Below are 56,190 nucleotides of genomic sequence, written 5' to 3' on the forward strand. Positions count from 1 at the left end.
CTGCGCCGGGTGTCTGGCACCCCGGTGCAGATCGCAGCGCGGCTGCGCGCTCAGGTCCGCGACCGCGCCGGCCTGCCGATCACCGTCGGCATCGCTCGCACCAAGTTCCTGGCCAAGGTGGCCAGCCAGGAGGGCAAGCCCGACGGGTTGCTGCTCGTCCCGCCCGATCGCGAGCTGGCGTTCCTGCATCCGCTTCCGGTGCGACGGTTGTGGGGCGTCGGCGTCAAGACCGCCGACAAGCTGCACACTCACGGCATCGAGACCGTCGCCGACGTCGCCGAGCTGAGTGAGCCCACGCTCGCGGCGATGGTCGGCGGAGCGATGGGACGCCAACTGTTCGCGTTGTCCCGCAACATCGACAAGCGTCGGGTCGTGACAGGCGTGCGCCGCCGCTCGGTCGGCGCGCAACGCGCCCTCGGCAGGCGCGGCAACACCATGTCGGCTTCCGAGGTCGACGCCGTCGTGATCAACCTGATCGACCGGATCACCCGGCGAATGCGCAGCGCCGGGCGCACCGGCCGAACCGTGGTGCTGCGGTTGCGCTTCGACGACTTCGGTCGCGCCACCCGCTCGCACACCATGCCGAGGGCGACGGCGTCCACTGATGTCATCCTCGCGGCCGCGCGCGACCTAGTCGCCGCTGCCGCCCCGCTGATCGCGGATAGAGGTTTGACGCTGGTCGGTTTCGCGGTGTCCAACATCGACCGCCAGGGCGCTGCGCAGTTGGAGCTGCCCTACCCCGAACATGCGGATACCCTCGCGCTCGACGGCGCCGTCGACGAGGTTCGTAAACGCTACGGCAACTCCGCCGTCACCCGGGGCGTGCTCGTCGGGCGCGACCCCGGCCTGGAGATGCCGCACCTGCCCGACTGACCGGCCCAGCGCGTGGGGGTGGATTGAGTATCCTTTTCCTGCGCTCTGGACATGTGGCAGCGGCTGTGTTTGGCGATGACGGTGCTGTTCCTCGTGACGAGCTCGTTCACCCTCGCCAAGGTGATCCGGGATCAGGAGGAAGCGGCGACCATCCGCGTCCGGCTTGACGAGGCGAGGATGGAAAAGCTTAATCGCCGAACACAATCCGTTTACCACCACGCCATGACACGCGCCCCTACTAGGAAGCCGTCCAGCTGAGCAGGTCGTCGGCAGACCACGTGTTGACGATCCGCTCGACGGGCACTTCGGCACCCAGCGCCCGCTGTGCGCCGTAGCCGAGGAACTCCAGCTGGCCCGGCGCATGCGAGTCGGTGTCGATCGAGAACAGGCAGCCGATCTCCAGCGCAAGCTTCAGCAGCCGGGTCGGCGGGTCGCGGCGCTCCGGGCGCGAGTTGATCTCCACAGCCGTGCCGCTGTCCCGGCACGCCGTGAAGACCTTCTCCGCATCGAACTTCGACTCCGGCCGCATCCCGCGGCCACCCGTGACCAGCCGGCCCGTGCAGTGCCCGAGAACGTCGGCGTGCGAATTCTGCACCGCCTTGAGCATCCGCCGAGTCATCGCGGGTTCGTCCATCGCCAGCTTCGAATGGACGCTGGCCACCACGACGTCGAGACGCTCGAGCAGTTCGGGCTCCTGATCGAGCGAACCGTCCTCGAGGATGTCGACCTCGATTCCGGTCAGGATGCGCAGCGGCGCGACCGTGTCCCGCACTTCGTCGATGACGTCGAGCTGTTTGCGCAGCCGTTCGGGTGACAGTCCGTTGGCGATCCGCAGCCGTGGCGAGTGGTCGGTCAGCGCGCAGTACTCGTGACCCAAATCCCTTGCCGCAAGCATCATCTCCTCGATCGGGGCGGACCCGTCCGACCAGTTGGAGTGCACGTGCAGGTCGCCGCGCAGCGCCGCCCTGATCTCGCCACCGCCGAGATCGGCGGCGCCCGAACGCAGTTCGACCAGGACGTCGGGTTCGCGGCCTGCCCACGCCTGCGCGATCACCTTCGCCGTCTTCGGCCCTATCCCGGTCAGCGACTGCCAGCTGTTGGCGGCGCCGTGCCGTTCCCGCTCGGCTTCGCTGAGCGCCTCAACGATGTCGGCTGCGTTGCGATAGGCCATCACCCGCCGGGAGTCCTCGCGCGCCCGGTCCTTGTAGTAGGCAATCTGCCGCAGCGCGACGACCGGATCCATGGCTCCAGTGTGCCCGCTTACCCGGCACGCCAAGCGGGGTCACGCCCGCTCAGCGCCACGACCCTGGCCAGATCGTCGGCGTCGTCGGCGGTCGGCACCGCGGGACCGAACATGCCTTCGGTGCCGGCAGGGTCGAACTGGGCGAGGTGGTCCAGGCAGGCCTGCAACGTCGCCGGGTCGCAGTCATACGGCGCGCCGATCGCTCGCGCGACATCCCAGCCGTGGAGCACGACCTCGGCGAGGGCGACGTTGCCCATCACTTCGGCGGGCAGCTCGACGCCGCCTGCGCGGGTCATCCCCTCCCAGGCCGACGAGTCCTTCCACGCGGCGGCCAGCGCGTCGAGCCGCTGCGGGTAGGTGGTGCGCCAGTTGGCGTCGAGCTCTGCGTCGTCGGTGGGTGGGGTGTCGGTCAGCGGGCCGAAATCCTTGCCGGCGGCCGCTGCGAAGGCGAGTGAGAGGCCGCCGATGTGCGCGATCAACGCGTCGAGGGGCATCTTCTCGCACGGGGTGGCGAGGCCGAGCTGGTCGTCGGTGACGCCGGCGAGGACGTCGGCTGTGCGCCGGCAGGCTGAGGTCAGATCATTCATAGATGTAGTGACCGGCGCGGCGCCGGAAAGTCAGCGCGCACGCGTGGAGCACAGAAATCAACGCGCGCGCAGCGGCCTGGTCGCGCCGTGTACAAGCGCCCGAACCTGGTCCTCGACGGCACCGCCCGCGAGGAAGAGCATCTCGTCGTCGGCCTGCAGCACGTCGTCGGGTTTCGGCAGGACCACCCCGCTCTCGCGGATCACGATGGCCAGCACGGTGTTCTCCGGCAGCGTGATCTCGCCGACCCGCTTTCCGACCATCGGGTCGTCGGCGGGCAACTTCAGCTTCGCCAGGCTGACCTGCCCCTGTTTGAGCTCCATCAGCCGCACCAGGTGGCCGATGTCGATGGCCCCCTCGATCGCTGCGACCAGCGCGCGGGGCGCGGAAACCGCGACATCGACGCCCCAGGCTTCGTTGAAGAGCCATTCGTTGCGGGCGTCGTTGACGCGGGCCACCACCCGGTCGACGCCGAACTCGGTCTTGGCCAGCAGCGACGTCGTGAGGTTGACCTTGTCGTCGCCGGTCGCGGCGATGACGACATCACACAACTGCATTCCGGCGTCCTCGAGCGAGGAGAGTTCGCAGGAATCGGCCAGCAGCCAGTCCGCGTCGGGCACGGTCTGCGGTTCGTAGTGGCGGACGTTGTTCTCGATCAGCAGGATCTTGTGGCCGTAGGCGAGCAGTTCCATCGCCACCGACCGCCCGATCGCGCCCGCGCCCGCGATGCCGATGCGCATCGTCTGGCGGTCGTCAGCGCGGTTCGTCGGCTGACCGGACCGCCGTCTGATTCGGAACACAACGTCATACTGACCCATGCGTGGCCCTACTGGTTAACTGCGGGATGAAATGACTTTGCAGCAGCTGTATCTGGTACTGCTGGCGGGCGGGCTCGTGCTGCTGGCCAGCATCATCGCCACGCGCGCCGCCACCACCGTCGGGCTGCCTGCGCTGTTGCTCTTCCTCGGCGTCGGCGTGATCGTCGGCGAGGACGGGCTGGGGCTGCACTTCGAGAACTATCTGCTCGCCGACCATCTCGGCACGGTTGCGCTGGCGATCATCTTGATCGAGGGCGGTCTGACGACCCGGTTCTCCGACATCCGGCGGGTGCTGGCGCCTGCGGGGATGCTGGCCACGGTCGGTGTGGGGGTCAGCATGGCGATCACGGCAGCGGGCGCGCACCTGCTGCTCGGAATGAACTGGCAGCTGGCGCTGCTGCTCGGCGCCATCGTGTCGGTCACCGACGCCGCCGCTGTGTTCTCGGTGCTGCGGGTCGTGCCGTTGCCGAGGCGGCTCGCGGGCCTGCTCGAGGCGGAATCGGGTTTCAATGACGCGCCCGCCGTCATCCTCGTGCTGATGTTTTCGGTCACGCCGCTGGAACTGTCGCCGGTGCACGCCCTCGGCGAACTGGCCTACGAGCTCGGAGTCGGTGCCGCGATCGGGCTCGGCTGCGGGCTGCTCGGCTCAATTGCTCTGCGCCGCATCGCGCTTCCAGCGTCCGGACTGTATCCGCTGGCTAACTTCGGGATCGGGATGGTGGCGTTCGCCGCGGCTGGCAGCGCGCACGCCAGCGGATTCCTCGCCTGCTATCTGGCCGCGGTGATACTCGCCAACTCCGGGTTGCCGCACCGCTCGGCCACCCGATCCTTCGCGGAGGGGCTCGGCTGGCTGGCGCAGATCGGATTGTTCGTGCTGCTCGGTCTGCTCGTGGATCCGAGTGATCTCGGTGCCGAGATCGTTCCCGCAATCGTCATCGGCCTCGTGCTGCTGCTGATCGCGCGACCCGTGTCCGTCCTCGTGGCACTCGCGGGTTTCCGTGTGCCGTGGCGGGAACAGGTCTTCCTGTCGTGGGCGGGGCTGCGCGGTGCCGTGCCGATCGTGCTGGCGACGTTCCCGATCGTCGAGGGCGTGCCCGACGCGATCCGCGTGCTCAACATCGTCTTCATCCTGGTGGTGGTCTTCACTCTGGTGCAGGGCCCCAGCCTGTCCACGCTGGCGCACCGGCTGGGGCTGATCCCGAAGGAGGCCACCCGGGAAATTCAGGTGGAAGCCGCGCCGCTGGACGTCCTCGAGGCGGAACTGCTGACGATGACGGTGCATTCGCCGTCTCGGCTGCACGGCGTCACGGTGCTCGAACTGCGGCTGCCGGACCCCAGCGTGATCACCCTGATCATCCGCGACGGCCACACGTTCGTTCCGCAGCCGCAGACGCGGATCGCCGCAGGCGACGAGTTGCTGATCGTCACCACCCCGAAGACGCGGACGGCCGCCGAACGCAGGCTGCGCGCGGTGAGCAGGCGCGGCAAGCTCGCTTACTGGTTTGACGAATTCGGCGAAGCCGAATAAAGGGCCGGAGTCGGCGAAGCCGAATAAAGGGCCGGAGTCGGCGAGCCCGACTGACAGGACGCACACAGCCGAGCGGGGCTAACGTCGATGGCGTGCGATTCGCTTTCAAGACATCCCCGCAGAACACCAACTGGCACGACATGCTCGCTGTCTGGCAGGCCGCCGACGACATCGACGTCTTCGAGTCCGGCTGGACCTTCGACCACTTCTACCCGATCTTCTCCGACTCGAGCGGCCCGTGTCTGGAGGGTTGGACGACGCTGACAGCGTTGGCGCAGGCGACGAAGCGACTGCGCGTCGGCGTGCTCGTCACCGGCATCCACTACCGCCATCCCGCTGTGTTGGCCAATATGGCTGCGGCACTGGACATCGTGTCCAACGGCAGGCTGGAGCTCGGTATCGGTGCGGGCTGGAACGAAGAGGAATCCGGCGCCTACGGAATCGAACTCGGCTCGATCAAGGAGCGCTTCGACCGCTTCGAGGAGGCGTGCGAGGTGCTGACGAGCCTGCTGACCAACGAGACAACGACTTTCGGCGGCAAGTACTACCAGCTCAAGGATGCCCGCAACGAGCCGAAGGGCCCGCAGCAACCGCATCCCCCGATCTGCATCGGCGGCAGCGGCGAGAAGCGCACGCTGCCGCTGACCGCGCGCTACGCCGACCACTGGAACTTCGTCGGCGGACCGCCCGAGGAGTTCGCCCGCAAGCGTGATGTCCTGCACGCCCGCTGCGCGGACATCGGTCGCGATCCGAAGGAGATCATGCTGTCGTCGCACATCCGGCTGGACCCCGACCTCGACTACGCCAAGGCGGTCGACGAGGCGGCCGCGCTCGGCAAGGAGGGGCTGGATCTCGCGATCGTCTACCTTCCGCCGCCGCACGACCCGAACGTACTCGAGCCCTTGGCCGAGGCGATCAGGGATTCGGGACTCGGCAGCAAAGTCGACTGACGGTAACGAAGAGATAACGGTTCGGCAAAGGAACGATCACGCGCCGACGCCATGCCTGACTCGGCGGGGGTTTCGGTTGCTAAAAACCGAACCGGAGGAGCTCGTCGCGGGTGACCAGACGTTCGGCCTGCGCGGGATATTGGCGGCACTTGACGGGGTGACGGAACAATGACCAGGCGATTCGACTCATCCGCGAACGCGACAGTGGGTTGAGATACACGTCGATGACTCCTGCGGTATAGCAATTGCTGAACCGAGAAGCTACGTTACCGCAGCGTCCTCATCGAGTCATTAGATACCCCCGGCCGGGCAAACAGAAGAAGGCGCGCCGATTAATCATCAGATGTTTTTATTGAGACAGGAGTGACAGATGTTGTTCACCCGCGGTACACATCCTTCAGGGTCACAGTCCTCAATCGGCGCTCGCGGATCAGCTCGACAAGCCGCCCGTAGATGTGGGTGACGGGCTCGTGGTTGAGGTGGCCGATCACGATCGCTGACGGCGCGAAGTACTTCTCGGCCATCCTCATGATCTCGTCCCCGGGGATCACGACATGGTCCTCCAGCGACCCCGACCACAGGGTGTTCGCGGTGTAGCCGAGTTCCGAGGAGATCTTGTCGACGTGAGCGTTGTGCGCGCCGTACGGCGGCCGGAAGTAGGGCCGCGCGTCGACACCGTAGCTTTTCCAGAGGAAGTCGTGTGTATGCCGAAGTTCCTCTGCCACAACGGTCAAGGGCAGCTTCGTCAGATCCGGATGCGACCACGTGTGGTTGCCGAGCTGAATTTGGCCCTCATCGACGAGTGGTCGAAGCAGCGCCTGGTTCTCGGTCCACGACCGGTACGCGCCGTTGACGAAGTACGTCAACCGCACCCCGGTGTCCCTGGCGAATTCGGTGTAGAGCCGCACCACCTCGCTGCTCACGCCGTCGTCGACGGTCAGCGCCAGCAGGTCGCCGTCGCCCGGCAGGCTGCTGAGCACGCCGCCGCCTGGCAGCGCCACCCGAGCTTCCGGAGGCGGTGGCGGCAGCAACGCGGGTAATTGTTCGACGGCGACAGCAGTGGCCTCGGCGGCCCCCGGTTGCCCGCCCACGGCGTATCGAGTCAGGCCCATCGCCCCGACCGTCACCGCGGAAAGCGCCACAAGGAAGTGGCGCCTGTCCACCTGCATGCCTCAACTGTCGCGCGCGGGAACCCTCACATCCGCGATTGCGCGGGCGTGTCGGCCTCAGCGCTGCGGAACGGCGGTCGGCTTGATCGGCGCGGGCAGGGCAGTGTTGCCCATCAAATATCGGTCCACGCCCGCGGCGGCGGCGCGGCCCTCAGCGATCGCCCAGACGATCAACGACTGGCCGCGGCCCATGTCGCCAGCGACGAAGACGCCGGGCACCGAGGTGGCGAAGTTCGCGTCGCGCGCGACGTTGCCGCGTTCGGTGATCTCGACGTGCAGTGCGTCGAGCAGGCCTTCTCTTTCCGGGCCGACGAAGCCCATGGCGAGCAGCACCAAATCGGCTTCCAGCTCGAAGTCGGTGCCGTCCACCTTCTCGAACTTTCCGCCGGCCATTTCGACCTCGTGCCCGCGCAGCGCGGTCACCTTGCCGTCGCGACCGATGAATTCCTCGGTGTTCACCGAGTACACCCGCTCACCGCCCTCCTCGTGCGCGGAGGAGACCCGCAACATCAGCGGGTAGACCGGCCACGGCGTCGAGTCCGCACGCGTCTCGGGCGGCTGCGGCATGATCTCGAACTGGTGCACGCTCTCGCAGCCCTGTCGATGCACGGTGCCAAGGCAGTCGGCGCCGGTGTCACCACCGCCGATGATGATCACCTTCTTGCCCTTGGCGTGCAGCGGCGGCAGTCCGTTCTCATCGGTCACCGGATCACCGAGTTGCACCCGGTTGGCCCATGGCAGGAACTCCATCGCCTGATGGATCCCGTCGAGTTCGCGGCCGGGAATGGGCAGATCGCGCCAGGCCGTCGCACCGCCCGCGAGCACCACGGCGTCGTAGTTCAGCCGCAGCTGGGCCACCGTGATGTCGACGCCGACGTTGACGCCGGCGCGGAACTGGGTGCCCTCGGCCTCCATCTGCGCCAGCCGCCGATCGATGTGGCGCTTCTCCATCTTGAACTCGGGGATACCGTAGCGCAGCAGGCCACCGATGCGGTCGTCCCGCTCGAACACGATCACCGTGTGGCCTGCGCGGGTGAGCTGCTGCGCGGCGGCCAGCCCGGCCGGGCCGGAGCCGACGACCGCGACCTTCTTACCGGTGAGCTTGTCCGGCGGCAGCGGGACGACCCAGCCCTCATCGAAGGCGTTGTCGATGATCTCGACCTCGACCTGCTTGATGGTCACCGGATCCTGGTTGATGCCGAGCACGCACGAGCCTTCGCACGGCGCCGGGCAGAGCCGACCGGTGAATTCGGGGAAGTTGTTGGTGGCGTGCAGCCGCTCGATCGCATCGCGCCAGCGGTCGTTGCGCACCAGGTCATTCCATTCCGGGATCAGGTTGCCCAGTGGACAGCCGTTGTGGCAGAACGGAATACCGCAGTCCATGCACCGGGTGGCCTGTTCACGCAGCGCCTCGTGGGAGAAGTCCTCGTAGACCTCGTTCCAGTCGCGCAGCCGCAGCGGGACCGGCCGCCGCTGCGGGGTCTCGCGCTTCGTGTACTTGAGGAATCCTCTCGGATCAGGCATTCGCGGCCGCCATGATCGCAGCGTCGACGTCTTCGCCGCTCTTCTCGGCCTCGGCGATCGCCTGCAGCACCCGCTTGTAATCGCGCGGCATCACCTTGATGAACTTCTTCAATTCGTTGTCCCAGTCGTTCAGAATGCGCTGACCGACAGCGGAATCCGTGGCGTCGACGTGTGCGGTCACCATCGAACGTAAGTAGTCGATGTCCTCGTCGTCCAACTTGTCGAGGTCGACCATCTCGGCGTTGAGGTTCTCTTCGAAGGCACCGTCGACGTTGAAGACGTAGGCCACCCCACCGGACATGCCCGCCGCGAAGTTGCGGCCGGTGGCACCGAGGATGACGACCTTGCCGCCGGTCATGTATTCGCAACCGTGGTCGCCGACACCCTCCACCACGGCGTGCGCGCCGGAGTTCCGCACCGCGAACCGCTCGCCGACGACCCCGCGGAGGAAGGCCTGCCCGCTGGTCGCGCCGAACAGGATCACGTTGCCCGCGATGATGTTGTCCTCGGCGACGTAGTCGTCGGGCGCGTCGTCGGATGGACGCACCACCAGCCTGCCGCCCGACAGTCCCTTGCCGACGTAGTCGTTGGCGTCGCCGTACACGCGCAGCGTGATGCCCTTGGGTACGAACGCACCGAAGCTGTTGCCCGCCGACCCGTCGAACGTGATGTCGATGGTCCCGTCGGGAAGGCCTTGCCCGCCATAGGCTTTGGTGAGCTCGTGGCCGAGCATGGTGCCCACGGTCCGGTTGGTGTTGGCGATGGTCGTGGAGAAACGCACCGGCTTACCCGAGTCGAGCGCCTCCCGGCACATGACGATCAGCTGCTGGTCCAGCGCCTTGTCGAGGCCGTGGTCCTGGCGCGAGCTGCAGTACAGGTCCTGGTTCATGAAGGCCGATTCCGGTTCGTACAGAACCGGCGTGAGGTTCAGTTTGTAGGCCTTCCAGTGTTCTGCGGCCTTGGTGGTGTCCAGCGCGCCGACCTGGCCGACCATCTCGTTGACTGTGCGGAAGCCCAACTGGGCCATCGTTTCCCGCACTTCCTCGGCGATGAACATGAAGAAGTTCTCGACGAACTCCGGCTTGCCGGCGAACCGCTGCCGCAGCAGTGGATTCTGCGTCGCGACGCCGACCGGGCAGGTGTCGAGGTGGCAGACGCGCATCATGATGCAGCCCGACACCACGAGCGGCGCGGTCGCGAAGCCGAACTCCTCGGCACCGAGCAGCGCGGCGATGACCACGTCGCGACCGGTCTTGAGCTGACCGTCGACCTGGACGACGATGCGGTCGCGAAGACCATTGAGCAGCAACGTCTGCTGCGTCTCGGCGAGACCGAGTTCCCACGGGGCACCCGCATGCTTCATCGACGTCAGCGGGGTCGCGCCGGTGCCGCCGTCATGACCGGAGATGAGCACCACGTCGGCGTGCGCCTTCGACACGCCCGCGGCGACGGTGCCGACGCCGTTCTCGCTCACCAACTTCACGTGCACGCGCGCCTGCGGGTTGGAGTTCTTCAGGTCGTGGATCAGTTGTGCGAGATCCTCGATCGAATAGATGTCGTGGTGCGGCGGCGGCGAGATCAGGCCGACTCCCGGCGTAGAGTGCCGCACCTCTGCCACCCACGGATAGACCTTGTTACCCGGAAGTTGACCGCCCTCACCGGGTTTCGCACCCTGCGCCATCTTGATCTGGATGTCGGTGCAGTTGGACAGGTAGTGGCTGGTGACGCCGAAGCGGCCCGACGCGACCTGCTTGATGGCACTGCGCCGCCAGTCGCCGTTCTCGTCGCGGTCGAACCGGCTGACGGCTTCGCCGCCCTCGCCGCAGTTCGAGCGGCCGCCGAGCCGGTTCATCGCGATGGCAAGGGTCTCGTGTGCCTCGGCGGAGATAGAGCCGTAGCTCATCGCGCCGGTGGAGAACCGCTTGACGATCTCGCTGGCGGGTTCGACCTCCTCGAGCGGAACCGGCGGCCGGACGCCGTCGCGGAACTTCAACAGGCCGCGCAGCGACGCCATCCGCTCGCTCTGGTCGTCGACCAGCGCGGTGTACTCCTTGAAGATCGAGTACTGACCGGTGCGGGTCGAGTGCTGCAGCTTGAACACCGTGTCCGGGTTGAAGAGGTGGTATTCGCCCTCGCGGCGCCACTGATACTCGCCGCCGACCTCGAGTTCGCGGTGCGCCCACTCGTCGGGACGGTCCAGAAACGCCAGCGCGTGCCGCCGGGAGACGTCGTCGGCGATGTCCTCGAGGTCGATGCCGCCGACCGGGCACGTCAGGCCGGCGAAGTACTCGTCGAGAACCGGCTGGCTGATGCCGATGGCCTGAAACAGCTGTGCACCGGTGTAGGACGCCAGTGTCGAGATGCCCATCTTGGACATGACCTTCAGCACACCCTTGCCTGCGGCCTTGACGTAATTCGCCTTGGCTTTGTCGCTGCTGATGCCGGTGATGACCCCGCGGTCGACCATGTCCTCGATGGACTCGAACGCCATGTAGGGGTTGATGGCGGCGGCGCCGAAGCCGACGAGGCACGCCATGTGGTGCACCTCGCGGGCGTCACCCGCCTCGACGACGAGGCCGACCTGGGTGCGGGTGCGGTCGCGCACCAGATGGTGGTGCACGGCCGACACCGACAGCAGCGAGGGGATGGGCGCCATCGACTCGTCCGACTCGCGGTCGGACAGCACGATGATGCGTGCGCCGTCACGGATGGCCGCCGAGACCTTCGCGCGGACGTTGTCCAGAGCTTCCTTGAGCCCCTGTCCGCCGCGGTTCACCGGGTACAGGCAGCGGATCACCGCGGCGCGCATGCCGTGCTTGTGGCCGCGAATCTCGTGGTCGGGGTCCACGCACATCAACTTCGACAGTTCGGCATTGCGCAGGATCGGCTGCGACAAGACGATCTGTCGGCAGGAGTCGGCGTTCGGGTTGAGCAGATCGCCCTCGGGGCCGACGGTGCCCTGCAGGCTGGTCACCACCTCTTCGCGGATGGCGTCCAGCGGCGGGTTGGTCACCTGGGCGAACAACTGCTGGAAGTAGTCGTAGAGCATCCGCGGCCGCTGCGACAGCACGGCGACGGGGGTATCGGTGCCCATCGAGCCGATCGGCTCGGCGCCGGTGCGCGCCATCGGTTCCACCAACAGATTCAGTTCTTCGTAGGTGTAGCCGAAAATCTGTTGGCGCAACACAACCCGGTGGTGTGGCATCCGGACGTAGTCGCCGGGCGGCAGGTCGTCGAGCTTGAAGAGGCCCGCGTCGAGCCACTCCTGATACGGCAGTTCGGCGGCGAGTTCGGCCTTGATCTCCTCGTCGGCGACGATGCGGCCCTTCGAGGTGTCGACCAGGAACATCCGGCCGGGCTGCAGCCGCATCTTCTTGACGACCGTGGACGGGTCGAGGTTCAGCACACCCGCCTCCGACGCCATCACCACCAGACCGTCGTCGGTGACCCAGATGCGCGACGGGCGAAGGCCGTTGCGGTCGAGCACCGCACCGATGACCGTGCCGTCGGTGAACGTCATCGATGCCGGTCCGTCCCACGGCTCCATCAGCGACGCGTGGTATTCGTAAAACGCCCGGCGCGCGGGATCCATCGACTCATTGCGTTCCCACGCCTCGGGGATCATCATCAGCACCGCGTGCGGCAGGCTGCGGCCCCCGAGGTGAAGCAGTTCGAGGACCTCGTCGAAGCGCGCGGTGTCGGACGCGCCGGGCGTGCAGACGGGCACGATCTTGTCGAAATCATCGACGGATCCGAAGATGTCTGTCTTGATCAGCGCTTCGCGCGCGCGCATCCAGTTCTCGTTGCCGGTGACGGTGTTGATCTCGCCGTTGTGTGCGATCCGCCGGAACGGATGAGCCAGCGGCCATGACGGGAATGTGTTGGTGGAGAACCGGGAGTGCACGATGCCAAGGGCACTGGTCAGCCGGTCGTCCTGCAGGTCGAGGTAGAACGCCTTGAGCTGCGGTGTCGTCAGCATGCCCTTGTAAACGAACGTCTGCCCGGAAAGGCTTGGGAAGTAGACGGTTTCGCGGCCGGGGCCGTCCTGGCCGGGACCCTTGGTGCCGAGTTCGTGCTCGGCGCGCTTGCGCACCACGTAGGCGCGGCGTTCGAGCTCCATCCCCGAGGCGCCGGTAAGGAATACCTGCCGGAAGGTCGGCATGGCATCGCGGGCGAGTGCACCGAGCGACGACTCGTCGGTGGGCACATCGCGCCAGCCGAGCACTTCGAGACCCTCGGCCTCGGCGATCTTCTCCACGGATTCGCAGGCCGCCGCGGCGTCCTTCGACGACTGCGGCAGGAAGGCGATGCCGGTGGCATAGCTGCCGGGCTCCGGCAGATCGAATTCCACCACCGCACGGAGAAACGCGTCGGGCACCTGCAGGAGGATGCCCGCGCCGTCGCCCGTGTGCGGTTCGGCGCCCTGAGCACCGCGGTGCTCCAGGTTGACCAGGGCCGTGATGGCCTTGTCGACGATGTCGCGGGTGCGGCGACCGTGCATGTCCGCGACCATGGCAACGCCACACGCGTCATGCTCGAACGCGGGGTTGTAGAGCCCCCGCGCACGTGAGGAGCGAAAAAGCCCCCGCGCACGTGAGGAGCGAAAGAGCCCCTGAGTTTCGGGCGCCATTCCCACCTAGCCCTTCAAGACCTAATGAATTCCCGGCAGCCGTCGACGGCGACGGCATCAGCCGATTATGCGGTGGCGGTGCCTCCGTACAGCACTGAACGACGACGCCTTCCCCACTTGCGCACAAGTGAGGAAAACGATATGACAGACCCCGCCTGACATGCCAACTTAGATACCTAACCAGACGACTCGGCCCCCGCGGCAGCGCTGCCCCGTCCGCCGCCCATGATACGAGCGAACACCCTGCCCGCCTTGGGTTTTCGTTGACCTGAGGAGGCCCGACCGACGGACGGCCCCGGACGCGGGTGCGACGAATATCACTCACCGATATTGCTGAGGTTCAGCTGCAGGCTGAATCAGCTGGGGAAAGTCGGTTTAGGCTGTTTGCTGCAAAGCCTGGTCAGATTCTTAGAGTCCCGGGCCGCGCGACCTGCCCGCTCCCCTCGTCCGGACAGGCTCGCGGGCGGATCAGCGGTGCACCGGGAAACCGCCGCGCTCGGCCAGTGACCGCAGTTGCTTCAGGGCGAAGGTGCGGCCTCGGCCGCCTTCGGGGATGTGGATGCCTGCCCACAGACCCTGTGCCCCGGGCATTTCGCAGGCCTCCTTCGCGCACAGCCACCTGCGAGGGCAGGACCGGCAGACCGCCTTGGTCTGATCGTCGGTCGCGGTCATCCACCGGTCGGGGTCCTGGGCGCAGGCCCCGATCTGGCTGTCGGTCAGGACGGGCATCTCGATCATGACGGTCACGACGTGTTCCTCTCGCTCGGTAGCGTTGCGACAAACCGTAGCGCTGTTTCCGTAGCATTGCAACACTTGTTACCCGTTTCGCTGCTACGGCATGGTCAGCCGTATCGCGTCGGGTCTGCTGGCTACACTGGGCGGGTGGAACCCGACGCAGGCGATCCGGGCATAGCCCGCGCCGGCGCCGCTGTCGCCGCCAGACGCCGCGAATTGGACATCAAGCAGCGCAATCTCGCGAAGTACAAGATCATCAACGCGGGCGCGCTCATCGCGTTCGAGAAGGGCCGCAGCTGGCCGAGGGAGCGGACGAGGGCCAAGCTGGAAGAGGTCCTGCAGTGGCCCGCCGGAACCATAGCGTCGATACGGTATGGCGGTTCAGTGCCCGGCGCGGCGCCGGAGCCGCCCGCCGACGAAGGTGCCGCTTCGCTGATCATCGGGGCGGTCGAGGTGGCGATGAAGACGTTCGGTGCCGCCATCGAGTCGCTCCCACCCGACGACGATCCCGAGTTCGGCGACCGGGTCACGGTCATCCTTGCCGACCTCCGCAAGCTCGAGACGCTGGTCGCCCGCGCCGCCCAACGCAGCCGCGGCACCGCAGACGTGGTGCTGGCGCTGCGAACTGTGCGCCGCTGTTACGACGACCTGATGTTCCGCGCGGCCGCGTCGCCGGGCGCGACGCTGGGCCAACGGTTGTACGCCGCGCGCAGACGCGCGAACCTGTCCGCCGCGGAGACCGCGAATGCGGCAGGGCTGCCCGCGGGGCTCGTTGACGCCGTCGAGGCGGGCGAATCGGCCGGCGATGCGGACACCGCCACACTTAACGCACTCATCGCCTCCCTCGATGGCTGATACTGAGTTCCGTGCCGCTGTCCGATCTGGTCCGCAATGTGGGTGATGTGCTGTCGCGCGCCGACACGCTGTTCGGCTCGGCCGACCACAACGCAGCGGCGACGGCAGCCGACAGCCTGGTCGACGCCACCGACGCCATCCGGTGGGGGCAGGAGCAAGCCGCGGAACTGGCGGGCGGCACGGTGACGGGCTACGCGGAGTTCGCGCAGGGCACCCGCGACGCGCTCGACCATCTGTCCGGCGTCGAGTCCGACCTCGGCAACCGGCTGCGGGAGGCCGCCGAGGCGGTCAACGCGGCGAGCGCCGCGTCACAGTCGGCCCTCGACGTGGTGTCTTCGGCGTCGGACGCGCTCGAGCACCTGGGCGATACGCCGTCAGCCGAGATGGCCGTGCTGCACGCGCTGCGTGCGCAGGTAGGCCGGGAGCTCGCGCTCATCCGCACCCACCAGGCGGTCGCCGAGCAGCTCGGCGCCCAACTGCGCGGCCTCGGCTACTGACCCCCCGGCCTCAGGTCCAGCCGTCGTAGCAGCTGGGCATTGAGCGCGACCACCACCGTCGACGCGGACATCAGCAGCGCACCGACCGACATCGGCATCACGAACCCGACGGGCGCGAGCACACCCGCAGCCAAGGGCACCGAGACGAGGTTGTACCCGCCTGCCCACCAGAGGTTTTGCCCCATCTTGCGGTACGTCGCCTTCGAAAGGGTGATCACCGACAGCACCGAGCGCGGGTCGCTGCTCGCGAGGATCACCCCGGCCGATGCGATCGCCACATCGGTGCCCGCACCGATGGCGATGCCGACGTCGGCCCGGGCCAGCGCAGGGGCGTCGTTCACACCGTCACCGACCATCGCGACCGTCAGACCTTCGCGCTGCAGCTCGGCGACCTTGGCGGTCTTGTCCTCGGGCCGCACCCCGGCGAACACCCGGTCGATGCCGAGCTGGGCTGCGACCGCACGCGCCACAGGCTCGGCATCACCGGTGATCATGACGACCTCGATGCCCTGCCGGTGCAGCGCGTCGACCGTCTCGCGCGACTCCTGGCGCACCTCGTCGGCCAGCCTGAGCGCACCCACCACCGTTCCGTCGACCATCACGTGCAACACGATCGCACCGTCGTGGTGCCACGCCGCCGCCTCAACGAGCTCGGTCTGCCCGGCCTCCTGCACCAGTCGTGGGCCGCCGACGCGCACCTCGCGACCGCCGACCGTCGCGGTCACCCCCACTGCGGGTGACGACGAGAAGTTCGTCGCCACAGGCACCGTGACGTCTCTCGCTCTCGCCGCGGCCACGATGGCGCGGGCCAGCGGGTGCTCCGAGTCGGTCTCGGCGGCGGCTGCCAGCGCCAGCACTTCCGCTTCGGCGCGTTCGCCGGTGACTGCGACGTCGGTGACCGTCGGTTCTCCCTTCGTCAGGGTCCCGGTCTTGTCGAACAGCACAGCGCCCACCGTCCGCATCCGCTCCAGCGCGAGACGGTCCTTGATGAGCACGCCGGCACGGGCCGCCCGCTCGGTGGCGATCGACACGACGAGCGGTATCGCCAGCCCGAGCGCATGCGGGCACGCAATCACCAACACGGTGATCGTCGCGATCACCGCCTCCTCCGGCCTGCCGAGCACGCCCCACACCAGCGCGGTGACGACGGCGGCGCCGAGCGCGAACCAGAACAGCCACCCCGCCGCGATGTCGGCCAGGCGCTGCGCCCGCGACGACGAGTTCTTGGCCTCCGTGACCAGTCGCGCGATGCCCGCGAGCGTTGTGTCATCGCCGACCGCGGTGACTCTGACGCGCACTCCCGAATCCGTGGCAACGGTGCCCGCGACGACGTGATCGCCGACCTCACGGCGTACCGGCACCGACTCGCCGGTCACCATCGACTCGTTGACATGAGCTGCGCCATCGACGATTTCGCCGTCGGCGGGCACGGTGGCCCCTGGACGCACGATCACCACATCGCCTACAAGGAGGTCCGCGGGGGCGACGGAAACGGTGGTGTCTCCTGAGACCCGTTCCGCCTCGTCGGGCAGCAGCGCAGCCAGCGAGTCGAGCGCCGAACTCGTCTGCGCCAGCGACCGCATCTCGATCCAATGGCCAAGCAGCATGATGACGATCAGCAGCGCGAGCTCCCACCAGAAATCGAGCTGGTGGTGGAGTATGCCCAGGCTGGCGCCCCACGATGAGACGAATGCGACCGTGATGGCCAGCCCGATCAGCAGCATCATCCCCGGCGCGCGAGAGCGGACCTCACCGATCGCGCCGGTGAGGAACGGTCTGCCGCCCCAGAAGTACATGACGGTGCCGAGCACCGGAGAGATCCAGCGAACCCCAGGAACCGCAGGCTGGGGGTAGCCGAGGATCATCGCGAACATCGGTGAGCACGCGACCGTCGGGATCGCGAGCGCGAGCATGAGCCAGAACAGCCTGCGGAACTGCGCGACGTGATCGTGGTGGCCGCCGTGACCCTCGCCGGCAGCGTGACCGCTGTGCGCGGTATGCGTCATCGTCATACTCGGCACTATACCCCCTGGGGGTATATGTGCAAGGGAGTCATCCCTCGCCTACCGCGGCCTGTGATCTGCCAAACTGTGACGGTGGCAGACCCGGATCAGCCCGACGACTCGATGCGGGGTTCCGTCCAGATCTGCCTGACCGCGGTCGTTGCCGGCGTGCTCATCGGCTTCGTCGGCGGCGCATTTCGCTGGTGTCTGCAGAAAGCCGACGAATTCCGCGTCGATTTCGTCGACTGGGCCCACCAGCTGCCGGGCCCCGGCTGGCTCGTGCCGATGGCCGCCGCCGCGGCGGGAGCCACGCTGGCCGCGCTGGTCGTGCGGTGGGAGCCACTGGCCGCGGGCAGCGGCATCCAACACGTCGAGGCGGCCTTTCTCGGAGAGACCCGGCCTCCGCTGATTCGGGTGGTTCCGGCGAAGTTCGTCGGCGGCGTGTTGAGCATGGGATCGGGACTCGTGCTGGGCCGTGAGGGACCGACGGTCCACATGGGCGCGGCGATCGGAGCCGAAGCGGCGCGGCGTGCCCGGCTACCCGATTCCGAAGTCAGGATGATGCAGACGGCGTTGGGCGGCGCCGGGCTCGCCGTCGCGTTCAACGCGCCGATCGGCGGCGTGCTCTTCACGCTCGAGGAGGTGACGAAGTCCTTCCGGCTGAAAACGGTTCTCGCGACACTGTTTTCGGCGGCGGCGGGGGTTGCGTGCTCCCGGCTCATCCTCGGCAATCATGCCGACTTCCATGTCGAGCCCCTTGGCGCCCCTGCGCTGTCGTGGCTACCGCTGTTTGTCGTATTCGGATTGCTGACCGGATGTGTGGGCGCAGGCTACAACAGGTTGGTGCTGTGGTTCCTCGACCACGTCGCAGCGATCCGGCGGGTTCCCAGCCTCGCAAAGGCGGCCGTCATCGGCGCCGTCATCGGCCTCGCGATGTTCATCTACCCCCTGTCGGTCGGCGGCGGCGAGGACCTCACACAGCGCATCCTCGGCGGACAGCACATCGTCCTCACCGTCGTGATCGGCATTCTCGCGGTGCGGTTCGTCGCGGGCCCCCTCTCGTATTCGGCCGCGGTGCCCGGCGGGCTTTTCGCACCGCTGCTGGCCGTCGGCGCGCTGTGGGGACTGCTGTTCGCCGGATGCTTCGACGCCGGGTGGCCCGGCGACGCAACACAGTTGGCGATTCCCATGGCACTTGTCGGGATGGCTGCCTTCTTCGCGGCCACCGTACGCGCGCCGGTTACCGGAATGGTCGTCGTCACCGAGATGACGGCCACCACGGCCACACTCGTGCCGATGATGGCCGCCACCGCGGCTGCTGTGCTCGCCGCGTACATGATGGGCTCGCCGCCGATCTACGACAGTTTGCGCGAGCGAATGGGAGACGAAGAATCCATCGAGCGCCGCGGCCGATAGCCGGTCGGCGGGTGACGCTCCGAAGAATGCCGGTACTACTTGACCGGCGCCTTCTTCTTGGCCCGGCTGGCGGCGGCCTTCTCGGTCTTGGCACCGTCATTGGCGAGTTGGCCGCCCGCATTCTCGAGATGGGCGCGCACGAACCACTGGAACTTCTCCAACTCGGCGGAATGGGAGATCAGCATGTCCTCGGTGATCGGGTCGAGGTCTCCGACCCGCTCGATGGACTTGCGTGTGTCCTCGATGACGCCGGTGTAGACGAGATCGAGTGCGGCCAAATGGGCCTGCGCCGTGTCCCGTTCGACCGAATAGTCATCCCAGGTGCGGTCGTTGATGATGGCACCTGGCGTGCCGAGCGGTGACTTGCCGAGCGTCGCGATCCGCTCGGCTACCTCGTCGGCGTATCCGCGGACGAGCTCGACCTGCGGATCGATCATCTCGTGCACGCCGATGAAGTTCGGGCCGACCACGTTCCAGTGCACGTGTTTGAGGGTGAGGTGCAGATCGTTGTACCGGCTGAGTGCCTTCTGCAGCAGGTCGGCCACCTCGCTGCTCTGCTTCTCCGACAAACCGGGAACGGTGAACTGAGTCATCGCAAGCTCCTTCGCACATGATGAACCATCGAGGCTCGACTACCCGAGCCTGCTACGCGGTAATCACGCCGCGTGGCACGTCACAAATCGGCCAGATTCGGAATGGCCATCCTTGCGCCGAACCGCGGGTTGCGCGCCAGCCCGCTGACCTCGAGCAGCCGCACCGCGCGGTGGCGGTGAGGCCGCAGCGGAGCGAGGAGCTCGACCATCGCGTCGTCGTCGATGCGGTGACCGAGCAGGCTGCACCCGACAACGTTCGACAGGTGATAGTCGCCGATCGACAGCGCATCGGCGTCGCCGAACGCCCGCTGCGCCGTCTCGGCCGCCGTCCAGATCCCGACGCCGGGCAGCGACGTCAGTGCGGTCCTCGCCTGCTCGGCGGGGTGGGAAACCAGCCGCTCCAGCGAGTCGGCCCGCTGCGCGCATCCGACGACCGTTCTGGCCCGGCCCGGATCGACGTTGGCGAGATGAAACTCCCAGGAGGGGATCCGGCGCCACACGTCGGCGGTCGGCGGGACGCGCATCCGCGCGGGCGCGGGCCCCGGCGCAGGCGATCCGAACTTGGTGACCAGCCGCTGCCAGGCCCGGAAGGCGTCCTTGCCTGCGACGCGTTGCTCGATGACGGCGGGGATCAGTGCTTCAAGCACCCTGCCGGTTCGACCGAGCCGGAGGTGTGGCACTCGCCGATGCGCCTTCGCGATCGTCGGCTCCTGCGGCGCGAACCCGCTGGAGTCGTCGTCGGCTCCTATCAGTGCCGCGAAGCCGTCGGCGAATTCCGCTGCGCCGTCGCCCCACATCTCACATCCGATGACACGGGGGCCTGCGCGGCTGATGCGTGCGGTCACCGGACCCGTGCGCATCAGGCTGGTGCGCCAGACGGCGCCATCGTCCGCGGTCAGGTAACACGGATCTCCGCCGCCGCGGCGCAGCGGCGACAGCGTGAACGCGGGACTGACCGGTCCCGCAAACTCCACGCTGGCTTCGATGGATTGCTCAATCATTGATGACGTAATAGTGACATCCAGTCCGGTTCGGTTCTCTCGGCTGGGGGTATGACGAGAACGCAAATAGGCTGGCGACACGCCGCCGGTGGGTCTGGAAAGGGGATTTGGTTTGCGCGTCGACGGACGACTGTTCGCCCCTGCGCTTCACCCCGCGCCGACGAGGACCTCGCAGGACGAGGAGTTTCTTGCTCCTCGCGTGCGCGGCGGTCAGTTCGAGATCTGGCGGAGCAACGTCCGCGAGGCGGTGCTCGACTCCGTCGATGAGTTCGTCGCCGATCGGTGCGCGGTCGACCTGCGCGGAGCAGGCGTCGACGTGGCGGCCGATGTGCTGGTCGGATTCGTCGGCGGCGGCAAGTGCCTGCGCTCGACGTTCATGTTCCTCGGCTGGCTGTGCGGCGCAGAAGCATCGCACGCCGCCCTGCACGCCGCAGCGAGCCTCGAGCTCCTGCACGCCTTCGCGCTGCTGCAGGACGACGTCATGGACGGCTCGCCGCTGCGCCGCGGCAGGGAATCGGCCCACGTCCAGTTCGCCGCCTGGCACCGCGGCCGGGGGTTGTCCGGCTCGGCGGAGCGGTTCGGCGAGTCCGCGGCCGTGCTGCTCGGCGACTTGTGCCTGGTCTGGGCCGAACAGATGCTTCGCAACAGCGGTCTCGACCACAGCGCGCTGAGCAGGGCATGGCCGCGTTACGACGCGATGCGCAGCGAATTGGCCGTCGGACAATTCGCCGACCTGGTCAATGACGTCGGTGGCCTCCCTACTCTGGATCAGGTGCTAGAGGTGGCACGACGGAAGTCGGGCAATTACACGGTGCGCCGCCCGTTGGAGATCGGCGCGGCGATGGCGGGTTGCGGCGATTTCGCGCTGACCCGGCTCGGCCGCTACGGCGATGCCGTCGGCGAGGCCTTCCAGCTGCGCGATGACCTGCTCGGCATCTTCGGCTCCCCCGAGGTCACCGGCAAGCCCGTCGGTGCCGACCTGGCCGAACACAAGGCCACCAGCGTCGTCGTCGCCGCGCACCACATGGCCGACCCGTGCCTGCGCAGTGAACTCGACGAGCTGATGAGCACCCCCGCCCTCGACGAGGTGGACGTCGACCGCGGGCGCTCGCTGATCGCCGCCACCGGCGCGGTCGAGCGGATCGAGAAGATGATCGCCGACCGGCTGCTTTGCGCATCCCAGGCGATCGACCACAGCCGACTCGACGATGCGGTGCGGTCCGCGCTGCTGCACATGGCGTCGGCGTGCACCCAGCGGGCGGCGTGATGCGAACCATCAGCGGACGAACCGACCACGTCGTGGTCGTCGGTGCGGGCCTCGCCGGCCTGGCGGCGGCACTGCATCTGGCCGGCCGCGGTCGCGCCGTCACCGTCGTGGAGCGCGGTGATGTCCCCGGCGGACGCGTCGGGCGGCTCGACATCGACGGCTACCGGCTCGACACCGGTCCGACGGTGCTCACCATGACGGACCTGATCGACGAAACCTTCGCAGCGGTAGGCGAATCCACCGCCGACCGCGTTGAGCTGGAGAGCATCGACCCCGCCTACCGCGCGCTGTTCTCCGACGGCAGCTCGCTGGACGTGCACGCCGATCGCGACGCGATGGCCGCCGAGGTCGAGCGGCTCGCCGGGCCGCAGCAGGCGCAGGGCTATCTACGGCTGCGGGATTGGCTGACGCGGTTGTACGAGGTCGAGTTCGACGGCTTCATCGCCTCGAACTTCGATTCCCCGCTGTCGTTGCTGACCCCTTCGCTGGCCCGGCTGACCGCACTCGGCGGATTTCGCCGGTGGGACCGGGTGGTGAAACGGTTCATCACCGATCCGCGACTGCACCGCATCTTCACCTTCCAGGCGCTCTACGCGGGCGTCCCACCCCAGCGTGCGCTCGCCGTCTACGCCGTCATCGCCTACATGGACACGATCGCAGGCGTGTACTTCCCGCGCGGCGGTATGCGTGCGTTGCCCGACGGGCTGGCGGCCGCCGCCGCGGATGCCGGTGTCGAATTCCGTTACGGCGCAACGGTCACGGCGCTGGGGCGCAGCGAAGGCCGAGTCCGCGCGGTGCACACCGACACCGAGGAACGCATCGCCGCCGACGCCGTGGTGCTGACCACGGAACTGCCCGACACCTACCGGCTACTGGGCCGCACGCCCCGCAGACTCGTGCCGCTGCGGCCGTCGCCGTCGGCGGTCGTCGCGCATATCGCATGCCGCTCGGCGGACAAGGCGCTGCCACACCACCACATCCTTTTCGGTGACACGTGGGAGCAGACCTTCCGCGAGATCATCGACGACGGTGTCGTGATGAGCGATCCGTCCCTGCTCGTGACCAGGCCGACGGCGGGCGATCCGGGCCTTGCGCCGCCCGGGCGCGAGCTGCTCTACGTGCTTGCGCCTGCGCCGAACCTGGCCAGCGGGACCGTCGACTGGGATGCCGTCGGGCCCTCATATGCCGAGGGCATGATGGCCGCCGTCGCCGACCGGCTGCCGCAGTTCGGTGTCGACGCCGAGCTGCTGCACGTGGTGAACCCGGCCGACTGGGCCAGGCAGGGCATGGTGGCCGGCACGCCGTTCGCCCTCGCCCACACCTTCGGCCAGACGGGTCCGTTCCGTCCGGCCAACATCGTCCGCGGCATCGACAACGTCGTACTGGCCGGCTCGTCGACCGTGCCGGGCGTCGGAGTTCCGACCGCACTGCTGTCGGGGCGGCTCGCAGCCGACCGGGTCACCGGAGCCGTCACCCGGCGGATCGTTACACGCATCGGGGGGCACACATGATTCGCTCCGAGTTGGACGCCGCAGGCGTGACGGACCCGAACCTGCGCGAGGCGTACGAGCACTGCCGGATGCTCAACGCCGAGCACGGCAAGACGTTCTTCCTCGCGACCCGGTTGTTGGCGCCCGAGCAACGCCCAGCGGTGCACGCGCTTTACGGGTTCGCCCGCCGCGCCGACGACATCCTCGACGATCTGGAGGACAGCGCGAGCACGGCTGAGCGGGCCGAGAGGCTCCAGCTGTTGTCCACGCAGTTGTTCAATCGTCTTGTCCAGAACCAGGATTCGGGTGACGATCCGACTCTGCGGGCCGTCGTGCACACCGCGCGGCGCTACGACATCCCGTGGGAAACGTTCGACGACTTCCTCGCGTCGATGCGGATGGACCTGACAGTCACGGACTATCCCGACCGCAAGACCCTCGAGCGCTACATGCACGGCTCCGCCGAGGTGATCGGGTTGCAGATGCTTCCTGTGCTGGGCACCGTGGGTCCCCGCGAGGAGGCCGCGCCGTATGCCGCCGCGCTGGGAAAGGCGTTTCAGCTGACCAACTTCCTGCGCGACGTGGACGAGGATCTGCAGCGCGGACGGGTGTATCTGCCTGCCGACGAGCTGGCGGCCTACCGCGTCGACCGCGACATGCTGGCGTGGTGTCACGCGAACAGGCGCACCGACGCGCGGGTCCGGCGCGCGCTCACCGAACAGCACGCCGCCACCCGGCGCGTCTACGAAACCGCCCGCAAGGGGATCGCGATGCTCGATCCGCGGTCGCAGCCGTGCGTATCGGCCGCCTACACGCTCTACTCCGAGATCTTGGATCGCATCGAGAGCATCGACTTCGCCATCTTCAACCAGCGTGCGACCGTCGGCACCGGCAGGCGGCTGCAGGTCGCCGGCCTCGGCCTGCTGCGCGCCTGGCGTGCGCGGTTGTCGAACGGTGGGTAAGAACAAGCCATGGACCGCTGGCAGTATCTGATCGTGCTCGGCGCCTGTCTGGTGATCACCGCGCCGCTGGAGATCCTCGGGGAGGGTGTGTACCGGCAGGCCCGCCGGGCGGCGTTCGCGGTGCTGCCCGTCGCCGCGGTGTTCGTGGTGTGGGATGCGGTGGCCATCGCCGCACACATCTGGACGTACAACCCGCGCTACGTCACCGGCATCGAACTGCCCGCCGACATCCCGATCGAGGAGCTGCTGTTCTTCATCGTGATTCCGCTGTGCGGGCTGTTCACCTACAACGCCGTCGACACGATCCTGACGTACCTGAAAAAGAGGCGCCGCGCCCGAGCGGAGCAGTCGACGTGACCGGCCTCGGTTACACGATGCCCGCCGTGATCGCCGTGATCGCCGTCTGCGCGTTGGAGTTCGGCGTGTTGCGTACCGGGCTTTTTCGCAGGCCCGCGTACTGGATCTCGATGGTCATCGTGTTCGGGTTCCAGATACCCGTGGACGGTTGGCTCACGAAACTGTCCGCGCCGATCGTCATCTACGACGACAGCCACACCAGCGGCATCCGGTTCCCCTTCGACATCCCCGTCGAGGACTTCCTCTTCGGGTTCGCGCTCGTGACCGCCGTGCTCCTGCTCTGGGAACGCCAGCGGCTGCGCGGCCGCAGAACCGAGGGAGCGCAATGACCGACGAGAAGCACGCAGTTCCGGCCGCGTTCGACGCGGGCGCGTCTGCCTACGACGGCCTCGTCGACGCCAACCCCGGCTATCACCGGCACCTGCGGATGTCGGCCGACCGGATGCGGCTCGTCAACGGCGGCAAGGGTCTGCGGCTGCTCGACGCCGGCTGCGGAACCGGCGCGTCGACCGCCGCACTGTTGTCGGTCGCCCCGCAGGCCGAGATCGTCGCCGTCGACGCATCGTCGGGCATGCTGGCCGAGGCGGCGGCCAAACGCTGGCCCGCAACCGTGCGGTTCGTGCACAGCCGCATCGAGGACATCGCGACGGCAGGCGTCGAGGGCCCGTTCGACGGCATCTTCGCGGCGTACCTGTTGCGGAACCTCTCCGACCCGGACGCGCAACTGCGCGAGTTCCGTTCGCTTCTACGGCCAGGCGCTACGCTCGCGGTGCACGAGTACTCGGTTCGCGACTCGCGGATCGCGGCGCTGACGTGGAACGCTGTATGCGCGGCCATCATCATCCCGATGGGCAAGCTGCGCAGCGGAGACGCCGGTCTCTACCGGTATCTGAGGCGCAGCGTCAACCAGTTCGACGGGGCGGAGGATTTCCGTAAGCGGTTGCGCAACAACGGCTTTGTCAACGCCCGCAGCGAGACGGTGCCGGGCTGGCAGCGCAACATCGTGCATACCTTCCTCGCGGAAGCGCCGCAGTGACCGATCCGCGTCGCGCCACCCACCCGGCATCCGCCGGTTTGGCGAATGCGGCCGCACTGGCGAGCACGCCGCGCGTCGTCGTGGTTGGCGGCGGCATCGCGGGCCTGGCCGCGGCAACGGGCCTGGTCGAGCGCGGAGTCGCCGTCGACGTCGTCGAGCGCGAAAGCTACCTGGGCGGCCGCGTCGGCGGCTGGACTGAGACGGCCCGCGACGGCACCGCCCTTGCGATGAACCGCGGTTTCCACGCGTTCTTCCGTCAGTACTACAACCTGCGGGACATGTTGCGGCGCATCGATTCCGAGCTGCCCATGCTCACCGCCGTCGAGGATTATCCGCTGGTCGACGGACAGGGCAGGCGCGACACATTCCGCGGACTGCCGCAGACCCCGCCGCTCAACGCACTGGCCTTCGCCCTGCGCAGCCCCACGTTCCGCCTGCGCGACCTTGCCCGGCTCAACGCCAGGGCCGCCGCACCGTTGGCCGCGGTGTCGGTGCCCGACATCTACCAGCGGCTGGACCACCTCGACGCCGACGCCTTCCTGCGTGACATCAATTTCCCTTCAGCCGCAAGACATCTGGCGTTCGAGGTGTTCTCCCGCAGCTTCTTCGCCGAGCCGGGCGCGTTGTCGGCGGCCGAGCTGGCCACCATGTTCCACATCTACTTCCTCGGTTCAAGCGAAGGCCTGATCTTCGATGTGGCGAACGCCAACTTCGACGTCGCGCTGTGGAACCCGCTGCGCCGGTATCTGGAGTCGCATGGGGCACGGTTCCACACCGGCGTGTCGGTGACGGCGTTGTCGACCGACCCGCGACTTCGGGTGCGCACCGACTCCGGCGTCGACTTCGACTGTGACGGCGTGGTACTGGCCACCGACGTGGCGGGCCTGCAACACATCGTCGACGGCTCCCCTTCGCTCGGCGACGACGGCTGGCGGGCGCGGGTGGCGGCCATGGGCAGCGCACCGCCGTTCGTGGTGCAGCGGCTGTGGCTGGAGCAGCCGGTTTCGGAAGACCGCGCGCCGTTCCTCGGCACGGGCGGGCGGCCGCCGCTGGACAATGTCAGCGTGCTCGAACGCTACGAACGCGAGGCGACGAAGTGGTCGGCCGCCACCGGCGGGTCGGTGGTCGAACTGCACTCCTACGCGGTGACGGGCCCGCAGGACGACCTCGGCGACCGCATGCTCGCGCGCCTGCACGAGCTGTATCCAGAAGTGCGGGACGCGAACATCGTTCACCAGCGCGTGCTGTGCCGCAGCGACTGCCCGCGCTTCGCTCCTGGGGACCATGCCGCGCGGCCGACGGTGGCCACCCCGCATCCGGCGGTGAAGCTCGCCGGTGACGGCATCCGCATCGACCTGCCGGTGGCGCTGATGGAGCGGGCTGCGACGACGGGCTGGACGGCCGCCAACGGGCTGCTGGCCCACTACGGGTTGGCGGGGCACCCACTGCACACCGTTCCTGTTGCGGGCCGTTCGGCTGCGCTGCGGCGGCTCGCGCGGCGGGAGAGGCAGCCGGTGCGATGAGCGTGCGCAGCGGCATGAAAGCGAAGTGGGCGAAGGTGTCCCCGTTCGCGGTGCTTCCGCGCGAGCAGTGGGCAAGCCAGCGGCCGACCTACAAGGACGCCGAACCCGCGATCATCGACGCCGCGCTGGCCCGATCGCAGCGCAGGCCCAGCGGCAACTGGTATGCGTTCGCCGCCAGCGACTTGATCCGCGCGCGTCCGTTCGGCACGTCGGTCGGCGGGGTCGAGATCGTGGCGTGGCGGGACGTCGATGCCACCCTGCACGTGGGACCGGCGACGTGTCCGCATCTCGGCGCCGATCTGTCGACGGGCACGGTGGACTGCGGCGCGCTGATCTGCCCGTGGCACGGGCTGCGGCTCGAGGGCGGCCGCGAGTTCGGCTGGAAACCGTACCCGGCCTACGACGACGGCGTATTGGCCTGGGTCCGGCTCGACCACATCGGCGGCGAGGAACCGACCGATGCGCCGGTGGTGCCCGCGAGGCCGGCAGGCGCGAGCATGCATGCCGTCACGCGCCTCGTCGGCACCTGCGAACCGAGCGACATCATCGCCAACCGGCTCGATCCGTGGCACGGCGCGTGGTATCACCCGTACTCGTTCGCCCATCTCGACGTGTTGTCCGCACCGCCGGTGGATCCCGACCTGCCGGCGGACAACGACCGCTTCCTCGTGCCCGTGACATTCCACATCAGCCGCCTCGGCGTGCCGGTCGTCGCCGAGTTCGCTGCGCCGGAGCCGCGCACCATCGTCATGCGCATCGTGGACGGTGAGGGCACCGGGAGCGTGGTCGAGACGCATGCGACGCCCATCGGGCCGGGACCGGACGGACTGCCGCGCAGCGCGGTGATCGAGGCGGTGATCGCGCATTCGGACCGCCCCGGTTTCGTGCACGCGCTGCACGGCAGGCCGGTGATCGCGCCGCTCATGCGGTACGCGGCCGCCAAGCTGTGGCGCGACGATCTGGCCTACGCCGAGCGCCGCTACCGGGTGCGCACCCGCGATTAGGCGGCGACGGTGATCTCCGCTTTGGGTAGAACGTTTTGTCGGCAGTCGAATGTATGTTCGAACTATGTCAGCGGCGCGGGTGCGGGAGGCGATGGGCAATCTGTGCGCCGCCTACGACGCCTTCGATGCAAGCGAATTGGACGCGTCGACGCGCACTGAGTTGCTCGCGGTGATGGACGAACTCGAGACGTTGATGTGCCGGATGCCGACCCAGTGGCACCGGCTGCTGACCCGGCTGCAGGCGGAGACCACGCCCAAGCAGATGGGCGCCAAATCGTGGAACGAGGTGCTGCGGATCCGCTGGCGCCTGTCCTCGGCAGAAGCGTCACGGCGCCTGCATGAGGCGGCCGAACTGGGAGCCCGGAAAAGCCTGCTGGGGCAGCCCTTGGCGCCGGTGCTGCCCGCCGTGGCGGCCGCTCAGTCAGCGGGGCTGATCACCGGCGAGCACGTCTCCACGATCCGCGACGCCATCAAGCGCCTGCCGTCGTGGGTCGACACGATCACCACGGCGCAGTTCGAGGTGGACCTGGTCCGCGTCGCGGCCGGCGTCGGCCCCAAGGAGTTGCGCGAGACCGCAGCGCTGCGGTTGTTCCTGCTCGACCAGGACGGCCCCGAACCCGATGACGCAGAGCGTGAGCGCAAACGCAGGCTCTGGGCGGGCCGCCAAGGCCGGGACGCGATGACACCGCTGACCGCCGATCTGACACCCGAGGCGTGGGCGGTGTGGGAGGTCATCTTCGCCAAGTACGCCGCACCGGGCATGTGCAATCCCGCCGATGAGCAGCCGTGCACCTCGGGCACCCCGTCGCAGGCCCAGATCGACAACGACCACCGCACCCTCGAGCAACGCCAGCACGACGCGTTGCTGGCGGTCGGCCGCATCGCGCTGATGAGCGGTGAACTGGGTCAGCTCAACGGGCTCCCAGTCTCTGTCATCATCCGCACCACCCTGCAGGACCTGGAAAGCCGCGCAGGCATCGGTATCACCGGTGGCGGCACCAAAATATCGATCGCCGACGTCATCCGCATGGGCGCGCACGCCCACCACCACCTTGCGGTCTTTGACGGCGCGACCGGCCAAGCACTGGCGCTCTATCGCACCAAACGCGTCGCCTCACCAGCGCAGCGCATCATGCTCATCGCCCGCGACGGCGGATGCACCAAACCCTGCTGCACCGTCGGCGCCTACGGCTGCCAAGCCCACCACGCCTCGCAAGATTGGGCCCAGGGCGGCAACACCAACGTCGACGACATGACCCTGGCCTGCGGAACCGACAACCGTCTCGCCGACAGCGACGGCGGCTGGCAGACCACCATCAACACCCGCGGCGAATGCGAATGGCACCCACCCCCGGACCTCGACCACGGCCAAACCAGGATCAACTACCTTCACCGCCCCGAAGCACTTCTCAGACCGCCCGACGAGGGAGCGCTACCCGACCCAACCAAGGCGCCCGGCGGCCCCGAACCACCGAACCACCAAGCAGCGTGAATTTCACACCACCGGCCGAGTAAACGACCACCCCGTACTGAACCGCCGCTAGGAGACGGTGATCTCGGCTTTGTCGGGGTAGAACGCGACATGGCCCGCGATGTCGCCCACCGCGCGGTACGGCTGCGCGTACGTCCAGATCGCGTCCTCGATGGTGTCCCCCGACGCGGTCGTCACGTGGAAGTAGGTGGCGTCGCCCTTGTACGGGCAGTACGTCGTCGTGTCGCTCGATGTCAGCGCACTCGGGGCGACGTCGTCGAGCGGGACGTACTGGACGGCCGGATAGGTCGACTCCTGCAGGGTCAGCGCGTGGTCACTATCGGCGACGACTTCGCCGTTCACGCGCACGGTGACGTGCCTTCCGGTGGGTGCGACGGTGATCGGATGGTCGGCGGTGGGCTCGCGGACAGGTTTGTCGCTCATAGTGGACCCAACGCGGCGAACGCCACACCTGTTCCGTGCACACCGATACGATTCGGCGCATGACCGAACGGGGTTCTGCATCCGCCGGGGCGGAGGTCTCCATCGACGCCGCACCCGACACCGTGTATCAGCTGATCACCGACTTGGACACGCTGGCGTCCCTCGCCGAGGAGAACGAAGCGATGTCCTGGCGCAAGGGCGGGAAGGCGTCGCCCGGCGCCGTGTTCAGGGGCACGAATCGCAACGGCTCACACAAGTGGACCACCACGTGCACCGTCACCGACGCCGAACCTGGCCGCGCGTTCGCGTTCGATGTGAAGTACATGGCGCTGCCGATCGCGCACTGGCGATACGACATCGTGCCCGACGGCGCCGGCTGCCGGGTCACCGAGCAGACGTGGGATCGCAGGCCGGGCTGGTTCAGCAAGACCGCGTGGATCGGCACAGGGGTACGCGACCGCGACGGCGCCAACGCCGAGCACATCAAGCTGACGCTGCAGCGACTGAAGGCCAAGGCCGAAAGCTAGGGCCTGCCGGCGATCTTGTCGGCGACGACGGCGATCGGCGACGTCTTGGATCCCCCTGCGCGGCCGCGGGCCTCGTGCCAGTCGGCCAGTTTGTACGCCGTGTACATGCCGCGCACGCCGAGCCAGCGCAGCGGCTCCGGCTCCCAATCAGGCGACCGGTGACCCACCCACGGCAGCTCGGTGCGCGGCGTCTGCCTGCCGACGACCAGGTCAGCGAGCGTGCGTCCCGCGAGGTTCGTCGCGGTGACTCCGTGCCCGACATAGCCGCCGGCCCAACCCATTCCGCTGGCCTTGTCCAGCGCGATGCTCGCCGACCAGTCGCGCGGCACGGCCAGCACACCGCACCAGCCGTGCGTGATCGGCACGTCGCGGACTTGCGGCAGCACCGCGCGCAGCGTCTCGGCCAGATGGCTGATCGTGCGTTCGGGAACCCGACCGTCGACGTCGGTGCGCGAGGCGTAGCGGTACGGCACGCTGCGGCCGCCGATCGCGATGCGGTTGTCGGCGGTGCGCTGCGCGTAGAAGAAGCCGTGCGCGGTGTCGCCGACGGTCTCGCGTCCGGCCCAGCCGATGTCGTCCCACAGCTCGTCGGAGATCGGTTCGGTGGCGATCATCGAGCTGTTCATCGGCAGCCACCGCCTGCGCAGCTTCGGCAGCCGTGCGGTGAAGCCCTCGGTGGCCCGCAAGACGATCGGCGCGGTGACGGTGCCGTGCGGCGTCGCCGCCCTGCCGGAGTCGAGCGCGGTGACCGGCGTCTGTTCGTAGACGTTGACGCCGAGGCGCTCGACGGAGTCGGCTAGCCCACGCGCCAGGCGTGCGGGCTGGATGCGCGCGCAGTGCGGGTTATAGTACGCCGCCGCCACGTCGGCGAACCGGACCCGTTCAGCCGCTTCGACTTTCGACAGCACGGCGATCCCGTCGACCTTCCAGCTGAAGAGCTCTTCCTCGGCCTCCGCCGCAAGCCGGGACGCCTGCGCCGAGTTGCGGGCGATCCGCAGAACGCCGCCTTTGACGATGTCCGCGTCGATGCCTTCGCGCGCCGCGACGTCGATCACCTCGTCGACGGAATCGTTCAGCGCGCGCTGCCAGGCCACCACTCCGTCGCGTCCGTGCTGCTGCGCCATCCTGTTGCGGTCGGCTGGCACCAGCCCCGACAGCCAGCCGCCGTTGCGACCCGATGCGCCGAAACCGGCGAATCGCGCCTCCAGGATCGCGATGCGAAGCGACGGGTCGGCGCGCTTGAGGTAGTACGCCGTCCACAGGCCGGTGTAGCCGGCGCCGACGATGCAGACGTCGACGTCGCGGTCACCGGGTAGAGGCGGGCGGTAGGCGGGTAGTTCGTCGTACCAGTGCGAGATTCGGCCGTTGACCGGAGCGGAGGGCACCGGACGATTCTGGCAGGCGAGTCGAAAGCGCCCAAACCGACATATGAGCGAGGAGCCGTCGATGTCAGACCCCGAGAGCAAGCTGCTCGCATGTGCTGGAAGTGCGATCACCCGGAGGCGACAGTCGACGACTACCTCGACGAATTGCGCAAGACGATGCTCGAGTCCGGCTGGGCGGTGCAGTACGTCGAGAGAAGTCGGGCTCCGTTCGCCTACACCGTCGGTCTGCATGACTGCGGCCTGCCCGAACTCCTCATCACCGGCGTATCCGCGCAACGTGCGACCCGTCTGCTCAACACCGTCGCCAGGAGCACGATGGCCGGTAGGACTTTGACGCCGGGGCCAGAAGATCGCCGTGCAATCGGGGCCGCTGGTCGAGGTCGTCGAGGTCACCAACCCGGACGCGCACTTGAAGTGGGCGGTGGCCTTCGGCGGCCCAAAGGTGCGGGCGCTGCAGCTGGTGTGGGCCGACGGCCGCGGACGGTGGCCGTGGGCCGCGGCGTTCAGCGACGGCAGGGGCCGACAACCCGTGCTCGGCGTCCGCGCTCAGAACGCATAGCGGTGATAGGCCGCCATGTAGCGCAGCTTCTTCGACAGCGACATCACCCTGCCCATCACCCGGTAGGGCCGCGACACCTCGGCGAAGGTCGGCGAGTCGAAGGCCGACAGCCACGCGAGCAGCCGCAGACCGGGCACCGCCTCGAGGATGTCGTCGGGTCCGTCGATGCCCCAGTGGAGCTTCGCTCCGGCCCTGGTGACGACGGCGTTGGTCCACTGCGTTCTGATCGCGAAGCGGCTGAACGCATCGAACTGCAGCTCGCCGGACGGGGCGTGCTCGAAGATCCGGCGCAGCAGCGCCTGTCCGTCCGCCGCGGTGAGGTACATCGTCAGGCCCTCACCGATCATCAGCGTCGGCCGATCGGCGGGCACGTCGGCGAGCCATGCCGTGTCGGTGACCGACGCCGCGACGATGTGGCACTGCTCCCGCGGCGGAAACAACTGCCTGCGCAGCTCGGCGACATCGGGGAAGTCGACGTCGTACCACTCGACGCTTGGCGGGGGGTCGAGCCGGTAGTAGCGGCTGTCCAGGCCGCAGCCGAGGTGCAGCACAATCGCGTCGCGATGCACGGCGAGGAACTGGCGCGCCCATGTGTCGAAGTGGGCGGACCGTGTCGTGACCGCCGGTGAGTTTCGTGCCGTGATCGTCGTCTTCGACCAGTCGTAGTCCAGCCGGTCGACGATGTCGCGGGCCCACCGGTCGCCGAGGATCGGGTTGTCGAGGTCGGCGTCGAGCGCCCTGGCGTAGAACGTCGCCAGCATCGTCTGCGGCGCCCCGGACAGGTCGACGTGCAGTTTCTGCGTCACGCCACCCGAGGCTAGTCGCGGCTAGCCCGCCTTGCTCTTGCGCTTGGCTTCGCGCAGGCCGACCCAGAACCGGGCCGCCTCGCGGATCGAGTCCTCCACCGGGCTTGGCTGCCAACCCAATTCGCGGCGCGCCTTCGAACAGTCGACCGGCGCCTCGGCGCGCATCAGCCGCAGCGACGCCAGCGAGAGCTGCTCGTCGGTGCCGCGCAACCGGGCCTTCGCCGTCCCCATCGCCGCGAGCGCGTACGACACCGCCAGCGGTAACGCCCTGGCCGGCGGCGCCACCCCGGCGGCCTCCGCCGCGATGCGGGCCACCTCGGCGTTGGTGATCATCTTCTCCGAGATCAGGTATCGCTCACCGGGCTTACCCCTTTCGGCCGCCAGGATCATCGCGCGGGCTGCGTCGTCGACACCGACGGCTTCCAACTCGATGCCCTTCATCACGAACGGAAGCTTGCCGAACGCCGCTCCTGCGATGATCGCGCCGTGCGGGGTGCGGCCCCAGTCGCCGCCGCCGTAGGTGGTGGACACGCACATCGCGATGGCGGGCAGCCCCTTCTCCCTTGCGTAAGTCAGCACCAGCTGCTCGGCCTGTACCCGCGACCGCACATACGGGGTCAACCCGCGGAGCCGATTGGTCGGCGACGTTTCGCCTCGGAGCCGTTTGGTCGGCGACATTTCGCCTCCGTCGACGATCACGTCGTCCTCGGTCGCAACGCGGCCGCGCTTGCGGCCCACCGTCACGTAGCTGCTGGTGAAGATGAAGCGGTGCAGCCCGGCATCTTTCGCGACCTCGAGCACATTTCGGGTGCCGTCGACATTGGTGTGAAACAGCGGCGCGGGATCCTTCAGCCATCCGCGGGTGTCGACGACGCAGTAGTAGACGACCTCGCAGCCGGCCATCGCCGCGCGCAGCACCTCGTTGTTCCAGATGTCGCCGACGAAGCGCGTCGTCTTCAGATCGTCGATCCCGATGGTGTTGGCGCCGTCGCGGACCATTACCCGCACGTCTTGGCCGTCGTTGACGAGTTGGCGTGTGACGTGCGAACCCAGGTAGCCGTTGGCGCCGATGACGAGCACGGTCATCGCGCGCGTCCGCTGTTCTTGCTCCTCGCGTCCGCACCGCTGTTCTTGCTCCTCGCGTCCGCACCGCTGTTCTTGCTCCTCGCGTCCGCACCGAACTGCTTCATCCACGCCGCCGCTTCGTCGGGCAGCGTGCCGAGTTCGCCCGCCTTGCGGCACCACTTCACGGTCGCCGATACGAACCGCAGCGGGTTGTAGATGTCCTCCTGGCGACACCACAGTCCGTCGCCCGCGTAGGTCAGGATGGAGATGTTCGTGGCGCTGATGGTGGTGCCGTCGCCGGGGTCGCGCATCGGGTTGTCGAGCTCGCAGATGATCCGACCGGTCGACTCGTCGATCACCGACCACAGAGACGGGAAGTGCGTCATGTGGCTGCCGGGGAAGCTCTCCATAGTCCGCCAGATCCACTCACGGACCTCGTCGCGACCGCGCATCGTGCCCGCCGCGTGCTCGACATAGACCACGTCCGGGCTGTACTGCGCGACCCAGGGATCCCAGTCCCTGGTCTGCGCGGCGCGGTCAACCGTCCGCTCGAAGTTCGCGAACGCCTCTGCCAGCTCGTCGCGCGTGAACGCCTCGCTCGTCACGCGACAAACTAGAACACGTTCTACCGGCCTTTGTCGAGCCTGGTCTCACGACGCGCTGAGCACCTGGCGGTCGCCGAGCGGCGCCTCAAGCGGCACTTCGAGCGTGCCGGACACCGCGATCATGATGCAGGCGCGATCGACCGCGTCCGCCCGGGTTCCGGTGGTCAGGTCGACGATGACCGCGCCGGGTGTCTCCGTGGCGGTCGCATGCGCCCCGTAGCACTCGGGCGTGCCCGAGGTGAAATGCACCGCCACCGCGTCGGGCCGGTCAACCCGACTCCAGCCCTCGACGCGGTTCGGATGCGTGTTGACGAGCGACGGATCGTCGACGAACTCCAGCCCGCCGGGCGGCACCTCTGGCGCAGCGGATGTCTCGGCCGATGCGGTAGGGCCTGTCGGCGCCATCAGCAACACGGCCGCGCACACAGAGGTCATTGCTGTCCGCATGTGTCCACCGTAACGCGGCTGACCTGGATTAACCGCCCGACGTATACCGTTATAGGGACGCTATGAGAAGCAACTATCACAAGAATCCCGAAGCGGTCGGCGCCTTGTCGCCGGAGCAGTATCACGTCACGCAGCGCAACGGCACCGAGCGGCCGTTCACCGGCGAGTACTGGGACAACCATGAACCCGGCATCTACGTCGACGTCGTCTCCGGCGAACCGCTGTTCGCGTCGGTCGACAAATTCGAAAGCGGCTCGGGCTGGCCGAGCTTCACCAGGCCGATCGACAGCGACAACGTTGTCGAGAAGCGCGACTTCTCGCATCTGATGATCCGCACCGAGGTGCGCTCGACACACGGTGACAGCCATCTGGGACACGTCTTCACCGACGGCCCCAAGGGCGACGGCGGGCTGCGGTACTGCATCAACTCCGCCGCCCTGCGCTTCATCCATCTCGACGACCTCGAAGCCGAGGGCTACGGGTCCTACCGGCAGCTCTTCACAAATCAGGAGGCACAGACATGAGCATCAGCGAGTACAAGAAGGCGATCCTGGCGGGTGGCTGCTTCTGGGGCATGCAGGACCTGATCCGTAAGCAGGCCGGCGTCGTCTCCACCCGTGTCGGCTATACCGGTGGCGAGAACGCCAACGCCACCTACCGCAATCATCCCGGGCACGCGGAGGCGATCGAGATCGTCTACGACCCGGCGCAGACCGACTATCGGGCGCTGCTCGAGTTCTTCTTCCAGATCCACGACCCGACGACCAGGAACCGGCAGGGCAACGACGTCGGCAGCAGCTACCGGTCGGCGATCTTCTACACCGACGACGAGCAGAAGGCCGTGGCGTTGGACACCATCGCCGACGTCGAGGCGTCGGGGTTGTGGCCGGGCAAGGTCGTCACCGAGGTCGTGCCTGCAGGTGATTTCTGGGAGGCCGAGCCTGAGCACCAGGACTACCTGGAGCGTCAGCCGTGGGGCTACACCTGCCACTTCCCGCGACCGGACTGGAAACTCCCGAAGCGGGCGACGCAACTGGGCCCACACGCCAGTAGGGGAGCTTAGCGACCGTGCGCGCGTAGCTGATACAGCCCGTGCGTGATCGAAACGGTCTGGCCGGCTTCATCTTTGACCACTGCGTCGAGGGTGAAGTCGGCCTTTCCCTTTTCGGCAGCCTCCGCCTCGATGCGCGCGATCTCGTCGTCGTCGAGGCTGGTCTCCGCGCGTAGGTCCGTGCGCGCCATACCGGTGAATTTGATGTCGACATTCTTCACCAGCGGGTAGTACTTCGCTGCGTCGAACGTCGCTAGCGCGATGACGCCACCCAGCATTTCGGCGACGGTGAACTGCACGCCGGCGTAGACGACGCCGAAGTGGTTGCCGTTGCCCTCGGCGGGCACGGATGCGACGGCGTGGCCGCGGCGTGCCTCGAGCACCGTGATGCCCATCTTGTGCGCGGGCGGGATGGTCTGTTCCATCGCGCCGTTCATCATGTCGACGAGGTTGCTCACCGCCATGACACTACTTGCGGCGCTTCATCACCACTTTGCCGCCGTCCTTCGGGGTGTACGCGACACCCCGGTGGTGGATCTTCTCGTCGGGTGCATCGTCGGTCTCGATCTCGAAGTGCTCCAACACCGTTCGCAGCACAACGTGCATCTCGGTATTGGCGAACGCGGCGCCGATGCATCGCCTGGTGCCTCCGCCGAACGGCAGCCAGGCGAACGTCGGCGGCTTGGTGCCCACGAAGCGGTCCGAATCGAATCGCTGCGGGTTCTCGAAGATGTCGGCGTTGTCGTGCAGGTCGACGATGCTGACCAAGATGTTCGAGCCGTGATCGACGTGCCACTCCCCGAGGTCGAAGTGCGACGCGGCGACGTTGCGGCCGGCGAAGTCGATGACCGTTCGTGACCGCTGCAGTTCCAGAATGAAGGCCTGACGGTAGTCGCTGCCGCCCTCGTCGACCTCGGTGACGAGCTTGGCCAGGACCTCGGGATGCCGACGCAGGCGCTCGAACGCCCAGCCGAGCGCAGACGCGGTGGTCTCGTGTCCCGCTCCGAGCAGTGTCAGCAGTTCGTCGGACACGTCCTGGCGCGACATCGCAGTGCCGTCTTCGTAGCGGCTGCGCAGAAGCAGCGCAAGAATGTCCGACCGCTCATCGAGATTCGGATCGGCTTCGGCCTTGTCGATCAACGTGAAGACGACGCGATCGAAGTTGCGCCGGAACTCTTGGAGCCTGCCCCACGGGCTGCGGCGCCCGGTGTCGAACCGGGGCGCGGGCAGCGCCGCCATACGCGATCCCAGCTTCACCCACGGCGGGATGATCTCGCGCAGATAGTCGAGTTCGCCGCCGTCGGCTCCGAAGACCGTCCGAAGAATCACGTTCAGCGTGATCCTGTTCATCGGCTCGAGAGTCCCGAACTCCTTGCCCTGTGGCCAATTCGCGCTCTCGCGGAGCGTCTCCTCCTCGATGACCTTCTCGTAGTTCTTGATGCTCTGACCGTGAAACGGCGGCGCCAGCAGCTTGCGGCGGTTCCGGTGTTCCGTCCGGTCGAGCGCGAAGACCGAACCCGGTCCGAAGACCCGGCTCAGGTTCGGCTGGACGTTGATGAGGTCGTCGGTGCTCGCGGTGAACACCTGACGGACCAGCGCGGGGTCGGACACGAACACGGTTCGGCCGAAGAACGGGACGTTGATCTCGAACACCTGGCCGTAGCGCTTTCGCGCCTGCCGGATGAACCGTCTGCGAACGGTGGCGAACGCGATGCCCTGCGCGATCTTCGGCAGCGGCACCGACACCGGCCGCTTCCCTGGATCCGGGTTCGAGGTGGCCTCCGCGTTGACGGTGGCTGTCTCGGTCATGGAAGCATCACTCCAACCAGTCTGTGGTACCGCTTCGTACCGCCTCATTTCTCCGAACGGTACTCTGCGGTACCGTGTTGTGACAAGGTTTGACCGTGAAGTTCGAGAGGATTGATGGCCGTGACCGTCACTGACGACCCGCAGCCCGATGTGGCCAGCGGGTTTCGGCGGCGGTTGCTCGACGGCTTGGACGCCTCCATCAGCGAGCGCGGCTACCGGGACTCCACGGTGGCCGACATCGTCAGGCACGCTCGCACCTCCAAGCGGACCTTCTATGGCGAGTTCTCCAGCAAGGAGGACTGCTTCATCGAACTGCTGCGGACCAACAACGAGGCGATGATCCAGCAGATCCGAGGGTCGGTTGACCCCGAGGCCGATTGGCAGCAGCAGATCCGGCAGGCCGTGGTCGCCTACGTCGACCACATCGCGTCGCGTCCCGCGATCACGCTCACCTGGATTCGCGAAGCACCTGCGCTCGGTGCAGTGGCTCTGCCGTTGCACCGGATGGCGATGAGCGCGTTCACCGACATGCTGGTCGACCTCAGCGACAGCCCCGGCTTCCGGCGTGCGAGTATTCCACCGATCGCCAGGCCACTGGCGTTGATCATCGTCGGCGGGTTACGGGAACTGACGGCGCTTCACGTCGAGGACGGCCTCGACGTGCAAGGAATTACCGAGCCCGCGGTGACCGCGTCCACTGCGATACTCGGGCTGCCGTCAGCATTCGGCGGGTAGGAACGATGGGCCCACACCCGAAGGGTAGGGGATGACTGGGGGATCAGCTCAGCATTAGCCGGGCGGATTTCTCGAGTCGGTCGGCGATGTCGGCATAGGACCCGTAGCCCATGCCCGCTCGCACCAGCGCGCCCGCGTAGAGCAGTTCGAGCGACTCGAGCACATCCGGATCACGCTCGGAGCCCAGCGCGGCGAGCAGCCGGTCATGGATGTCGTGGCCGATGCGCAGTCGCAGCACCTCGACGTCGGGATCCCGGCCCAGCAGCGCGCTGGTGACCGCCCCCGCGAACTCGGGTTCATCGGCGACGAGCAGCGCGATGTGGCGCAGCACGTCGATCACCCGGCCGGCGGCGTCACCGGAGTCGTGCAGCGCGGGCGGAGCGGCGGCCAGCCTGCGCCAGAACACCTCGGCGACGAGATGCTCCTTGGACGAGAAGTACGTGTAGGCCGTCGCGGCTCCGACTCCGGCCTCGGCGGCGACCCGCCGCACCGTAAGACCGGTGAAGCCCTCCTTGGTCAAGATGTCGACGGCGGCCCTGCCGAGGCGATCAACGGTGTCGGCCTGCTTTGCGGTCAAACGGCGCCTGGTCGACTCCAGAACCGGATCGGACACGTGTCCGGACGCTACTACAAGCACCCCTCACCAGCAACGGTAAGTTGGACGCGATGAGCGACACCGACACCGCCCTCCCGCCATCGGCCGCACGGCTGTTCGCCCTCGCCGAAGAGGTGACCGGCTTCATGCCCGCCGACGAGGGTCGCACCCTCTACGACACCGCGATCCGCTACCTCGGCGACGGTGTCGGGGTCGAAATCGGCACCTACTGCGGCAAGTCGACGCTGATGCTCGGCGCCGCTGCCCAGCAGAGCGGCGGAGTCCTCTACACCGTCGACCATCACCACGGCTCCGAAGAACACCAGCCCGGTTGGGAGTACCACGACACCTCGCTGGTCGACCCCGTGAGCGGGCGGTTCGACACGCTGCCTTCGCTACGCCGCGCGCTCGACTCGGCGGACCTCGACGACCACGTCGTCGCCGTGGTCGGCAAGTCGGTCGTCGTCGCACGTGGTTGGCGAACGCCGTTGCGGTTCTTGTTCATCGACGGTGGCCACACCGAGGAGGCCGCGCAACGCGACTTCGACGGCTGGGCTCGCTGGGTCGATGTCGGCGGCGCACTAGTCATCCACGATGTCTTCCCGAACCCGGACGACGGTGGCCAGGCACCGTTCCACATTTATCAGCGCGCGCTGCAGACGCGCGCCTTCCGCGAAGTGTTAGCCACCGGATCGATGCGGGTCCTGGAGCGCGTCTCAGGGAACGTGGGCGAGCCGCTTTAGAGGCTCAGCGACCGCTCGTCGCACACTCGCAGTCGAATTCGCCTTCGAGACCGCGCGGCAGGTCGGCGCCGCGGAAGATGCCGTTGGCCGCTGTGGTCCGCGACAGCGCGTCGGCGGCCAGAATCATCGCGCCGCCCGTCCATGTGGTGCGCTCCTCGGGCCAGCGCTTGCCGTCGGCGAAGACGAGGCCAGTCCAGTAGGAGCCGTCCTCCTCGCGGAGGTGGTGCATAGCCGCGAACTGCTCGTGTGCGCGCGCGGTCTGGCCGATCGCATCCAAAGCCATGACCAGTTCACAGGTCTCGGCACCGGTCACCCATGGCCTGTCGTCCACGCACCGGATCCCGAGGCCGGCCACGACGAAGTCGTTCCACCGCTCCTCGATGCGGGCGTGTGCCGCCGCACCGCGCAGCGCGCCGCCGAGCACGGGGTAGTACCACTCCATCGACCACCGGTCCTTGCACACGAACCGGTCTGGGTGGTGGGCGATGGCGTGGCCGAGCTGGCCGACGGCGACCTCCCATTCGGGTTGCGGATCGTCGAAGTAATCCGCGAGCGCCAACGCACATCGCAGGCTGTGGTAGATGCTGGCGCAGCCGGTCAGCAGCGCGTCCGCCTCGAGCCCGGAATCGCTCCGTGCCCAGACGATTTCACCACTCGGCAGCTGCATGTCGATCACGAAGTCGACGGCCTTGTTCACAACAGGCCACATGTCTTCGGCGAATCGGCGGTCACCGGTGCTCAGCACGTGGTGCCACACTCCGGTCGAGATGTACGCGCAGAAGTTGCTGTCGCTGTTGGCGTCCTCGATGACGCCGTCACGCAACTGGATCGGCCACGATCCGTCGGACCGTTGGGTGGTCCTGCACCAATCAAACGCTGCACGTGCGGGTTCCAGCAGACCCGCGGCCGTCAGCGCCATCGCGTTCTCTACGTGATCCCACGGGTCGGTGTGCCCGCCATCGGACCACGGGATGGCGCCGGAGGACTCCTGGGTATCGGCGATCGACTGCGCCGTCTGCCTGCACTGGGCAGGCGTCAGCACACCGGGAACCCCGGGAACGTCACGAACCTGCACCGGACTCCTCCGACTTGCGGAAGTACAACGCCACGCTCTTGCCGATCAGCGGATTGAGCAGCGACTCGGCCGTACGCGTCATCCACGGTTGGCTGACCATGTCCCAAACCAGCAGCTTGTGGTACGCCGTCACCGCGGGATTGTCCGATTTGTCAGTTCCGACAGCGCATTTCAGCCACCAGAACGGTGAATGCAGCGCGTGCGCATGATGCGTGTGGGTCAGCCGCAGGCCGTGGGCGAGCACCTTGTCGCGCAGTTCGTCGGCGCGGTAGATCCTGATGTGGCCGCCCTCGTTGGCGTGGTAGGAGTCAGACAGCGCCCAGCAGATCCGCTCCGGGAGCCACCGGGGCACCGTGACGGCGAGCACGCCGCCCGGCCGCAGCACCCGCACCAGTTCGGAGATCACTCCGTTGTCCTGGGGGACGTGCTCGAGGATCTCCGAGGCGATGACGCAATCGAATGTGCCGTCGCCGTAAGGCAAGTCGAGGGCATCGCCCTTGACCGCCTCGGCCTGCGCCGACGCGGGCGCCTCGCCTTGCTCCTTCATCGCCTGCAGGATCTCGTCGACGTCGTTGAGGTCCGACGCGTTCTGATCGAAGGCGACGACGTCCGCACCGCGCCGGAACGCCTCGAACGAATGCCTGCCTGCGCCGCAGCCGACGTCGATCACCTTCGTGCCTGCCGCGACTCCGAGCAGGTCGTAGTCGACAGTCAGCAACGGCCGACCCTCTCGCGAGCCATCTCGTACACTGCAACTGTCTGCGCGGCAACCGATTCCCAGCTGAAGACGTCGAGCGCGCGCTGCCTGCCGTTCGCGCCCAGCCGACTCAGCTCCAGTGGTGAGTCGAGCAGTTCGCCGAGCACCTTGGTCAGCTCGTCGACATCGGCCGGAGTGACCAGCCGCGCGCAGTCGCCGTCACTTCCCACCACCTCGGGCAGCGCCCCCGCCCTGCTCGCCACGATGGGCGTCCCGCTCGCCATCGCCTCGACGGCGGGCAGCGAGAATCCCTCGTAAAGGGATGGGATGCAGGCCACTTCGGCGGAGGCCAGCAGGTCGGCGAGCTCCGAGTCGGACAACCCGCTCGAGCTGTGCACGATATCGGAGATGCCCAGCTCGGCGATCAGCTTCTCGGTGGGACCGTTGGGCTCGAGCTTGGCGACGAGCTGCAATTCGAGGTCGCGTTCGACGCGCAGTCGGGCGATCGCATGCAGCAGGTGGCTGACGCCCTTGAGCGGAACGTCGGCACTAGCGATTGCGATGACACGGTTGCGCACCCGCGACTCCGCCGGCTTGAACAGCTCGGTGTCCACCCCGAGCGGCACGACGTGCAGCTGATCGGACGACACCGCGAAGTCAGCCGCGATGTCGGCGGCCGAGGTCGACGACACCGTCAGAAGTTCGGGGATCCGGCGCGCGACCTCCTTCTGCATCTCGGCGAAGCCGTACCAGCGGCGGACAAGGGGCTTGCGCCACCACCGCGCCGCGGCCACGTCGAGCACACGGTCGCGGGTGATCGGGTGATGCACGGTAGCCACGACGGGCAGGCCGAGGTCGGCGATCTTGAGCAGGCCGGTGCCAAGGCACTGGTTGTCGTGCACGACGTCGAAGTCGGCCAGCCGGTCGGCCAGCACACTGGCGGCCCGCAGGCTGAACGTCTTGGGCTCCGGGAAGCCGGCCGTCCACGTCGTCAACAGCTCAAGCAGGTCGATGCGTGTCTTGATCTCGTTGGGCCACGGGATGCGGAACGGATCGGGTTCGCGGTACAGGTCGAGGCTCGGGACCTTCGTCAGGCGCACCCGCGGGTCGAGCCCGTCGGGATACGGCTGACCGGAGAACACCTCCACGTCATGACCCGACTCGACGAGACCGCGGCTCAGATGGCGGACGTAGACGCCTTGACCACCGCAGTGCGTCTTGCTCCGATAGGACAGCAAGGCAACGCGCATACTCAGTTCACTCCGGACCTGCGGGGAGCCCGCTTAACCCTCACGACCTGCGGTCGGAGCCGACGACAGGTCACTGGACACTTGTCCAGACTATAGTTTGACCTGCTATCTGATGCAACGCGGCCACCCTGTCTGACTACCACAGCGGCGGCTACCCGTCGCGTCCAGCCCGGCCCGTCAGGGCGGCGGGAAGCCGCCCTTGGCGACCGGACCCCACCGCCGCGGGGTCACCCGGATCAGGCACTTGCCCTGGTCGACCATCGCCTTGCGGTACTCATCCCAGTCGGGATGCTCGCCCGATATCGACCGGAAGTAGTCGACAAGGGGCTCGACGGCATCGGGCAGGTCGACCACCTCGGCGTCGCCGTCGACCTGGACGTATGGGCCGTTGAAGTCGTCGGACAACACCGTCACGCTCGCCGTGGGTGTGCGGCGGATGTTGGCCGACTTCGCCCGCTGCCTATAGCTGGCGACGACGATGCGGCCGTCGTCGTCGACACCGCCGGAAACCGGCGAGCTCTGCAGCGAACCGTCGGAGCGAAACGTGGTTAGCACCATGCGATGTCGCGGGCGGACGAACTCCAGCAGGTCGGGCAGGCCAACAGCATCGGCGGTGGCGTATTTTCTGGCCACCCGGCCAGCCTAGCGAGCGGTCACGGACAGCGGCCGCGGCATCGCGCGAATACCGAGTTCACGGGGTGTTCGCTCGGTACCGTTAGATACATGAGCGGGATCGCGGCTGAACTGGCCGCCGCGGGGTTCACCGACCCTGTCGAAGTCGGCAGGGGTGGCAGCGGTGTCGTCTACCGCTGCTATCAGGAGTCGCTCGGGCGAAGCGTCGCGATCAAGTTGCTCGCCTCCGATCTCGACGAAGCCGATCGCGAACGCTTCCTGCGCGAGGGCTATGCGATGGGCGCGCTGTCCGGCCACCCGAATATCGCGAACATCCTGCAGGTCGGCGTGACCGACAGTGGCCGCCCGTTCATCGTGATGCCCTACCACACAACAGGATCGCTCGCCGAGCGCGTGCGCCGAGAGGGCCGCATCGGGTGGCCCGAGGTGATGCGGATCGGAGTGAAGTTGTGCGGGGCCCTCGAGACCGCACATCGGACAGGCACGCTGCACCGCGACATCAAGCCCGCAAACGTGCTCGTGAACGACTACAACGAACCGCAGTTGAGTGACTTCGGCACCGCCCGAATCGCCGGTGGCTACAAGACGGTCACCGGTTACTTCACCGGCACCCTCTCCTACACTGCACCCGAGGTTCTCTCCGGGAAGCCGCCGACGGCCGCGGCGGATCTGTACTCGCTCGGCGCCACGCTCTACGCGCTGATCGCAGGCAGGGCCCCCCACGAACGCAAGGCCGACGAAGATCTGATCGCGCACTACCTGCGCATCACGTCCAGCCCTGTACCGGACCTGCGTCCCGGCGGCATCCCGGCCGATCTGTGTGCGGCGATCGAGAAGGCGATGTCGACCGAGCCGGCCGAAAGATTCGCATCGGCAGCGGAGTTCGGCAGGGAACTACAATTCATTCAGCGGCACAACGGGTTGACGCCGGACACGATGGCGCTCAGCGAACCCGGTGATCGTCCTGAGCAGACCGGCGGCACCCAGTCACTGCCGCTGGACACCTCCGGCACGAGCGGCTTGCCCGAGGAGGTCTCCATCCCGTCCGGCGCACTGACCGGTTCGCTGCCGCCGCCGGAGCCGAACATGTTCATGCACACCGCGTCGGTGAGTCAGTCGAGCCTGAAGTGGCCCGTTCCGCCCGGCGATCCTCGGACGACGATCGTGAAGACGGAGAAGAAGGATCGCAAAAAGCTCCTGATCGCCTCGGCGGCCGTGGCGGCGGTGCTGCTGCTGGTGATCGCGGGTGTCTTCATCGTCACGTCGCGCGACAACGGTTCGACCCAGACCGCGTCGACCCAGCCGACCACCGAGGCGCCGCCGAGTTGGGAACCGATCGCCGATGCGCGCGTAGCCCGCGATGCGGTGGCGGCGACCCAGGCCGACGGCACCATCTGGGTCTTCGGCGGGATGGAGGCCGACAACAGGGTCACCGGTCAGCACGAAGGCTACGACCCCGCCATCGACAGCTGGAAGAGCGGCGAGGACCTGCCCGTCCCTGTCCAGCACGCGATGGCGGTGACCTGGCAGGACACTCCCGTGGTGCTTGGCGGCTGGCGAACCGAGGGCGCCAACGCGAAGGTCGCCACGGACAAGGTGTGGCGGGTCGTCAACAGCCGGTGGACGGAGCTGCCACCCCTGCTGGAACCCAGGGCGGCAGCGGCCGCCGCTGTGGTGGGCGACCGCATCGTCGTCACCGGCGGTGTCAACGCGACGGGGGACTTGTTGAACTCGACCGAGGTCTTCGACGGCGGCTCGTGGAAAGCCGTTGCGCCGATGCCCACTCCGCGCCAGATGCTCGGCGCGGCGTCGGACGGCAAGGTCGTCTACGCGCTAGGCGGCAGCACGGGCACCACCGATCTTGCCACCGTCGAGTCGTATGACCCGGTTGCCGACAGGTGGACGAGCCTGCCCGAACTGCCAGGGCGACGTAGTGACTTCGGCGTGGCGAGTGCTGACGGCCGCGTGGTGCTGGTCGGCGGCGTGTCACAGGGCCAGGTGCTCAACAGTGTGGTCGCGCTCGACCTCGCCAGCCAATCGTGGAATGGCCTGCCCGATATGAGAACTCCCCGCCATGGCCTGGCGGTGGCAGGTGTCGGGAAGACCATCTATGCGATAGGGGGCGCGAACGGCGTCGGCGATTTGGAGATCACAGCGTCGGCCGAATCGATGAAGCTGGCACCACGCAAGCCTCAGCCGGCGCCCGAGTGGCGGATGCTCCCGGATGCGCCGAACGAGCGGCTGATGATGTCGTGGGCCGTACTCGGCGACGAAATCTGGGTCGCGGGCGGTATGCGCCACGGCGAGATGTTGCCGGTGGTGCAGAGCTTCAACACGAAAACCGGGGCGTGGCAGGAACGCCCACCGCTGCCGCTGCCGCTGCATCACGCGACGGCGACGGCGTACCGCGGCGAGATGGTGATCATCGGGGGCGCAAGCGACAACCTCTCGGACGCGTCGAACAAGGTGTTCGCGTTCCGCAACGGCACGTGGGAGGAACTCCCACCGCTCCAACACGCCCGTGCGGCGTTTGGGGCCGCGGTCGTCGGCGACAAGCTTGTCGTCGTCGGCGGGCAGGACGACAAGCAGCTCGTCAAGCCGACAGAGGTGTTCGACGGCGAATCATGGACGCAAGCCGCCGATATGCCGACTGCCCGCGAGCATTTGGCCGCGGTGTCGGACGGCGTCTACGTCTACGCGATCGGCGGGCGCAATCTGTCGTCGGACGAGAACTCGGCGGCGTTCGAACGGTTCAACCCGGCATCGGGAACGTGGGACAAGCTGACGAACATGCCGACTCCGCGGGGAAGCTACGGCGCCGCGTTCCTCGACGGCCGGATCGTCGCGGTCGGCGGCGAGGAACCGACCCGCGTGCTCGCGACCGTCGAGCTGTACGACATCTCCAGCGGCAAGTGGACGACGGTGGCGCCGATCAACACGCCGGTGCACGGCCAGGTGGTCGCCGCGGTCGGCTCGACGCTGTACTGCATCGGTGGCGCCGACCGACCCACGCACGAGGGTGCGGTCGCGACCGTGGAGGCGCTCGACTTCACCTGACCGCCGCGCGACGATCAAGCGGCGAGGCACGAGCCGCGTTGAGGAGCTCGGCAATCCCGCTAACTGCCGCCGTCTCGCAGCTGGGCGATGGTCACCGCCCCGCGGCGGAGTGCCTCGTTGGCCAGCCGGACCCGGCGGTCTCCCTCGGTGGGGATGGCGAACTTGTCGTACATGTTCTGGAGGTGCTGCTTGACGGCCGCCTCGGTGACGTACAGCTCGCCCGCCATCTTGCGCACGGACGCGGGTTCGGGGAATGGATCGTCGGAGACCAGGGGCCGACACAGGACGACGAGCACGTCGACTTCGCGCCGGGTCAGGCGCGGCGGCAGTTCGTTGGGCTTGGCCGCCTTCGTCTCTTCGTCGCGCGGGCGGTCACCCGCTTCGCGGACCTCCCAGAACAGCAGCTTGGTCTTGCCGACACGAACCTCGTCCCCTGAGCGCAGAACGCGCTCGGCGGTGATCTTGTCACCGTTGAGGTATGTGCCGTTGCGGCTGCCGAGATCTCGTATCGACCAAGCGAACCCGAGGTTCTCCAGCACGGCGTGCAGCCTGGAGACCGTCTCGTCGTGGTCGAGGGACACATCGTTGGTCGCGGCCTTGCCGAGGGTCAGTCGCTGGCCGCTCAGCGGCACCAGCTCCCGTCCCGACGGCTTCGAGACTTCGAGGTGGGAAGACATGTAGACCTCCTGTTGAGGCAATTTTGACACCAGAGCCGTTACATCGACTAGGAACGCGGCTGCGGGCCGCCGAAGAAGTTCCCGACGACCCGCAGCCTGTCCCACTGCAAATCTGTGGTTACCGGCGCTTCAGCACATAGTGCAGCAGCGGCCGCCACGGCCAGTCGCGGTGCGCGCCCCCACGGGGCATCTTCAGGAAGGCCAGGCCCACGAACAAGCCGAATATCAGGTGCCCGACCAGGGTGATGACGATCGTGGCCCAGTTCAATTGGAACATCATCTCCTCGCCGCGCGGAGCGATGGCGACCGTCGCGATCAGCCCGGTCCACGTCGGGAAGACCGCGAAGGCGACGGAGGCGGCCACGGCCGAGACATCCGACCAGCGGTCGATGCCCAGCGCGAACGCGATGACGAAGAACGCGACTCCGAGCCCGCCGGCATCACCGATGTAGCGCCAGATGTAGCCGACCGCGGCGCTGCCCGTGGTGCCGGGCTCGCCTGTGACGAACGACCCCATCACCATGATGAAGTCGCCCATCAGACCGAGTACGTGCACAGCGAACAGGCGAGCGCCGTCGTAGACGATGCACGCCACCATTCCGGCGATCAGCCCCCGTCCGACGATGATGTCGATGCGGTGTGGCGCGAACACCATGAAGGTCACCAACAGCGCGATCAGCGCGATCAGGACGATGGACGTGGTGCCCTGCGAGACCAGGCCGAACACCTCCACCGGAATGGCCAGAATCGGCATGGCCGCGATCAGCAGCACAAGCAGGACGCGGGCGACGGCCCACTTGCCGGGTCGGGTCGCGACCGTGCGGGGAATACGGTCGCCGATTGCGCTCGGCAGCGGCTTCGCCACGGCGTCGATGACGCGGTGACGCACCGTCTTGGAGTCGTCGAAGGCGCTGATGGCCTGCGGCACGGGCTTCGCGGTCCGAGCGGGCTGAACCGGTCGAGCGGAGGGGGTGCGCTGAGCCGAGTGGGTCGGCTTGACAGATTGGGCCGACCGGTCCGGTTGGACGGGCGCATCGACGGGACGCACCCGCGTGGTCATGGCATCCATGACGCCGTCCGGCTGCGCTTTCAACGACGCCCCTATCGTGCGTATTCGGATTGTGTGATCTGTGATCATGAGGAAGTTCCTGTGGTCGATCGGTGTGCAGAGGGGACAACATTCATAGTCGTGATCAGGGAGAACACGCGTAATCGCCGCGAAGCCAGATTTCCGCCCACGCGGAGGTAGATTTTCCTGTCCGCCAGGCAAGTACCTCGGGCCGAAGGCCGAATAGTACGCCCACGCGTCGCGGCATTTGGCTTCAGTGCACGGTCTTCGGCTTCGGCGGTTGTCATCTCTCGGGCGCTCCTTCACGTGGGTGGTCAACGCTCACAGAGTCGCCCCGCCGTATGGAAGAAGAGTTGACTGATTGTTAAATGCCCTGCTCAGAAGCGGTTTCGTTCGCAGGGGCGGCCGCGAGCAGAGCTGGAGAATCCGCGATCCCTGACGTGTCGGTGGGACGAACTAACGTTCGAGGCATGAATTCGAAGCAGGACATCGTCGCAGCCCTGGACTCAGTCGACGCCGCACATCGGAGGCTGCTCGCCCTCCCTCTGCAATCGCTGACCCGATCGGAGCGGATCGAACTGCTGAAGAAGATCGACGAGCTCGGCAAGAAACTCGTCGCCTTCGATCGCAGGCTGATCGGCCGGCTCATCACCGAGGGGGCGCCCGCCCAGTTCGGCGGAGCCTCGTGGCCCGAGGTGTTGTCGCGACGGCTGAGAATCTCGCAGGCCGAAGCCGAGCGGCGGGTCGCCGCGGCGGTGTACTCGCACGCGGACCGGCCCTCGGCGTAGCGCGACGAGTTCGGTGGCGGCTTCAAGCGCATCGTGGCGATGGCTGCGGATTTCCAGGCGCTGACAGCTGAGCTGCTGGACGGATCAGCCGGCGAGCGCGCCGACTGTTGACCGCAGTCGGTCAACCACGTTCCGGTTTGCGCTTCAGCATCCAGGCCGGAATCCAGTGCGTCACCGATCTTCGCTTCGGGCCGTAGGCGATGGGGTAGGTGACGAGGCCCCACCAATGGCCCTGCTCGCAGATACCCCAACACGTCAGCCGACCTTCGACGACCGAGTGCATCTGCAGCCCGGACGGGTTGTAGCCGCCGCGGCTGTGCGGTTCGCGTGGGAAGAGGGCAGCCAGATCCACGATGACAGCCATCGGCGGCTCGACCGGCCGAAAGGCTTGTTGCACGGGTTGACCGTTGTATCCGATGGACTGCAGATCGGCCACGGATTCGATCATACGTTCGAGCGCGCTACCCTGGACTGCGGATGTACATACCTCGTAAGTTCGCCCTGACCGACGAGCAGACCGCCGCGGCGCTCGCGGCGGCGGAGTTCGCGCAACTGGTCAGCCACGGCCCGTCGGGCCTGCTCGTCACCCCGCTTCCGCTCATGTACGACGAGTCGGCTCGCTCGCTCGTCGGCCATGTCTCCAGGGCCAATCCGCACTGGCACGCCGACGGCGCCGAATCGGTGGCGATCTTCGCCGGACCGCACACCTACATTTCGCCCACCTTTTACGAGACGAAGGCCGAGACCGGCAAGGTCGTACCGACGTGGAACTACGAGATCCTCAACGTTTACGGCCGCCTTGTCGTCCATGACGATCCCGACTGGCTGCTCGACCTGGTCACCAAGCTGACCGAGCGCCACGAGGCCCGCCGATCCGAGCCGTGGCAGGTCAGCGATGCGCCTGCCGACTTCACGCAGTCGCAGCTGCGTGGCATCGTCGGCGTCGAACTCGCAATCGCCACGGTGGAGGGCAAGGCGAAGATGTCGCAGAACCAGCCCGACCGCAACAGGGCCGGCGTGATCGCCGGATTGCGCGCGTCGGACAACGCGCAGGATCAGGTCGTCGCCGACCGGGTGGCCGCCTTCGACGACGGCAGCACGAACCCGAACGGCCGCCGGTAGCCCAGCCCCGTCAGCCTCGAGTGCCTCAGCGCATCGACGTTCGCGGGCCGCACGTCCCCCGACGACGGCTCATAGCACCGCAGTGTTTCGCCGTTGACGCCGACGATCAGCACCCAGTGCCTCGGAATGAACCGGCCGACAAGCATCGCGACGGGCCAGCCGTCGGCGACGAACGACAGGACATCGGCCAGTCCGTCACGCCGGCCGCGGAACAACCGCCACCGGTAGTTCACGCCCCGCACGTCGGCGCGGGTGGTGACCGCACGGGCGATCCCGATCGGCGTGGTGCCGAGCATGCGCGGCCAGACGCGGTTCACCTCGGCGTGGATTCGCAGTTGCTCGTCGTCGAACCAGTCGTGCGCAGAATCCGTCAGCGCCGCACGGTAGGCCGGATCCAACAGCGCGCCCGCCACCACCGCGACGCTCGGACCGCATGCGGTCGAGTCGTGCTGGCGCAGTCGCAGACCTTCGAGCTTCATGAGTCCCCGAGCAGCGCCTCACCGCGCTCGCGCAGCTCTACTTTCCTGACCTTGCCGGTGACGGTCATCGGATAGTCGTCGATCACCTGCACGTATCGTGGAATCTTGTTGTGCGCCATACGATCCGCGCAGAAGGCTCGCAGACTCTCCGGCGTCGGCGGCTCCGCGCCTTCCCGCAGCCGGACCCAGGCCATCAGCTCTTCGCCGTACTTCTCGTCCGGTACACCGACCACCTGCGCGTCGACGATGTCGGGATGGCCGTAGAGGAACTCCTCGATCTCCCGCGGATAGATGTTCTCGCCGCCGCGGATCACCATGTCCTTGATCCGGCCGGTGATCGCGAGATAGCCGTCGGCGTCCATCACCCCGATGTCGCCGGTATGCATCCACCCGTCGCCGTCGACGGCTTCGGCGGTTTTCTCGGGGTCCTTCCAGTAACCGGCCATCACGCAGTAGCCGCGCGTGCACAGTTCACCCGGCATCCCGCGTTCCACCTGTGCACCGGTCTCGAGATCGACCACCTGAATCTCGGTGTGCGGGACCACCCGGCCCACCGTCGTCACCCGGCGGGTCAGGCTGTCGGTCGGTCGCGTCTGAATCGACATCGGCGAGGTTTCGGTCATCCCGTACATGATCGTCACTTCGCTCATGTGCATGCGATCCATCACGTTGCGCATCACCTGCTCGGGACACGTCGACCCGGCCATGATCCCTGTGCGCAGACTGCTCAGGTCGAAGCTGTCGAAGTTCGGCAGCTCCAGCTCGGCGATGAACATCGTCGGAACCCCGTACAGAGACGTGCACTGCTCGGCCGCAACGGCTTTCAACGTCGCTTCCGGCTCGAAACCCGGTGCCGGGATCACCATCGCCGCGCCGTGTGTCGTACAGGCCAGGTTGCCGAGAACCATACCGAAGCAGTGGTAGAACGGCACGGGTATGCACACCCTGTCGTTCTCGGTGTAGTCCAACCCCTCGCCGGCGAGGTAGCCGTTGTTGAGGATATTGGTGTGAGTCAGCGTGGCGCCCTTGGGAAATCCGGTCGTGCCCGACGTGTACTGGATGTTGATCGGGTCGACCGGCCTCAGCCCGTCCTGCACCCGAGCCAGTACGTCAGCGTCGACTGCGGTGTCGGCGATCTGCTGCCACGGCTCCCAGCCGATGACGATGACGTCGCTCAACGCGGGGCATCGACCACGCACGTTCTCGAGCATCGACACGTAGTCGGAGCTCTTGAACTCCTGCGCGGCGAACACCGTGCACATCGACGACTGGTTGAGCACGTACTCCAGTTCGTCGCTGCGGTACGCGGGGTTGATGTTGACCAGGATCGCACCGACCTGCGCGCTGGCGTACTGGATCATCGTCCACTCGGCGCAGTTCGGTGCCCAGATCCCGATGCGGTCACCGCGTTTGGTGCCGCGTTCGATCAGCGCCGACGCGATCCGACGGGTCGCCTCGAAGAACGCGGCGTAGGTCCACCGTCGCCCTGTCGCGCATTCGACGAGTGCCTCGCGGTCCGGGAACGACGCGACGGTGGCGGCGAGATTGTCGCCGATCGTCTGCTCGAGCAGCGGAGGGGTGGTGACGCCAGCGTCGTAGGACAGCATGGCCGGCCTCCTGCCGTGGGTTCTGAGCCGTCGCGGGGTACCGTCACCGTAAATCGGATGAGGAGGGCAGGGGTGGGGAAATGTCGATCCTGGTCAGGATGTATTCATGAGTTTTGACCTGACGCCGACCGCGGCGCAGCACGACCTTGCGCGACGCGCGCACGAATTCGCCGAAACCGTCGTCCGGCCGGTGGCCGCCGACTACGACGCCCGTCAGGAGTTCCCGTGGCCGGTATTGGAGGAAGCGGCTGCCCGAGGTTTCTATAGCCCGCTCTTCTATCGCGACCTCATCGGTGACCCGACCGGGTTGTCCCTGCCGATGTTCATGGAGGAGCTGTTCTGGGGGTGCGCGGGTATCGGGCTGGCCGTCGTGATGCCTGCGCTGGCGCTGTCCGCGATCGGCCAGGCGGCCTCCCCCGAACAGATGCTGGAGTGGGCGCCGGAGTGTTTCGGCTCCCCCGGCGACCTTAAGCTGGCCGCGCTCGCGATCTCCGAACCGGAGGGTGGCAGCGACGTGCGCAACCTGCGGACGCGGGCCAAACGCGACGGTGACGACTGGATCATCGACGGCCACAAGATGTGGATCGGCAACGGCGGCATCGCCAACGTGCATGTGGTCAATGCCGTGGTCGACGAGGAGCTCGGCCATCGCGGGCAGGCGATGTTCATCGTGCCCGGCGGCACTCCCGGCCTCGAGATGGTGCGCAAGCTCGACAAGCTCGGCTGCCGCGCATCCCACACCGCGGAGTTGAAGTTCAACGCGGTTCGGGTGCCCGGCGCCAACCTGCTCGGCGGTCAGGAAAAGCTCGAGCACAAGCTGGCCCGCGCACGTGAGGCCGTCGAGGGCGGCAAGCACTCCGGGTCCGCCACCCTCGGCACCTTCGAGCAGACGCGGCCGATGGTCGCCGCGCAGGCTCTCGGCATCGCAAGGGCCGCTCTGGAATACGCGACCGAGTACGCCAATCGTCGCGAGGCGTTCGGCGCCCCGATCATCGACAACCAGGGCGTGGCGTTCCCGCTCGCCGACCTGGCCACCGGGATCGACGCCGCGCGGCTGTTGACGTGGCGGGCGTCATGGATGGCCGCAAGCGGCGTGCCGATGGAGCGCGGCGAAGGCTCGATGTCGAAGCTCGCCGCGAGCGAGATCGCGGTCAAGGCCACCGAGCGCGCGATCCAGACGATGGGCGGCTGGGGCTACATCAAGGACCATCCGGTGGAGAAGTGGTACCGGGACGCCAAGCTGTACACCATCTTCGAAGGCACCAGCGAGATCCAGCGCGTCGTCATCTCCAACGCGCTCGGCGCCGCCGACGGCAAGCCGCCGCTGCACTTCGACCTCGAACCGTCCGGTGGACCGCTGAACCGGATGTTCGGCCGCGGCACCCCGATGCGCACGCAGGTGGCCAACGCGGCCCTCGGGGCCAAGGACTCCATTCCCGCGCCGGTCATGAATCTCGCGATGAAGGTGCTCAAGCCGCCCAAGAAGTAACGTGGCGACATGGGCGTCAGAATGATGGAACTGCTCACCGGCCGGCTCGATGCGCTGCGCTACGAGCCCACTGCAAAACGGGTTCGGGTGTTCCTCGGAGGCGAGCCGGTGGCCGACACCACGGACGCGCGGCTGGTGTGGGAGCCCCGCCGCATCGTCCCCGCATACGCCGTCCCCGCTGCCTCCCTGACCGCGCAACTGCTGCCCGCAGGCGCCGAATCCGGTGACGACGAATTGGGCTTCCGGCTGCCCGACGTAAGTGACCGCCCGCTGCTTGATCCGTCGGTGCCGTTCCCTGTACACAGTTGTCCCGGAACGGTTTTCGACGTCATCGCCGGTGACGAGACGGCGGGGCGAGCGGCGTTCCGGCCCGACGACGCCGACCTCGCCGACCACGTCGTCCTCGAATTCGACGCCTTCAACTGGCGTGAGGAGGACGAACCGATCGTCAGCCACCCGCACGACCCGTTCGGCCGAATCGACGTGCTCCGCAGCAGTCGACACGTCCGCATCGAGCACGACGGCACGCTGCTCGCCGAATGCTCGCGACCCGTGCTGTTGTTCGAGACGCTGCTTCCCGTCCGCTTCTATCTGCCGCGCGACGACGTCGCCGTTGAACTGGAGCGAAGCGACACCGTCAGCTACTGCGCATACAAAGGGCGGGCGTCGTATCTCTCGGCGCCCAGCGGCCCAAGAGATATCGCATGGACATATCCCGATCCGTTGCACGACGCCGAGCAGGTGCGCGATCTGATCTGCTTTTTCGACGAACGGGTCGACGTGATCGTCGACGGTGAGCGGCGCGCGCGACCCGTGACGCCCTGGACCGACTGAACCGGAAATCCGACGCGATCGCAGGTTTTGCGGCCTCCCCAGCGGGCATCACGACAGTAAGCCCGAATGAGGAGGTATTGATGCGTGCCGTCACTTGGCAGGGCAAGCGGAATGTCACCGTCGAGACGGTGCCCGACCCGATCATCAAAGAGCCAACCGACGCGATCATCAAGGTCACCAGCACCAACATCTGTGGCTCCGACCTTCACCTCTACGAGGTCCTCGGCGCGTTCATGACGCCCGGTGACGTTCTCGGTCACGAGGCGATGGGCGTGGTGGAGGCAGTCGGCAGGGAGACCGGCGATCTCAAGGTCGGCGACCGCGTCGTCGTCCCGTTCAACATCTCCTGCGGGCACTGCTTCATGTGTGGCAACGGTCTGCAAAGCCAGTGCGAGACAACGCAGAACCGGGACCAGGGCACCGGCGCTGCGCTGTTCGGCTACTCCAAGCTGTACGGCGAGGTGCCGGGCGGCCAGGCGGAGTACCTCCGCATTCCGCAGGCCCAGTACACGCACATCAAGGTGCCGCAGGACGGACCCGACGAGCGGTATGTCTATCTGTCGGACGTGCTGCCCACCGCATGGCAGGCCGTCGAGTACGCCAACGTTCCCAAGGACGGCACCCTGGTGATTCTCGGGCTTGGGCCGATCGGTTCGATGGCCTGCAGGGTGGCCCACCATCGCGCAGACTGCCGCGTCATCGGCGTCGACATCGTCCCCGAACGTCTGCAACGCGCGCGGGAGATGTGTAGCGACGTCATCGACATGAACCTCGATGACCCCGTCGCCGTCGTGCGGGACTCCACCGGGGGCCGTGGTGCGGACTCCGTGATCGACGCGGTCGGCATGGAGGCGCACGGCTCGCCGATCGCCACCGCCGCACAGACCGCTGCGGGCTTCCTGCCCTCGCCGGTGGGCCGGGCGGTGATGAAGAACGCGGGCGTCGACCGACTGGCCGCGTTCAACACCGCGATCGAGATGGTGCGCCGCGGCGGCACCGTCTCCCTGTCGGGTGTCTACGGCGGCGCCACCGACCCGATCAACATGATGACGCTGTTCGACAAGCAGATAACCCTGCGGATGGGACAGGCGAACGTCAAGCGGTGGGTGCCC

55 protein-coding genes and 2 pseudogenes (2 of these 57 only partly in view) are annotated in these 56,190 nt (G+C 67.5%); 29 read left to right on the forward strand and 28 right to left on the reverse strand.

The window, feature by feature from the left end:
- Positions 1 to 873, forward strand: partial view of a DNA polymerase IV gene (gene dinB / locus C6A82_RS25775; protein ID WP_396836738.1) — the 3' portion only. Its footprint begins 327 nt before the window's first position; 873 of the gene's 1,200 nt are visible here — the last part of the coding sequence; its start codon lies beyond the left edge, outside the window; the stop codon is at positions 871 to 873.
- Between the two features lie 45 nt (positions 874 to 918).
- A pseudogene (locus C6A82_RS25780) lies at positions 919 to 1,099 on the forward strand (YiaA/YiaB family inner membrane protein); the annotation flags it as partial.
- A 12-nt stretch (positions 1,100 to 1,111) separates the two neighbouring features.
- Here the strand turns inward: C6A82_RS25780 and C6A82_RS25785 are convergent.
- From C6A82_RS25785 to C6A82_RS25795, 3 genes are read right to left on the reverse strand one after another with little or no spacing between them, the layout of a single operon-like run.
- Positions 1,112 to 2,116, reverse strand: coding sequence for a PHP domain-containing protein (locus C6A82_RS25785; RefSeq protein WP_105345398.1), 1,005 nt, complete (start codon positions 2,114 to 2,116; stop codon positions 1,112 to 1,114).
- A gap of 17 nt (positions 2,117 to 2,133) precedes the next feature.
- Positions 2,134 to 2,703, reverse strand: a complete 570-nt coding sequence (locus C6A82_RS25790) for a TIGR03086 family metal-binding protein (protein WP_105345399.1) — start codon at positions 2,701 to 2,703, stop codon at positions 2,134 to 2,136.
- A gap of 57 nt (positions 2,704 to 2,760) precedes the next feature.
- Entirely contained in the window at positions 2,761 to 3,441 is a 681-nt protein-coding gene (locus C6A82_RS25795; RefSeq protein ID WP_105345409.1) for a TrkA family potassium uptake protein, read from the reverse strand.
- 109 nt (positions 3,442 to 3,550) lie between these two features.
- On the opposite strand from C6A82_RS25795, the gene C6A82_RS25800 reads away from it, so the two are divergent.
- Together C6A82_RS25800 and C6A82_RS25805 are read left to right on the forward strand one after the other, a co-directional pair.
- Positions 3,551 to 5,047, forward strand: coding sequence for a potassium/proton antiporter (locus C6A82_RS25800; RefSeq protein ID WP_105345400.1), 1,497 nt, complete (start codon positions 3,551 to 3,553; stop codon positions 5,045 to 5,047).
- Between the two features lie 92 nt (positions 5,048 to 5,139).
- Positions 5,140 to 5,997 carry an LLM class F420-dependent oxidoreductase gene (locus C6A82_RS25805; RefSeq protein ID WP_105345401.1) on the forward strand — a complete coding sequence of 286 codons (858 nt, stop codon included), beginning with the start codon at positions 5,140 to 5,142 and terminating at the stop codon, positions 5,995 to 5,997.
- A gap of 377 nt (positions 5,998 to 6,374) precedes the next feature.
- Here the strand turns inward: C6A82_RS25805 and C6A82_RS25810 are convergent, their stop codons facing one another.
- The 4 genes from C6A82_RS25810 to C6A82_RS25825 form a co-directional block, all read right to left on the reverse strand.
- Positions 6,375 to 7,160, reverse strand: coding sequence for a polysaccharide deacetylase family protein (locus C6A82_RS25810; protein ID WP_396836841.1), 786 nt, complete (start codon positions 7,158 to 7,160; stop codon positions 6,375 to 6,377).
- Positions 7,161 to 7,223: 63 nt separating this feature from the next.
- Positions 7,224 to 8,690, reverse strand: a complete 1,467-nt coding sequence (locus tag C6A82_RS25815; protein WP_105341650.1) for a glutamate synthase subunit beta — start codon at positions 8,688 to 8,690, stop codon at positions 7,224 to 7,226.
- Positions 8,683 to 13,320 carry a glutamate synthase large subunit gene (gene gltB, locus C6A82_RS25820; RefSeq protein ID WP_311101545.1) on the reverse strand — a complete coding sequence of 1,546 codons (4,638 nt, stop codon included), beginning with the start codon at positions 13,318 to 13,320 and terminating at the stop codon, positions 8,683 to 8,685. Before gltB ends, C6A82_RS25815 begins: the two co-directional genes overlap by 8 nt.
- Before the next feature lie 468 nt (positions 13,321 to 13,788).
- Positions 13,789 to 14,058 carry a WhiB family transcriptional regulator gene (locus C6A82_RS25825; protein WP_199193779.1) on the reverse strand — a complete coding sequence of 90 codons (270 nt, stop codon included), beginning with the start codon at positions 14,056 to 14,058 and terminating at the stop codon, positions 13,789 to 13,791.
- Positions 14,059 to 14,202: 144 nt separating this feature from the next.
- Here C6A82_RS25825 and C6A82_RS25830 point away from each other — a divergent pair, with 144 nt between their 5' ends.
- The gene (locus C6A82_RS25830; protein WP_105345384.1) at positions 14,203 to 14,910 is read left to right on the forward strand and encodes a transcriptional regulator; all 708 of its coding nucleotides are present in this window, start codon (positions 14,203 to 14,205) and stop codon (positions 14,908 to 14,910) included.
- Between the two features lie 11 nt (positions 14,911 to 14,921).
- Positions 14,922 to 15,407, forward strand: a complete 486-nt coding sequence (locus C6A82_RS25835) for a hypothetical protein (RefSeq protein ID WP_105345382.1) — start codon at positions 14,922 to 14,924, stop codon at positions 15,405 to 15,407.
- Here the strand turns inward: C6A82_RS25835 and C6A82_RS25840 are convergent.
- The gene (locus C6A82_RS25840) at positions 15,401 to 17,419 is read right to left on the reverse strand and encodes a heavy metal translocating P-type ATPase (protein ID WP_105345380.1); all 2,019 of its coding nucleotides are present in this window, start codon (positions 17,417 to 17,419) and stop codon (positions 15,401 to 15,403) included. The genes C6A82_RS25835 and C6A82_RS25840 overlap by 7 nt on opposite strands.
- Before the next feature lie 114 nt (positions 17,420 to 17,533).
- On the opposite strand from C6A82_RS25840, the gene C6A82_RS25845 reads away from it, so the two are divergent.
- The gene (locus C6A82_RS25845) at positions 17,534 to 18,826 is read left to right on the forward strand and encodes a ClC family H(+)/Cl(-) exchange transporter (RefSeq protein ID WP_199193778.1); all 1,293 of its coding nucleotides are present in this window, start codon (positions 17,534 to 17,536) and stop codon (positions 18,824 to 18,826) included.
- Between the two features lie 35 nt (positions 18,827 to 18,861).
- Here the strand turns inward: C6A82_RS25845 and C6A82_RS25850 are convergent, their stop codons facing one another.
- Positions 18,862 to 19,419 carry a Dps family protein gene (locus C6A82_RS25850; RefSeq protein ID WP_105345377.1) on the reverse strand — a complete coding sequence of 186 codons (558 nt, stop codon included), beginning with the start codon at positions 19,417 to 19,419 and terminating at the stop codon, positions 18,862 to 18,864.
- An 80-nt stretch (positions 19,420 to 19,499) separates the two neighbouring features.
- Positions 19,500 to 20,420, reverse strand: a complete 921-nt coding sequence (locus C6A82_RS25855; RefSeq protein ID WP_105345375.1) for a DNA-3-methyladenine glycosylase — start codon at positions 20,418 to 20,420, stop codon at positions 19,500 to 19,502.
- 199 nt (positions 20,421 to 20,619) lie between these two features.
- Here C6A82_RS25855 and C6A82_RS25860 point away from each other — a divergent pair, with 199 nt between their 5' ends.
- Genes C6A82_RS25860 through C6A82_RS25900 form a run of 9 tightly spaced genes read left to right on the forward strand, consistent with a single transcriptional unit; the run spans position 20,620 to position 29,551 of the window.
- The gene (locus tag C6A82_RS25860; RefSeq protein WP_199193777.1) at positions 20,620 to 21,687 is read left to right on the forward strand and encodes a polyprenyl synthetase family protein; all 1,068 of its coding nucleotides are present in this window, start codon (positions 20,620 to 20,622) and stop codon (positions 21,685 to 21,687) included.
- Positions 21,687 to 23,198, forward strand: a complete 1,512-nt coding sequence (gene crtI, locus C6A82_RS25865; protein WP_105345387.1) for a phytoene desaturase family protein — start codon at positions 21,687 to 21,689, stop codon at positions 23,196 to 23,198. Before C6A82_RS25860 ends, crtI begins: the two co-directional genes overlap by 1 nt.
- The gene (locus C6A82_RS25870; protein ID WP_105345372.1) at positions 23,195 to 24,139 is read left to right on the forward strand and encodes a phytoene/squalene synthase family protein; all 945 of its coding nucleotides are present in this window, start codon (positions 23,195 to 23,197) and stop codon (positions 24,137 to 24,139) included. The genes crtI and C6A82_RS25870 overlap by 4 nt, the downstream gene beginning before the upstream one ends.
- A gap of 9 nt (positions 24,140 to 24,148) precedes the next feature.
- A complete protein-coding gene (locus C6A82_RS25875; RefSeq protein WP_105345370.1) occupies positions 24,149 to 24,496 on the forward strand; it encodes a lycopene cyclase domain-containing protein in 348 nt (115 codons plus the stop codon).
- Entirely contained in the window at positions 24,493 to 24,825 is a 333-nt protein-coding gene (locus C6A82_RS25880) for a lycopene cyclase domain-containing protein (protein WP_105345368.1), read from the forward strand. Before C6A82_RS25875 ends, C6A82_RS25880 begins: the two co-directional genes overlap by 4 nt.
- Positions 24,822 to 25,532 carry a class I SAM-dependent methyltransferase gene (locus tag C6A82_RS25885; protein WP_105345366.1) on the forward strand — a complete coding sequence of 237 codons (711 nt, stop codon included), beginning with the start codon at positions 24,822 to 24,824 and terminating at the stop codon, positions 25,530 to 25,532. The genes C6A82_RS25880 and C6A82_RS25885 overlap by 4 nt, the downstream gene beginning before the upstream one ends.
- Complete coding sequence (locus C6A82_RS25890) at positions 25,529 to 27,055, forward strand: FAD-dependent oxidoreductase (protein ID WP_105345365.1); 1,527 nt, start codon at positions 25,529 to 25,531, stop codon at positions 27,053 to 27,055. The genes C6A82_RS25885 and C6A82_RS25890 overlap by 4 nt, the downstream gene beginning before the upstream one ends.
- The gene (locus C6A82_RS25895) at positions 27,052 to 28,059 is read left to right on the forward strand and encodes a DUF5914 domain-containing protein (protein WP_105345358.1); all 1,008 of its coding nucleotides are present in this window, start codon (positions 27,052 to 27,054) and stop codon (positions 28,057 to 28,059) included. The genes C6A82_RS25890 and C6A82_RS25895 overlap by 4 nt, the downstream gene beginning before the upstream one ends.
- A gap of 49 nt (positions 28,060 to 28,108) precedes the next feature.
- Positions 28,109 to 29,551, forward strand: a complete 1,443-nt coding sequence (locus C6A82_RS25900) for an HNH endonuclease signature motif containing protein (RefSeq protein ID WP_105345357.1) — start codon at positions 28,109 to 28,111, stop codon at positions 29,549 to 29,551.
- Between the two features lie 48 nt (positions 29,552 to 29,599).
- Here C6A82_RS25900 and C6A82_RS25905 read toward each other — a convergent pair whose 3' ends face one another.
- Positions 29,600 to 29,974 (reverse strand): DUF427 domain-containing protein, encoded by a 375-nt coding sequence (locus tag C6A82_RS25905; RefSeq protein WP_105345355.1) that lies wholly within the window; start codon positions 29,972 to 29,974, stop codon positions 29,600 to 29,602.
- Positions 29,975 to 30,033: 59 nt separating this feature from the next.
- On the opposite strand from C6A82_RS25905, the gene C6A82_RS25910 reads away from it, so the two are divergent.
- Complete coding sequence (locus tag C6A82_RS25910; protein WP_105345354.1) at positions 30,034 to 30,501, forward strand: SRPBCC family protein; 468 nt, start codon at positions 30,034 to 30,036, stop codon at positions 30,499 to 30,501.
- Here C6A82_RS25910 and C6A82_RS25915 read toward each other — a convergent pair.
- A complete protein-coding gene (locus C6A82_RS25915; RefSeq protein WP_105345352.1) occupies positions 30,498 to 31,886 on the reverse strand; it encodes an FAD-binding oxidoreductase in 1,389 nt (462 codons plus the stop codon). The genes C6A82_RS25910 and C6A82_RS25915 overlap by 4 nt on opposite strands.
- Positions 31,887 to 32,042: 156 nt before the next feature.
- Here C6A82_RS25915 and C6A82_RS25920 point away from each other — a divergent pair.
- Positions 32,043 to 32,174, forward strand: a pseudogene (locus C6A82_RS25920) (DUF4262 domain-containing protein); the annotation flags it as partial.
- Positions 32,175 to 32,241: 67 nt separating this feature from the next.
- Positions 32,242 to 32,445 carry a DUF4262 domain-containing protein gene (locus C6A82_RS25925; RefSeq protein WP_233216651.1) on the forward strand — a complete coding sequence of 68 codons (204 nt, stop codon included), beginning with the start codon at positions 32,242 to 32,244 and terminating at the stop codon, positions 32,443 to 32,445.
- On the opposite strand, the gene C6A82_RS25930 is transcribed toward C6A82_RS25925, so the two are convergent.
- From C6A82_RS25930 to C6A82_RS25945, 4 genes are all read right to left on the reverse strand, one after another.
- Positions 32,433 to 33,206, reverse strand: coding sequence for a class I SAM-dependent methyltransferase (locus tag C6A82_RS25930; protein ID WP_105341250.1), 774 nt, complete (start codon positions 33,204 to 33,206; stop codon positions 32,433 to 32,435). The two genes, C6A82_RS25925 and C6A82_RS25930, sit on opposite strands and share 13 nt — an antisense overlap.
- A gap of 66 nt (positions 33,207 to 33,272) precedes the next feature.
- Positions 33,273 to 34,337 carry an NAD-dependent epimerase/dehydratase family protein gene (locus C6A82_RS25935; RefSeq protein ID WP_311101546.1) on the reverse strand — a complete coding sequence of 355 codons (1,065 nt, stop codon included), beginning with the start codon at positions 34,335 to 34,337 and terminating at the stop codon, positions 33,273 to 33,275.
- Positions 34,334 to 34,921: a nuclear transport factor 2 family protein gene (locus tag C6A82_RS25940; protein ID WP_105342241.1), complete on the reverse strand. Its 588-nt coding sequence runs from the start codon at positions 34,919 to 34,921 to the stop codon at positions 34,334 to 34,336. The genes C6A82_RS25935 and C6A82_RS25940 overlap by 4 nt, the downstream gene beginning before the upstream one ends.
- Positions 34,922 to 34,966: 45 nt before the next feature.
- Positions 34,967 to 35,368: a hypothetical protein gene (locus C6A82_RS25945; protein ID WP_105342239.1), complete on the reverse strand. Its 402-nt coding sequence runs from the start codon at positions 35,366 to 35,368 to the stop codon at positions 34,967 to 34,969.
- A gap of 62 nt (positions 35,369 to 35,430) precedes the next feature.
- Here C6A82_RS25945 and msrB point away from each other — a divergent pair, with 62 nt between their 5' ends.
- Together msrB and msrA are read left to right on the forward strand one after the other, a co-directional pair.
- The gene (gene msrB, locus C6A82_RS25950; protein ID WP_105342237.1) at positions 35,431 to 35,892 is read left to right on the forward strand and encodes a peptide-methionine (R)-S-oxide reductase MsrB; all 462 of its coding nucleotides are present in this window, start codon (positions 35,431 to 35,433) and stop codon (positions 35,890 to 35,892) included.
- A 2-nt stretch (positions 35,893 to 35,894) separates the two neighbouring features.
- Complete coding sequence (gene msrA / locus C6A82_RS25955) at positions 35,895 to 36,431, forward strand: peptide-methionine (S)-S-oxide reductase MsrA (protein WP_105342245.1); 537 nt, start codon at positions 35,895 to 35,897, stop codon at positions 36,429 to 36,431.
- On the opposite strand, the gene C6A82_RS25960 is transcribed toward msrA, so the two are convergent.
- Together C6A82_RS25960 and C6A82_RS25965 are read right to left on the reverse strand one after the other, a co-directional pair.
- On the reverse strand, positions 36,428 to 36,883 hold the full coding sequence (locus C6A82_RS25960) for a YiiD C-terminal domain-containing protein (RefSeq protein ID WP_233216751.1): 456 nt from the start codon (positions 36,881 to 36,883) through the stop codon (positions 36,428 to 36,430). The genes msrA and C6A82_RS25960 overlap by 4 nt on opposite strands.
- A gap of 4 nt (positions 36,884 to 36,887) precedes the next feature.
- Entirely contained in the window at positions 36,888 to 38,228 is a 1,341-nt protein-coding gene (locus C6A82_RS25965; RefSeq protein WP_105342235.1) for a cytochrome P450, read from the reverse strand.
- 114 nt (positions 38,229 to 38,342) lie between these two features.
- Between C6A82_RS25965 and C6A82_RS25970 the strand changes: the two genes are divergently transcribed.
- On the forward strand, positions 38,343 to 38,963 hold the full coding sequence (locus C6A82_RS25970; protein ID WP_105342234.1) for a TetR/AcrR family transcriptional regulator: 621 nt from the start codon (positions 38,343 to 38,345) through the stop codon (positions 38,961 to 38,963).
- A 43-nt stretch (positions 38,964 to 39,006) separates the two neighbouring features.
- Here the strand turns inward: C6A82_RS25970 and C6A82_RS25975 are convergent, their stop codons facing one another.
- Complete coding sequence (locus C6A82_RS25975) at positions 39,007 to 39,576, reverse strand: TetR/AcrR family transcriptional regulator (protein ID WP_105342233.1); 570 nt, start codon at positions 39,574 to 39,576, stop codon at positions 39,007 to 39,009.
- Positions 39,577 to 39,629: 53 nt separating this feature from the next.
- Between C6A82_RS25975 and C6A82_RS25980 the strand changes: the two genes are divergently transcribed.
- Entirely contained in the window at positions 39,630 to 40,301 is a 672-nt protein-coding gene (locus C6A82_RS25980; RefSeq protein ID WP_105342232.1) for a class I SAM-dependent methyltransferase, read from the forward strand.
- Positions 40,302 to 40,305: 4 nt separating this feature from the next.
- On the opposite strand, the gene C6A82_RS25985 is transcribed toward C6A82_RS25980, so the two are convergent.
- From C6A82_RS25985 to C6A82_RS26000, 4 genes are all read right to left on the reverse strand, one after another.
- Positions 40,306 to 41,376 (reverse strand): prenyltransferase, encoded by a 1,071-nt coding sequence (locus tag C6A82_RS25985; protein ID WP_311101547.1) that lies wholly within the window; start codon positions 41,374 to 41,376, stop codon positions 40,306 to 40,308.
- Entirely contained in the window at positions 41,363 to 42,094 is a 732-nt protein-coding gene (locus C6A82_RS25990; protein ID WP_105341434.1) for a class I SAM-dependent methyltransferase, read from the reverse strand. Before C6A82_RS25990 ends, C6A82_RS25985 begins: the two co-directional genes overlap by 14 nt.
- Positions 42,088 to 43,323: a glycosyltransferase family 4 protein gene (locus C6A82_RS25995; RefSeq protein ID WP_105341436.1), complete on the reverse strand. Its 1,236-nt coding sequence runs from the start codon at positions 43,321 to 43,323 to the stop codon at positions 42,088 to 42,090. The genes C6A82_RS25990 and C6A82_RS25995 overlap by 7 nt, the downstream gene beginning before the upstream one ends.
- 177 nt (positions 43,324 to 43,500) lie before the next feature.
- Positions 43,501 to 43,956, reverse strand: a complete 456-nt coding sequence (locus tag C6A82_RS26000; protein ID WP_105341437.1) for a PPOX class F420-dependent oxidoreductase — start codon at positions 43,954 to 43,956, stop codon at positions 43,501 to 43,503.
- 90 nt (positions 43,957 to 44,046) lie between these two features.
- Between C6A82_RS26000 and C6A82_RS26005 the strand changes: the two genes are divergently transcribed.
- Positions 44,047 to 47,013, forward strand: coding sequence for a protein kinase domain-containing protein (locus tag C6A82_RS26005; protein ID WP_311101548.1), 2,967 nt, complete (start codon positions 44,047 to 44,049; stop codon positions 47,011 to 47,013).
- Between the two features lie 59 nt (positions 47,014 to 47,072).
- On the opposite strand, the gene C6A82_RS26010 is transcribed toward C6A82_RS26005, so the two are convergent.
- Together C6A82_RS26010 and C6A82_RS26015 are read right to left on the reverse strand one after the other, a co-directional pair.
- Positions 47,073 to 47,690 carry an FHA domain-containing protein gene (locus tag C6A82_RS26010; protein ID WP_105347251.1) on the reverse strand — a complete coding sequence of 206 codons (618 nt, stop codon included), beginning with the start codon at positions 47,688 to 47,690 and terminating at the stop codon, positions 47,073 to 47,075.
- Between the two features lie 118 nt (positions 47,691 to 47,808).
- Entirely contained in the window at positions 47,809 to 48,783 is a 975-nt protein-coding gene (locus C6A82_RS26015; RefSeq protein WP_311101549.1) for a hypothetical protein, read from the reverse strand.
- A gap of 446 nt (positions 48,784 to 49,229) precedes the next feature.
- Here C6A82_RS26015 and C6A82_RS26020 point away from each other — a divergent pair, with 446 nt between their 5' ends.
- A complete protein-coding gene (locus C6A82_RS26020; RefSeq protein WP_105347247.1) occupies positions 49,230 to 49,547 on the forward strand; it encodes a hypothetical protein in 318 nt (105 codons plus the stop codon).
- A 121-nt stretch (positions 49,548 to 49,668) separates the two neighbouring features.
- Here the strand turns inward: C6A82_RS26020 and C6A82_RS26025 are convergent, their stop codons facing one another.
- Positions 49,669 to 49,983, reverse strand: coding sequence for a hypothetical protein (locus tag C6A82_RS26025; protein WP_105347256.1), 315 nt, complete (start codon positions 49,981 to 49,983; stop codon positions 49,669 to 49,671).
- 41 nt (positions 49,984 to 50,024) lie between these two features.
- Here C6A82_RS26025 and C6A82_RS26030 point away from each other — a divergent pair, with 41 nt between their 5' ends.
- Positions 50,025 to 50,669 carry an FMN-binding negative transcriptional regulator gene (locus C6A82_RS26030; RefSeq protein ID WP_105347245.1) on the forward strand — a complete coding sequence of 215 codons (645 nt, stop codon included), beginning with the start codon at positions 50,025 to 50,027 and terminating at the stop codon, positions 50,667 to 50,669.
- On the opposite strand, the gene C6A82_RS26035 is transcribed toward C6A82_RS26030, so the two are convergent.
- Together C6A82_RS26035 and C6A82_RS26040 are read right to left on the reverse strand one after the other, a co-directional pair.
- Entirely contained in the window at positions 50,603 to 51,148 is a 546-nt protein-coding gene (locus tag C6A82_RS26035) for a hypothetical protein (RefSeq protein ID WP_105347243.1), read from the reverse strand. The genes C6A82_RS26030 and C6A82_RS26035 overlap by 67 nt on opposite strands.
- Positions 51,145 to 52,755, reverse strand: coding sequence for an AMP-binding protein (locus C6A82_RS26040; protein WP_105347241.1), 1,611 nt, complete (start codon positions 52,753 to 52,755; stop codon positions 51,145 to 51,147). Before C6A82_RS26040 ends, C6A82_RS26035 begins: the two co-directional genes overlap by 4 nt.
- Positions 52,756 to 52,861: 106 nt before the next feature.
- Between C6A82_RS26040 and C6A82_RS26045 the strand changes: the two genes are divergently transcribed.
- From C6A82_RS26045 to C6A82_RS26055, 3 genes are all read left to right on the forward strand, one after another.
- Entirely contained in the window at positions 52,862 to 54,244 is a 1,383-nt protein-coding gene (locus tag C6A82_RS26045) for an acyl-CoA dehydrogenase family protein (RefSeq protein WP_105347239.1), read from the forward strand.
- A 9-nt stretch (positions 54,245 to 54,253) separates the two neighbouring features.
- The gene (locus C6A82_RS26050; RefSeq protein ID WP_105347237.1) at positions 54,254 to 55,078 is read left to right on the forward strand and encodes a DUF427 domain-containing protein; all 825 of its coding nucleotides are present in this window, start codon (positions 54,254 to 54,256) and stop codon (positions 55,076 to 55,078) included.
- An 80-nt stretch (positions 55,079 to 55,158) separates the two neighbouring features.
- Positions 55,159 to 56,190 carry the 5' portion of a zinc-dependent alcohol dehydrogenase gene (locus tag C6A82_RS26055; protein WP_105347235.1) on the forward strand. It continues 147 nt past the right edge of the window, so 1,032 of the gene's 1,179 nt are visible here — the first part of the coding sequence; its start codon is at positions 55,159 to 55,161; the stop codon falls past the right edge of the window.

The organism is Mycobacterium sp. ITM-2016-00318 (genome assembly GCF_002968285.2).
GTDB lineage: Bacteria > Actinomycetota > Actinomycetes > Mycobacteriales > Mycobacteriaceae > Mycobacterium.

Bases quoted from the DNA above. Each gene is read 5' to 3' on its own strand.
- C6A82_RS25850 (WP_105345377.1), bottom strand. From the start codon at position 19,419: ATGACTCAGTTCACCGTTCCCGGTTTGTCGGAGAAGCAGAGCAGCGAG.
- C6A82_RS26050 (WP_105347237.1), top strand. From the start codon at position 54,254: ATGGGCGTCAGAATGATGGAACTGCTCACCGGCCGGCTCGATGCGCTG.
- C6A82_RS25895 (WP_105345358.1), top strand. From the start codon at position 27,052: ATGAGCGTGCGCAGCGGCATGAAAGCGAAGTGGGCGAAGGTGTCCCCG.
- C6A82_RS25960 (WP_233216751.1), bottom strand. From the start codon at position 36,883: ATGGCGGTGAGCAACCTCGTCGACATGATGAACGGCGCGATGGAACAG.
- C6A82_RS25815 (WP_105341650.1), bottom strand. From the start codon at position 8,690: ATGCCTGATCCGAGAGGATTCCTCAAGTACACGAAGCGCGAGACCCCG.
- C6A82_RS26040 (WP_105347241.1), bottom strand. From the start codon at position 52,755: ATGCTGTCCTACGACGCTGGCGTCACCACCCCTCCGCTGCTCGAGCAG.
- C6A82_RS26010 (WP_105347251.1), bottom strand. From the start codon at position 47,690: ATGTCTTCCCACCTCGAAGTCTCGAAGCCGTCGGGACGGGAGCTGGTG.
- C6A82_RS25840 (WP_105345380.1), bottom strand. From the start codon at position 17,419: ATGACGATGACGCATACCGCGCACAGCGGTCACGCTGCCGGCGAGGGT.
- gltB (WP_311101545.1), bottom strand. From the start codon at position 13,320: ATGGCGCCCGAAACTCAGGGGCTCTTTCGCTCCTCACGTGCGCGGGGG.
- C6A82_RS25965 (WP_105342235.1), bottom strand. From the start codon at position 38,228: ATGACCGAGACAGCCACCGTCAACGCGGAGGCCACCTCGAACCCGGAT.
- C6A82_RS25885 (WP_105345366.1), top strand. From the start codon at position 24,822: ATGACCGACGAGAAGCACGCAGTTCCGGCCGCGTTCGACGCGGGCGCG.
- C6A82_RS25930 (WP_105341250.1), bottom strand. From the start codon at position 33,206: ATGCTGGCGACGTTCTACGCCAGGGCGCTCGACGCCGACCTCGACAAC.
- C6A82_RS25995 (WP_105341436.1), bottom strand. From the start codon at position 43,323: ATGCGCGTTGCCTTGCTGTCCTATCGGAGCAAGACGCACTGCGGTGGT.
- C6A82_RS25855 (WP_105345375.1), bottom strand. From the start codon at position 20,420: ATGATTGAGCAATCCATCGAAGCCAGCGTGGAGTTTGCGGGACCGGTC.
- C6A82_RS25970 (WP_105342234.1), top strand. From the start codon at position 38,343: ATGGCCGTGACCGTCACTGACGACCCGCAGCCCGATGTGGCCAGCGGG.
- C6A82_RS25935 (WP_311101546.1), bottom strand. From the start codon at position 34,337: ATGACCGTGCTCGTCATCGGCGCCAACGGCTACCTGGGTTCGCACGTC.
- C6A82_RS26035 (WP_105347243.1), bottom strand. From the start codon at position 51,148: ATGAAGCTCGAAGGTCTGCGACTGCGCCAGCACGACTCGACCGCATGC.
- C6A82_RS25910 (WP_105345354.1), top strand. From the start codon at position 30,034: ATGACCGAACGGGGTTCTGCATCCGCCGGGGCGGAGGTCTCCATCGAC.
- C6A82_RS25905 (WP_105345355.1), bottom strand. From the start codon at position 29,974: ATGAGCGACAAACCTGTCCGCGAGCCCACCGCCGACCATCCGATCACC.
- C6A82_RS26005 (WP_311101548.1), top strand. From the start codon at position 44,047: ATGAGCGGGATCGCGGCTGAACTGGCCGCCGCGGGGTTCACCGACCCT.
- C6A82_RS25870 (WP_105345372.1), top strand. From the start codon at position 23,195: ATGATTCGCTCCGAGTTGGACGCCGCAGGCGTGACGGACCCGAACCTG.
- C6A82_RS25980 (WP_105342232.1), top strand. From the start codon at position 39,630: ATGAGCGACACCGACACCGCCCTCCCGCCATCGGCCGCACGGCTGTTC.
- C6A82_RS25800 (WP_105345400.1), top strand. From the start codon at position 3,551: ATGACTTTGCAGCAGCTGTATCTGGTACTGCTGGCGGGCGGGCTCGTG.
- C6A82_RS25945 (WP_105342239.1), bottom strand. From the start codon at position 35,368: ATGCGGACAGCAATGACCTCTGTGTGCGCGGCCGTGTTGCTGATGGCG.
- C6A82_RS25825 (WP_199193779.1), bottom strand. From the start codon at position 14,058: ATGATCGAGATGCCCGTCCTGACCGACAGCCAGATCGGGGCCTGCGCC.
- C6A82_RS25790 (WP_105345399.1), bottom strand. From the start codon at position 2,703: ATGAATGATCTGACCTCAGCCTGCCGGCGCACAGCCGACGTCCTCGCC.
- C6A82_RS25875 (WP_105345370.1), top strand. From the start codon at position 24,149: ATGGACCGCTGGCAGTATCTGATCGTGCTCGGCGCCTGTCTGGTGATC.
- C6A82_RS26030 (WP_105347245.1), top strand. From the start codon at position 50,025: ATGTACATACCTCGTAAGTTCGCCCTGACCGACGAGCAGACCGCCGCG.
- C6A82_RS26020 (WP_105347247.1), top strand. From the start codon at position 49,230: ATGAATTCGAAGCAGGACATCGTCGCAGCCCTGGACTCAGTCGACGCC.
- C6A82_RS25795 (WP_105345409.1), bottom strand. From the start codon at position 3,441: ATGCGCATCGGCATCGCGGGCGCGGGCGCGATCGGGCGGTCGGTGGCG.
- msrB (WP_105342237.1), top strand. From the start codon at position 35,431: ATGAGAAGCAACTATCACAAGAATCCCGAAGCGGTCGGCGCCTTGTCG.
- C6A82_RS25845 (WP_199193778.1), top strand. From the start codon at position 17,534: ATGCGGGGTTCCGTCCAGATCTGCCTGACCGCGGTCGTTGCCGGCGTG.
- C6A82_RS25900 (WP_105345357.1), top strand. From the start codon at position 28,109: ATGTATGTTCGAACTATGTCAGCGGCGCGGGTGCGGGAGGCGATGGGC.
- crtI (WP_105345387.1), top strand. From the start codon at position 21,687: ATGCGAACCATCAGCGGACGAACCGACCACGTCGTGGTCGTCGGTGCG.
- C6A82_RS25785 (WP_105345398.1), bottom strand. From the start codon at position 2,116: ATGGATCCGGTCGTCGCGCTGCGGCAGATTGCCTACTACAAGGACCGG.
- C6A82_RS26045 (WP_105347239.1), top strand. From the start codon at position 52,862: ATGAGTTTTGACCTGACGCCGACCGCGGCGCAGCACGACCTTGCGCGA.